The sequence below is a fragment of the Paracoccus sp. C2R09 genome (assembly GCF_018860625.1).
In the GTDB taxonomy this organism is placed as follows: domain Bacteria; phylum Pseudomonadota; class Alphaproteobacteria; order Rhodobacterales; family Rhodobacteraceae; genus Paracoccus.
Genome location: NZ_JAHKQB010000007.1, coordinates 263102 through 317788 on the forward strand (window position 1 = coordinate 263102; position 54687 = coordinate 317788).

Sequence of the window (54687 nt, forward strand, 5' to 3'; positions counted from 1 at the left end):
GCGGCAGGCCCTGGGGATCGGGGTCAGGACCCGCCGCTATGGCCAGAAGGCGCTGGCCTTCGCGGTGACGCATGATCGTCCGCATCACAACGTCTCGACCGAGGTACATCGTTCGGGCGGTCCCTTCACCCTGGTCCCGCTGCCCGATCGCGATGGCAGACCGTCCTCGGCCGTGGTCTGGATGGAGGACGGGCGCGAGACCGCGCGCCTGAAATCGCTGGACCGGGCGGCATTCGAGGATGCGCTGAACGCACGGTCGGCAGGGGTGCTGGGCCATCTGCGCCAGGCCACCGCGCTGAGCGAATGGCCGATCATCAGCCAGATCGCGGATCGCTTCGCGGGGCCCCATGTCGCCCTGATCGCCGAAGCCGCGCATGTGCTGCCCCCCATCGGTGCGCAGGGGCTGAACATGAGCCTGGCGGATCTGGACAGCCTGCTGGACCTGATGCGTGCAAGCCCCGGCGATGCGGATGCGCTGCGGCGATACGACCGCGAACGCCGCCCCGAGGCCCGCGCGCGGATGCTGGGCATCGACGCGCTGAACCGCGCAAGCCAGGCCGGATCGCGCCCGCTGCGCGACCTGCGGGCGGCGGCGCTCGGGGGGCTTTACGCGGCGGCCCCGGTCAGGCGGCTGATGATGCGCGCGGGCCTTGGCATGCGCTGAGGGGGTTGCAGCGACGCCCCGCCATCCCTAGTTTTCCCTGTCAGAGGACGACCTCTCCGATCATGGGTTCCCGTGTTGAATGGGGAATGCACCGCCGGGACGGCCCGGCCTTGTCCATGGATGACACATGCCCTGGATCCTTCTGACCGTCGCGGGCCTTCTGGAAATCGTCTGGGCGACGGCGATGAAATATTCGCAAGGCTTCTCGAAACCCCTGCCGACGGTCGTCATGGTGGTGGGGATGGTCGCGTCCTTCTGGCTGCTGGCCGTCGCGATGCGGCAGCTTCCCCTGGGGACCGCCTATATGGTCTGGACGGGAATCGGTGCGATCGGCAGCTTTCTCGTGGGGGTGATCTTCCTGTCCGAACCCGCCACCGGGTTGCGTCTGGGGGCGGCGTCGATGATCGTCCTGGGGATCGTGACCATGAAGATCGCGTCCTGACCCCGCCCCGGGCGCCGTTGCGACCGAAAATCACGCAAAAACGTCCGTACCGGCAATTTCCTTCCGTTTGCGCCGGTGCTAAACAGCGCGGCAAGCCAAAGGAGATCAGCCAATGCCTGCCTATCGTTCCCGCACCACCACCCATGGCCGCAACATGGCCGGCGCCCGTGGCCTGTGGCGCGCGACGGGCGTGAAGGACAGCGATTTCGGCAAGCCGATCATCGCCATCGTCAACAGCTTCACCCAGTTCGTTCCGGGCCATGTCCACCTGAAGGACCTGGGCCAGATGGTCGCCCGCGAGGTCGAATCCGCCGGCGGCATCGCCAAGGAGTTCAACACCATCGCCGTCGATGACGGCATCGCGATGGGCCATGACGGCATGCTCTATTCGCTGCCCTCGCGCGAGGTGATCGCGGATTCGGTCGAATACATGGTCAATGCGCATTGCGCCGACGCGATGGTCTGCATCAGCAATTGCGACAAGATCACGCCGGGCATGCTGATGGCCGCGCTGCGCCTGAACATCCCGGTGGTCTTCGTGTCCGGCGGCCCGATGGAGGCCGGCAAGCTGGTGCTGGAAGACGGCAAGCTGAAGGCGCTGGACCTGGTCGATGCCATGGTCGCCGCTGCCGACGACGCCTATTCCGACGAGCAGGTCGAGGCGATCGAGCGTTCGGCATGCCCGACCTGCGGGTCCTGTTCGGGCATGTTCACCGCGAACTCGATGAACTGCCTGACCGAGGCGCTTGGCCTTGCGCTGCCGGGGAACGGGTCCACGCTGGCCACCCATGCCGACCGCAAGCGCCTGTTCGTCGAGGCCGGTCACCTGATCGTGGATCTTGCGCGCCGCTACTATGAAGGCGACGACGCATCGGTCCTGCCGCGCAACATCGCCAGCTTCGAGGCGTTCGAGAACGCGATGACGCTGGACATCGCGATGGGCGGGTCCACCAACACCGTGCTGCATCTGCTGGCCGCGGCCCATGAGGCGGGCATCGACTTCACCATGTCCGATATCGACCGTTTGTCGCGCGGCGTGCCGGTCCTGTGCAAGGTCGCCCCCGCCAAGGACGACGTCCACATGGAGGACGTGCACCGTGCGGGCGGCATCATGGGCATCCTGGGCGAACTGGACCGCGCGGGCCTGCTGAAGACCGATGTGGGCAGCGTCCATGCCGGGTCGCTGGCCGAGGCGCTGGACCGTTGGGACGTCAAGCGCACCGATTCCGCGACCGTGCACGATTTCTATCGCGCGGCGCCGGGGGGTGTTCCGACGCAGGTCGCCTTCTCGCAGGCGCAGCGCTTCGAAGAGGTCGATCTGGACCGCGAGAAGGGCGTCATCCGCACCAAGGAGCATGCCTTCTCGCAGGATGGCGGCCTTGCGGTGCTGTATGGCAACCTGGCCGAGGACGGCTGCATCGTGAAGACGGCGGGCGTGGATGAATCGATCCTGAAATTCGAGGGTCCGGCCCATATCTTCGAAAGCCAGGACGACAGCGTCAGCGCCATCCTGACCGGCAAGGTCAAGGAGGGCGAGGTCGTGCTCATCCGCTATGAAGGGCCGCGCGGAGGGCCGGGGATGCAGGAGATGCTGTATCCGACCAGCTATCTGAAATCCAAGGGTCTGGGGAAGGCTTGTGCGCTGGTCACGGACGGGCGCTTCTCGGGCGGGTCCTCGGGGCTGTCGATCGGCCATGTTTCGCCCGAGGCGGCGGAAGGCGGCACGATCGGTCTGGTCGAACAGGGCGATCCGATCCGGATCGACATCCCGAACCGCAAGATCGAACTGCTGGTCGACGATGCGACGCTGGCCGCCCGCCGCGAAAAGCGCGAGGCCGAGGGCTGGAAACCGGCCAAGCCGCGTCAGCGCAAGGTCTCGACCGCGCTGCGTGCCTATGCGGCGATGACGACCAGCGCCGCGCGCGGCGCGGTTCGCGTGATCCCGGAATGATGCGGATGGGGCGGCCTTCGGGCCGCCCCCTTCATATTGCCGCGACGATCGTGAAGATGCCCATGGCCAGCATCACGAGATTTTCGGTCATGGACACGAAGCCCAAGGGGACATTGCTGCCCCCGCCGACGCAGGCGCATTTCAGCTCTCGTTTCTCGACCCAGACGGCCTTCCAGACCGAGTATGCACCGACACCCCCGATGAACATCGCCACTGGCCCGGACAGCCAGGGGAACACCCCCGCGATCATCAGGATGCCGGTCCCCGTTTCCAGCCAGGGATAGGCATAGGCATAGGGCACGGCCCGCTGCGCCATCAGGTCGTAATTCAGGAACATCGTCGAGAAGGATTCGACATCCTGCAGCTTCTGCAGGCCCAGCAGGACCATGGCGATGGCGGCAAAGCGCGGGATCGTGGCCCAGGCGGGGCCTTCGGTCAGGATCGTGACGGCCGCGGCCATCAGCAGGGCCACCCCGAAGATGGCGATGACGGGGCGATAGGTGGTCGCATCCGGATCGGGCAAGGGCTTGCCGAAATAGGCGCGCAGCTCGGCATAGCCGCCGATGCGATCCTCGCCGATCCAGGTCTGGGGCGTGGTCTCGACGCCCTCCAGGCGCTTGAATTCGTCCACCTCCTCGCGGGTGGTCAGCAGGTGATCCTCGACCGGCAGGCCGTAGCGCCGCAGGAGGGATCGCGATTTCTGCCCATAGGGGCATTTGTGGTCCGGCATCATCATGCGGTAGAGCCGGGCTTTCGCGGTCGTCGGCATGGCGTTCCTCGCAGGGTTGACGTCAGTCGAACGCCTCGCCTGCGCTTTCGTTCAACGCGCCGATGGGGCCGGGCCTGCGTTCCTCGGACAGCACCACGTTCGCTTCCAGCTGACCGACCCCCGGCAGGGTCATGATGCGGCGGCGCAGGATGCGTTCGAAATCGCTGATGTCGCGCGCGGTGATGCGCAGGCGGTAATCGAACTGCCCCAGGACATGCTGGACCAGCTGCACCTCGGGGATCGCCGTGACGGCGCGTTCGAAATCCTGCAGGCCGGTGCGGCCCTTGGCGGCCAGCTTGATCCCCAGAAAGACCGTGACGCCGAAGCCCAGGGCGGGCTTGTCCAGCACCACGCGCCGTCCTGCGATCACGCCCTGCGATTCGAGCCGGCGGATGCGGCGCCATGCTGCGGGCTGGCCGATGCCCACGCTGCGGCCGATCTGCGCGGCGCTGCGGGTCGCATCCTCGATCAGCAGGCGCAGGATCGCGATGTCGGTGGGGTCGAGGGCGGTCACAGGGGCAGATCCTCGCGGTCGGTGATGGTCGAGACCAGCATCAGCGCGTCCAGTTCCGCGATATGGGGCAGGGTCAGGATGCGGTCGCGATAGACCTGCTGCCAATGCGCCATGTCCCGCGCGATGACGGTGGCGCGCCAGTCCACGCTGCCCAGAAAACTCTGGATCTCGATCACCTCGGGGACCTCGCGCAGGGCTGCCAGGAAATTGTCGAAGGCGCGGGGATCGGTCTTGTCCAGGGTAAAGCGCAGGCTGACCTCGACCTCCCACCCCAGGGCGCGCCAGTCGATGCGGGCGTGGATGCCCTTCAGGACGCCTGCCTCGCGCATGCGTTCCATGCGCCGCCACAGGCTGGCGCCGGTCACGCCCGCGCGTTCGGCCAGCTGGGCGTTTGATGCCGAAGGGTCGCCCAGAAGCTGGCGAAGTATGCGGCGATCCGTGCTGTCGGGCATGAAATTCATATCATACCCATAAACCGAACATGATTATTCCGGCAAGATGCGACTTCCCGCGCGTTTTGCAGGGAATCTGTCGCAGACGGGCGGTAGAACAGGGGCAATCAAGGAAAGGATATTCCCATGCGCGTTTTCTATGACCGCGACTGCGACGTGAACCTGATCAAGGAAAAGAAGGTCGCGATCCTCGGCTATGGCAGCCAGGGCCACGCCCACGCCCTGAACCTGCGCGATTCCGGCGCGAAGAACATCGTCGTCGCCCTGCGCGAAGGCAGCGCCTCGGCTGCCAAGGCCGAGGGCGAGGGCCTGCAGGTCATGGGCATCGCCGAAGCGGCCGCATGGTGCGATGTCATCATGTTCACCATGCCCGACGAGCTTCAGGCCGAGACCTACAAGAAATACGTCCATGACAACCTGCGCGAGGGTGCCGCGATCGCCTTCGCCCATGGCCTGAACGTGCATTTCGGCCTGATCGAGCCGAAGGCCGGCGTCGACGTCATCATGATGGCCCCCAAGGGTCCGGGCCACACCGTGCGCGGTGAATACAGCAAGGGCGGCGGCGTGCCCTGCCTGTTCGCGGTCCATCAGGACGCATCGGGCAAGGCGCAGGACATCGCGCTGTCCTATTGCTCGGCCATCGGCGGTGGCCGTTCGGGCATCATCGAGACCAACTTCCGCGAGGAATGCGAAACCGACCTGTTCGGCGAACAGGCAGTCCTGTGCGGCGGCCTGGTCGAACTGATCCGCGCCGGTTTCGAAACGCTGGTCGAGGCCGGCTACGAGCCCGAAATGGCCTATTTCGAGTGCCTGCACGAGGTGAAGCTGATCGTCGACCTGATCTATGAAGGCGGCATCGCGAACATGAACTACTCGATCTCGAACACGGCCGAATACGGCGAATACGTGTCGGGCCCGCGCGTCCTGCCCTATGACGAGACGAAGAAGCGCATGAAGGACGTCCTGACGGACATCCAGAACGGCAAGTTCGTCCGCGATTTCATGCAGGAAAACGCCGTCGGCCAGCCCTCCTTCAAGGCGACCCGCCGCATCAACGACGAACACCAGATCGAGCAGGTCGGTGCGAAGCTGCGCGAGATGATGCCCTGGATCAGCAAGGGCAAGATGGTCGACAAGTCGCGCAACTGATCGACCCCGAAATGACCGAAAGGGGGGCCATGGCGGCCCCCCTTTTTCCTATTCCGCCGACAGCTTGTCCTGCGTGCGGGTCTCGAAATCGGATGCGTCGTGACGCTCGTGCAGTTGCTGGGACGGCTCGCCCGAGGTCTTGTTGACCATGATCCCGCGCCGAACCGCCGGACGGGCCATGATCTCGTCATGCCAGCGCTTCACGTTCGGATAGCTGTCGACATCGAGGAACGTCGCCGCATCGCCATAGAGGCGGCCCGCCACCAAGCCGCCATACCAGGGCCAGATCGCCATGTCGGCGATGGTGTATTCCTCGCCCGCGACGAAGCGGTTCTCGGCCAGGCGCTGATCCAGCAGGTGCAGCTGGCGCTTCACCTCCATCGTGAAGCGGTTGATCGGGTATTCGTATTTCTCGGGGGCATAGGCATAGAAATGCCCGAAGCCGCCGCCGACATAGGGGCCCGAACCCATCTGCCAGAACAGCCAGTTCAGCGTCACGGTCCGGCCGGCGGGATCGCGCGGCAGGAAAGCGCCGTATTTCTCGGCCAGGTACAGCAGGATCGACCCGGATTCGAAGACGCGCTGCGGCGGGTTCGCGGTGTGGTCCATCAGCGCGGGGATCTTGCTGTTGGGGTTCACCTCGACGAAGCCGCTGCCGAACTGGTCGCCCTCGCCGATATTGATCAGCCAGGCGTCGTATTCGGCGTCATGGCCCGCAGCCAGCAGTTCCTCCAGCAGGATGGTGACCTTCTGCCCGTTCGGCGTCGCCAGCGAATAGAGCTGCAGCGGGTGCTTGCCCACGGGGCGATCGCGGTCGAACTGCGCCCCCGATGTCGGCTTGTTGATGCTTGCGAACTTGCCGCCACTGGCCTTGTCCGCCGTCCAGACCTTGGGCGGGGTATAGCTGTCCGTCATGTCACGTCCTGCAGTTGATTGATTTCACATGGGAAGATGTATGCGCCGCGCGAAGGTTTCAACGGGCTGGCGCATGTTCTGCATGTGTTCTATATAGCGGGCATGTTGCCACCGCGCGATCCCGACCGGAAACTGAAGGCCCGTGGCGCGGCGTCCCAGCCCGCCGGACGGTTCGAACCCCATGCCCGCATCCGCGAGAGCGACGGCTGGGACATCCCCGAGGACGAGCGCCTGCTGCGCACCGAGGTGACCGAGGAGAGCCCGCGCAGCATCATCACGCGCAACACCTCGCCCGATGTGCCCTTCGACCGGTCGATCAACCCCTATCGCGGGTGCGAACACGGCTGCATCTACTGCTATGCCCGGCCCAGCCATTCCTATCTGAACCTGTCGCCGGGCCTGGATTTCGAGACGCGGATCACGGCCAAGCCGGATGCCGCGCGTCTTCTGGAACGCGAATTGGGGCGCCCGTCATACCGGCCCGCGCCCATCGCATTGGGGACCAATACCGATCCCTATCAGCCGATTGAGGCGAAATACGGGATCATGCCGCAGATCCTGCGCGTGCTGCGGGACTGGAACCATCCGGTCACGCTGATCACGCGGGGGCGGCTGGTCCTGCGCGATCTGGATCTGTGGGCGGAACTGGCGGCGCGCGATCAGGCGATGGTCGGGGTCAGCGTGACGACGCTGGATGCGGATCTGGCCCGCAGCCTGGAACCGCGCGCGCCCGCCCCCGAAACCCGCCTGCGGATGATCCGCGAACTGTCGCGTGCGGGCGTACCCGTCCGCGTCATGGTGGCCCCCGTCATCCCCGTCCTGACCGAGCCCGAGATCGAGCGCATCCTGGCCGCTGCGCGCGAGGCCGGGGCCACTACCGCAAGCATGATCCCCCTGCGCCTGCCGCACGAGGTCGCGCCCCTGTTCCGCGACTGGCTGGACCGCCACCGCCCCGGCATGGCCGCGCATGTGATGAACCGCGTGCAGGCGATGCGCGGCGGGCGCGACAACGACCCTCGCTTCGGCCATCGCTTTCGCGGCGCGGGGATCGAGGCCGAGCTGGCAATGAAACGCTTTCGCCTGGCGCGCAAGCGGCTGGGATATCACGAGGGAAGCCCCGCGCTGGATTGCAGCCGCTTCGGGCCGCCGCCGCGCGCGGGGGACCAGATGACGCTGTTCTAGCGGCGTCCGATGGTCAGCGCGTTGTCGCGGTCGGACCCTGCGCTGCTGAAGGCGCCCAGAAGCGCGGTGATGCTTTCCAGCGTCGGGCGCGGACCGGGGGGGCGGGTTTCCAGCGCCTCGCGCATGGCACGCAGATGTTCGGGCATGGTGCCGCAGCAGCCGCCGATGACCCGCACGCCCATGTCGCGGGCCAGGCAGGCGTAATCGGCCATCAGTTCGGGGGTGCCGTCGTAATGGATGTTGCCGCAGGACAAATGCGGCACGCCCGCATTGCCCTTGGCGATGATCGGGCGTTCGTTCCCCGACGCGACAAAGCTGGCGACCGTGCGCAGAAGGTCCGACGCCCCGATGCCGCAATTCGCGCCATAGGCCACGGGCGGGTTGCGCAATGCCTCGACCGCCGATGACAGCTGACCCGGGGTCACCCCCATGATGGTGCGCCCCGCCGTATCGAAGCTGAGACTGCCGCACCAGGCCATGCCGACCAGGCGCGCGGCCTCGGCGGCGGCGCGCAGTTCCTCGAGCGCGCTGAGCGTTTCCACCCAGAGGATGTCCGCGCCGCCTTCCTTGAGCGCCTCGGCCTGCTCGTGGAACATCTCGACCGCGCGGGCATGGGTCAGGCTGCCCATCGGGGCCATGATCTCGCCTATGGGGCCCATGCTGCCGGCCACGATGACGGGGCGTCCGGCGCGGTCGGCCTCGGCCCGCGCGATCTGCGCAGCCTTCAGGTTCAGTTCCCGGACGCGGCCCGACAGGCCATGCAGGCGCAGACGGCTTTCATTGGCGCCGAAGCTGTTGGTCAGGAACAGGTCCGACCCAGCCTCGATCGCGTCGCGATGCAGGCGTGCGACCTTCCCGGGCTGGGTGTCGTTCCACAGTTCCGCCGGTTCGCGGTCCTGCAGTCCCATGTTCAGAAGCGCGGTCCCCGTCGCCCCGTCCGCAAGGACATGGGCACGCTCGGCCAGCATCAGGCTCAGCGGGTCGGTCATCGTCAACATCCTTCTCTGCGGGTCGATATCGCCCGCCCAGAGATCTCCAACCATCTGGTCCATAGTAGTCCGTGCCGTCGGGGGAAACAATTTCAGCTTGAACGAACGAAAAACCGCGCCGGTTTCCCGGCGCGGCAAATAAGTTCAGACAAACTCCGGTTGGACCTCAGTCCTCGGAATCGCCGTCGTCGTCCGATGCGCTTCCGATGTCGTCGAACAGTTCGGCGATCTCGAATTCGGCTTCGGCGTCGGCCTCGGCTGCCAGGTCCTGGATCGACTTGCCCTGGGCCTGAAGCTCGGCTTCCTCGTTCGAACGCGCGACGTTCAGCGTGATCGTCGCGTTGACTTCCGGGTGCAGCACGACGGTGACGTCATGCAGGCCCAGATACTTGATCGGCGCGCCCAGGACGACCTGCTTGCGGTCGACCGAGAAGCCGGCGTCGGTTGCAGCATCGGCGGCGTCGCGGGTCGTGACCGACCCGTAGAGAGCGCCTGCGTCCGATGCCGAACGGATGACCACGAAGGTCTCGCCGTCCAGCGACGCCGCGATCTTGTCGGCCTCGGCCTTCGAATCGGCGTTGCGGGCCTCGAGCTGCACCTTCTGTGCTTCGAAGGCCTTCACATTGGCTTCCGAGGCGCGCAGTGCCTTGCCCTGGGGCAGCAGGAAGTTACGTGCGTAACCTTCCTTGACCTTCACGACTTCGCCCATCTGGCCAAGCTTGGCCACGCGTTCCAGCAGGATGACTTGCATATCCAGGTCTCCTTACTTCACGACATAGGGGAGCAGGGCGAGGAAGCGGGCGCGCTTGATGGCACGGGCCAGTTCACGCTGCTTCTTTGCCGAGACTGCGGTGATGCGCGAGGGCACGATCTTGCCGCGTTCGCTGATGTAGCGCTGCAGCAGACGGGTGTCCTTGTAGTCGATCTTCGGCGCATTCTCGCCCGAGAACGGGCAGACCTTGCGACGGCGGAAGAACGGTTTGTTCGCCATGGTTCAGATCTCCTCAGTTCCGGTCGCGGCGTTCGCGGCGATCGCCACGGTCACCACGCTCGTCGCGCTTCTGCATCTGCACCGAGGGGCCTTCCTCGTGCTCTTCGACCTTGATGGTCATGACGCGCATGACATCGTCGTGCAGACGGGCAAGACGCTCCATTTCCTGCACGGCGGCCGAGGGCGCGTCCGAACGCAGGAAGGCGTAATGGCCCTTGCGGTTCTTGTTGATCTTGTAGGCGAGGGTGCGGACACCCCAGTATTCGTTCTCCACGACCTTGCCGCCGTTATCGGCCAGCACGGTCGAGAAATGTTCGATCAGCCCTTCGGCCTGCGTGTTCGACAGGTCCTGACGAGCGATCAGCACATGCTCGTAAAGCGGCATGGCGATCCTTTCTCTGGTTCTTGGCGGCTTCATAGGCGGGCGTCGCACCTTCCGCACCCGCCACGAGAGGACACGCCGGTTGCGAAAATCTCGGCGGAAGGATGGGGCCTTATAGCGGCAAGCCCCGCGATTGCAAGGCGATTCGGGGTCGTCACGACCGGGCTTGCGGCCCGCGCGCGGCGGCGGCAATCTGCGGGTCGGGATCAGCAACGGAAAAGACGGCATGGCACTGGAAGACGCGAAGACGCAGGTCGATCAGGCCTTCACCCGACACGAGATGCGCGGCCTGTCCTTCGAGAACGCCTTCGGCGGCGCGACCAGCTTTCTTCGCCGGCGCTATTCCAAGGATCTGACCGGGGTGGACGTGGCCGTGACGGGCATCCCCTTCGACCAGGCCGTGACCCACCGGCCGGGGTCGCGCTTCGGGCCGCGCGCCATCCGCGAGGCATCGACCCTGCAGGCCTTCGACGCCCCCTATGGCTGGGGATACGATCCCATGAGCCTGCTGAACGTGGTCGATTACGGCGACATGGCCTTCGATTATGCCGCCGTCCACGAGGTTCCCGCCCGGATCGAGGCGCATCTGGGGGCCATCCTCGATGCGGGTGCGGCACCCATCACCTTCGGCGGCGATCATTTCGTGACCCTGCCGATCCTGCGCGCCATCGCCGCCCGCAAGGGGCCGGTCGCGCTGATCCAGTTCGACGCGCATTCCGACACCTGGGTCGACGACGATCCCGCGCGGATCGATCACGGCACCTTCCTCTACAAGGCCATCCGCGAAGGGGTGGTCGATCCGGCGGCCTCGGTCTCGGTCGGGATCCGCACGGACAATCCCGACACGTTGGGGGTCACGATCCTCGATGCGCCCTTCGTCCATCGGCAGGGGATCGACGCCACGCTGGACCGCATCCGGCAGGTGGTGGGCGACAGGCCCTGCTATGTCACCTTCGACATCGACGCGCTGGACCCGGCCTTCGCGCCGGGCACCGGCACCCCGGTCTGGGGCGGGCTGGCCAGCTGGCAGGCGGCGGAACTGCTGCGGGGGCTGCGCGGGATCGACCTTCTGGGCGGCGACGTGGTCGAGGTCTCGCCCCCCTACGACACGACCGGGGCGACGGCCATCGCGGGCGCCCATGTCGCGGTCGAACTGCTGGCCCTGCTGGGCTGGAACCGTCACCGGGACGCGGCGCTTGCCGGGGACGATCCCGCGAAGTAGTTGAAACGAATGCTTCCTCAAGACCGCCTTGCCCAGATCACGCAGCGCTTCGAGTTTCTCGAGGCGCAGCTGAATGCCGGTGCCGAACCCGCGCGCATCGCCCAGATCAGCCGCGAATATGCCGAACTGAAGCCCGTCGTCACCCAGATCGCCGAATGGCGCGCCGCGACCGACGCCCTGGCCGAGGCCCGCGCGATGCTGGCCGATCCCGAGATGCGGGAACTGGCCCAGGATGAACTGGAGCGGCTGGAGGGCGAGATGCCCGAGCGCGAGCAGGCGCTGCGCATCGCGCTGCTGCCGCGCGACGCGGCGGATGCCAAGCCCGCCATCCTCGAGATCCGTCCGGGCACCGGGGGCGACGAGGCCGCGCTGTTCGCGGGCAACCTGCTGGCCATGTATCGCCGCCATGCCGAACAGCAGGGCTGGACGTTCCAGATCCTCGAACTGGCCGAGACCGAGCTGGGCGGCATCAAGGAGGTCACCGCCCGGATCGAGGGCGAGGGGGTCTTTGCCCGGCTGAAATACGAATCCGGCGTCCACCGCGTCCAGCGTGTCCCCGAGACCGAAAGCGGCGGCCGCATCCATACCAGCGCCGCCACCGTCGCCGTCCTGCCCGAAGCCGCCGAGGATGTGGATGTCGACATCCCCGCGACCGATATCCGCATCGACACGATGCGTGCCAGCGGCGCGGGCGGCCAGCACGTGAACACCACCGACAGCGCGGTGCGCATTACCCATCTGCCCACGGGTATCGTCGTCACCAGCTCCGAGAAGTCGCAGCACCAGAACCGCGCCAATGCGATGGCCGTCCTGCGGGCGCGGCTCTATGACATGCAGCGCCAGAAGGCCGATGCCGAACGCGCCGCCGATCGCAAGGCGCAGGTCGGGTCGGGCGATCGGTCCGAGCGTATCCGCACCTACAACTTTCCGCAGGGCCGCATGACCGATCACCGCATCAACCTGACGCTTTATGCGCTGGACCGGATCATGGCGGGCGACCTGTCCGAGATCATCGACGCGCTGACATCGCATGATCAGGCCGCACGGCTGGCGGCGCAGGAATGAGGATCTCGGACGCCCAGGCCGAGGGCGCGGCCCTTCTGCGTGCCGCCGGGATCGAGGGCGCGGGCCGCGACACCGACCGCATCCTGGCAGGCGTTCTGGGGATCGAGCCCGGGCGCCTGCGGATGACGGACGACCGGCGGCTGAACGATCAGGAACGCGCGGCCTTCAATCGCGGCATCGCCGCGCGGGCCCTGCGCCAGCCGGTGGCGCAGATCGTGGGCCATCGCGATTTCTGGGCGCATCGCTTCAAGGTGACGCGCGACACGCTGGACCCCCGCCCGGAAACCGAAGCCCTGGTCGAGGCCGCGCTGGAACGCCCCTGGCGCGATGTCCTGGACATGGGCACGGGCACCGGGGCGATCCTGATCTCTCTCATGGCGGCGCGGAAGGGTGCCAGGGGGCTGGGCACCGACATATCCGAGGCCGCGCTGAAGGTCGCGCGCTACAACGCGCGCCAGATCGGCGTGGATGCACGCTTCCGGCAGGCGGACTGGTATGCGGGGATCGAGGGGGCGTTCGATCTGATCGTGTCGAACCCGCCCTATATCTCGGTCGCGGAAATGGCGGCGCTGTCGCCCGATGTACGCGAATGGGAACCGCAGGACGCGCTGACCGACGGGGGCGACGGGCTGGGTGCATATCGCGCCATCGCGGCGGGGGCGCGGGCGCATCTGAACCCCGGCGGCCAGGTTCTGGTCGAGATCGGCCCGACCCAGGGCGCCGATGTCGCCGCGCTCTTTGCGGCCGAGGGTGCGCTGATCGAGATATTGCCCGATCTGGACGGCCGCGACCGCGTCGTATGCGCTGATTTCGGCTGATTTCCGGCACTTGTGCGGGGTTTCGGGACATTTTTCCGCAGTTTGCGCTTGTCACGGGGGGCGTGGCATGGTTAGTCATTCATGTGCGGAAGGCTGCAAGCCACCGCATGGGTCAGCCTGACACTGCCGGAACTGACGGGGCGCGCGAAAGATGCGCCTTGTGGCAAGGCAAGGCTGAACGGAGAGGTCAATTGCCCCCGTAGCCGTCCGAAATCGCCGTCCAGGTCATTCTGGCATCCCTGACGATCAGAACCCTAAAGACAGACTGATGAGATCATCGAAATCCCGCTCGCGCAGCAAATCGAACCGTCAGCGTTCGCTTGGCAATATCGTTAACCGAGTCTTCGAAAGCTCGGGCCCCGAAGGCAAGGTTCGCGGCACGCCGCAGCAGATCATCGAGAAATACCTGACGCTGGCGCGCGACGCACAGCTGTCGAACGACCGTGTCGCGGAACAGAGCTTCCTGCAGCATGCCGAGCATTATACCCGGATGCTGGGCGAGGCGCAGCGCGAGATGGCCGAACGCCAGGCGCAGCAGAGCAACAACGGCCAGAACCATTCGCATCGCCAGAACGGCGACGACGACCAGAACGGTCAGGGGAATGGCCACGGTAACGGCAACGGCCACGGTCAGAACCGCGACCAGCAGCGCCGCGACCCCGAGCCCGAGCAGAAGCCCGCGGAACACAAGCAGCCCGAGCAGAAGCAGCCCGACCAGAAGGTCGAGGAGGCCCAGCCGAGCCTGCCGATCGCGCAGGATGCGGACGACGCGGATGCGAATGCCCCGGTCGAAACCCCCGAGGCCGAGGCCAAGCCTGCACGGACCCGCACGCCGCGCAGCCGCACGCCGCGCAGCCCCTCGGGCAGCGCACCGCGCAGCCGCCGCAAGCAGCCCGCGGCAGAGGATGGCGCCCCCGCAGCCGATACGCAGGCGGGCGGCACCGACTGATCGCCCAAGGGCGGCAACGACCATGCGAAAGGGCGCGGGGGACAACCCCGCGCCCTTCGTCGTTCATCTGGGCCAGGCGATCAGCCCCGCATGATCAGCCCTGCATGATCAGCCTTGGCGGGCTTCCTTCAGCGCGCGGGCCAGGGCGCAGAACTGCTCCAGCCCGATTTCTTCGGCGCGCTTCGTGGGGGCGATCCCGCAATCCTCAAGCAGGGTCTCGATCTGCGGATGCAGGCCGCGCAGGCTGGCGCGCAGCATCTTGCGACGCTGGTTGAAGGCAGCGGCCGTGACCTGCGACAGAACTGCCGGATCCGCGGGGAATCGCGGTTCGGGCAGGGCGGTCAGGTGGACCACCGCCGAATGGATCTTGGGGGCCGGCACGAAGGCCTCGGGGGGCAGGGCCATCACGATCCGCGCCTCGGACCGCCACTGGGCCAGCAGCGCCAGGCGGCCATAGGCCTTGGAACCGGGCCGGGCCACGATCCGTTCGGCCACCTCCTTCTGGAACATCAGCGTCAGGGATTGCCAGAAGGGCGGCCATTCCTTGGGCGTCAGCCAGCGGATCAGCAGTTCCGTCCCGACGTTGTAGGGCAGGTTCGCCGCGATCCGGATGGGCGGCGTCAGGTGTTCCAGCGGGTCGATCTGCAGCGCATCGCCGTGGATGACCTTCAGCCGGTCGGGATAGGCCGCGGCGATCTCGGCCAGGGCGGGCAGGGCGCGTTCGTCCTTCTCGATCGCCAGGACGCGGCGGGCGCCTTCGGCCAGCAGGCCACGGGTCAGGCCGCCGGGACCGGGGCCGATCTCCAGCACGTCGCAGCCGGTCAGATCGCCTGCCTGCCTTGCGATCTTGGCGGTCAGGTTCAGGTCCAGAAGAAAGTTCTGTCCAAGCTGTTTCTTGGCGCGCAGATCATGGGTCTGGATGACCTGGCGCAGCGGGGGAAGGTTGTCGATCGTGCTCATGTCGGCCTTTGCGCGGCGGGTAGGCTGCGCGCTTGCGCCATCTGGCGGGCCATGTCCAGCGCCGCGATGGTCGATGAGGGATCCGCAAGCCCCTTGCCCGCGATGTCGAAGGCCGTGCCATGGTCGGGCGAGGTGCGGATGAAGGGCAGGCCGAGCGTCACGTTGACACCGCCCGCGAAATCCAGCGTCTTGATCGGGATCAGCCCCTGATCGTGATAGCAGGTCACCGCGGCATCGTAGCGCGCACGCGCCGGGGCATGGAACATCGTGTCGGCGGGAAGCGGCCCGGCAAGATCCAGCCCCTCGGCCCGCAGGCGTTCCAGAAGCGGCGCGATCATCATGCGTTCCTGCAGGCCCATGCGCCCGCCTTCGCCCGCATGGGGGTTCAGACCCGCCACGGCGATGCGCGGGCGGGGGATGCCGAAATCGCGGATTAGCCCCGCATGGGTGATGCGGATCGCCTGTTCCAGGGCCTCGGGGGTCAGCGCATCCGGCACGTCCTGCAGCGGGATATGGATCGTGGCGGGGACGACACGGCAGGGCGGCGTGACGGTGGTCGAGGCCAGCATCATCGCGACGGGCAGGTCGCCCCCCAGATGCGCCAGGTATTCGGTATGCCCCGGAAAGGCGAAGCCCGCCCCGCTCTGCAGGGCTTCCTTGCTGATGGGGGCAGTGGTGATGGCCGCAACCTCGCCCGCCATCGCCATGCGGGCGGCGCGGGCGATCACCTCGATCACGCCGATGGCATTTGCGGGATCGGGCCGGCCCGCGATCGCGGGGGCTGCGAAATCGTGGCGCAGGACCGGCAGCCGCCCCGGCGGCACCGGGTCCCCGGGGGCCGTCACCTCGGTCCAGTCGCAGCCCTGGGGCAGATGGCGCGGATCGCCCATCCAGACGATGTCCTGCCCCGAGGCCAGGACCAGCGGCGCCAGCTCGGGGCCGATGCCCGCGGGTTCGCCGCAGGTCAGAAGGACGCGCACCACCGGGTCAGGGCCTGCGGATCAGCGCATCGGCGCGTAGATCGGCCAGCAGCCCTTCCGCAGCCTCGTTGATGCGCTGGTTGAACAGCTCGTCCCGGACCGCCTCGCGCGAGGGGATGCCGTTTTCGGGCTGCGGGATCGCATCCTCGACCCCGTCCTGCGGCTGGGCGGTGGTCGGCACCTCGGCCTGCTGGGCCAGGGCGGGCTGGCGCGAACACAGCGTCACGACCTCGGCCGCGTTTCCGACCGGGACGACACCCGATTCGCCATCGTCAAGCGAGGCGAGGCGCGCGGCGATCAGCGTCGGGATCTGGGCCTGCGACAGGGTCTGGCGCTGGACCTGCAGCGCGGCTTCGGGGCCGACCTGCTTGTAGAGATCGTCGCAGGACAGCGTGGCCTGCGCCACGGCATTGGCCCGGGCCATGTCGGGCAGGGTGATGGTCGCGTATTCCAGCACCTGTTCGCGCGCGCCGGGGCGAAGGCTGCCCTGGGCGTCGCGCAGGTGGAACAGGATCACGGCGCCTTCGACCTGCAGGGGCTGCGTGGTCTCGCCGGGTTGCAGCTGCGTCACGATCTGGCGCAGGCCGGGGGGCAGCGAATCCAGCTCCATCGTTTCCAGACGCCCGCCGGCCTCGGCCGAGGGGGTCGCCGAATAGCGCCGCGTGGCATCGGCGAACTGCGCCTCGGAGGGGCGCGACCCGGCGATGCGTTCGGCCAGCGACAGGGCCTGCGCCTCCTGCCCCGGAGGGGCGGGGATGATCAGTTCGGACAGCGACACGCGGTCGATGATCGGGGTCTCGATCACCCGCTTCAGCTGCTGGTCGACCTCGGCATCGGAAATGTCGATCTGCGACAGCAGCCGGGCGCGCACGACCTGCCGCCACATGCTGCCCGCGCGGACGAAATCGCGGAAGGTGTCGCCATCGACGCCCGCCTGTTCCAGCCTTGCGATGAAGCTGGCGGCATCGAGACCCGCGCGGCCCGCGAATTCCTCGAGCCCCGACTGCAACGCCTCGTCGGACAGCTGCACGCCGATCCGTTCGGCGGCCTCGACCCGCAGGCGGTCGTCGATCAGCGCATCCTCGGCGGCCTGGGCGCTGGTCTCAGGCGCGCCGATGACCTGCATGAAGCGCTGGCGCTGCACGATCTCGTAACGGGTGACGGCACTGTCGTTCACGTAGACGACGGTCTGGAACAGGTTCTGCGCGTGAACCGGCGCGCCCGCGCCCGTCGCGATCATCGCCGCCAGCGCGATACCTGAGAGGAGTTGCCGCATCTGCTGTTCCTATCCTTGTCTTTTGGCGGGCAGGTTAGCGCATGCAGTTGCGCTGCGCCACCGTGCCCTCGCCGTCGCTCTGACTGCCGAAACCGGCCAGCCGGACCGACAGATCGAAGCTGGTTTCGGCGTCGATCGTGTCCGTGCTGGTGAAGCGCCGCGATATGCCGGTCTCGACCGTGATGCATTCGTTGCGATAGGTCACGTCCAGCGACGCGCTCTGGGTGCTTTCGGCGGTGAAGTCGTAGCGGGCCTCGGCATTGCCCCACCAGCCCGGCGCGATCTGCCAGCCGACGCTTGCGGCCAGTTCGGATGCATCGTCGTCGCGCCCCTCGGACAGGTCGGCATCGATCCACAGATAGCCCGCCGAAAGCTGCAGGTCGTCGCGCAGCCAGCCCATGCGGAATTCGTTGCGCGACACGCCGAAGCTGTCGTCGAACAGCGCGCGGTTGGCGATGGCCAGCCCCTTGCCGCTGTCATAGGTCGTGGACAGCAGCCAGTCCGACCTGCGCCCGCCGAGAAAGCTCTCGTCGTCATAGGTGCTGCTGTCGCGGGCCCGGAAGACCCGGCCCCCCGTCACCCCGAGCGACCAGCCCGACGGATCGATCCGCGTCCAGGTCAGGCCGACATTGGCACGCAGCCCGCCTTCGCTGCGATCATAGCCCGGAAAGCGGCTGTCCGAGAACAGGTTCCCCTCGTCGAACTCGACCAGAAGGCTGTCCTCGTTCGGGATGTCGTCGTCATCGCCCTGCGGCGAATAGAGAAGCTGCATGACGGGTTCGATGATATGGGTCGCGCGTCCCTTCACCGTGGCCAGCGGCCAGCGCAGCTCGATCCCGACCTGGGGGTCGGCGCGCGCCACCACGTCGTCGTAATCGTCGTCCTGCGCGATGCGATAGACATCCGCCTCGAGGCTGGCGATGGCCGCGGCCATCACGCCGCCCGGCAGGACCTGCGAGCGGCGCCAGTCCAGGTCGAACGAGGCGCGGGCCACGTCGCGGCCGACCTCGTCCTCGTCCGAGGGGCGGCGATGGGCATGGGCCGACCATTCGATCGTCGCCTCGCCCCCGATCCGGGCGGGGGTGAAGCGGCGCAGCCAGATCGCGTCGGCCACCTGCGCGGGCGAGGTCGAGTTGTCCTCGTCGTCGCGCAGCGAGTTGTAGTTGCCGATCCGGGCCCAGACCAGCTTGGTCCGGCGCACCTGTTCCAGCGTCACGCCCGACCACAGCCGGTCGGCGTCGGTGACGTCGTAATCCAGCAGATATGCCCGGTCGGTCGCGGCCTGAACCTGCACGCCCAGCTTGTAGTCGCGGGGCAGGTCGAACTGCGCGATCCCGAAGACATAGCCGCGCCATTCGTCCAGCAACAGGTCGTCGCGGGTGATCGCCCCGTTCCATTCCGTCGCCCCGTTCGCGAAGGCCTGGCGGTATCGCAGTTCCAGCGTCCGCGTGCTGTCGACCGCGACATAGGGAGAGACGGTCACGTCGGCATGATCGCCCAGGGCGATGAAATAGGGCAGCTTCAGCCCGAAACCCAGGCTGGAGGTCGTGCGGATCTCGGGGCGCAGGAAGCCGTTCTTGCGATCCACCGTCGGATCGGGCGCGCTGAGCGTGAAGGGCAGATAGGCCAGCGGAACGCCGAAGGCGCGGAACTGGGGATGGTCGAAGGTGATCGTGCGGGATTCGGCGTCATGGGTGATCGAACGCGCACGGATTTCCCACAGGGGCGTCGGATCGCTGGCGCAGATCTGGCAGGACGAGGCCGCCACCTGGCGCAGTTCGGTGATGCGCCCGCCATCGCTGCGTTCGGCCTCGCGCGCGGCAAGCTGCAATTCGCGACCGATGACCAGGCGTGCGCCCTCGATGATGCCGTCCTGCAATTCGCGGTCCAGCTGGGCGGCATCGGCGATCAGGATGGTGTCCTGATCGGGATCGGTCGCATCCGGGCGGGACAGATGGATCGGGCCCTCGATGGTCAGATCGCCCGTGGGGCCGTCCACGATCACCCGCGATGCCACCAGCCGCGATCCCTGGTACCAGATCACGACCCCACCCGCCGCGATCAGCGTGCGGTCATCCTGCAGCTGCACGGCATCGGCCAGAACGGTCGCCGCCCCGCCCTGCGACGAACGCGGCCTGTCGCCGGGCAGCGTGACGGACGCTTGGGCCTCGACCGCCTCGGGGGCGTCGGTGGACGGGGTGCGATCGCCGATCGGTTCGCTGCCCAGGCTGTCGGATTCGGGCGCCAGCGCCGAGATCCCGCCCAGGCTGGACAGCGGCGCGGTCTGCGACACGCCCGGCATCTCGGGCATGAGGCTCTCGTCGTCGAAGATCGTCTGGGCCGCGGCGGCTCCGCTCAGCCCCGCCATCAGCGTGCTGCCCAGCATCAGGCGGCGCATATGTGTTCCGGGCATCCGAACGGTCATCCGTCCTCTCGTTTCAGTATCAGTCCAAGCGCCAGAAGCGCGCCGACAAGCGGCGGGGTCCATGCGGCCATCACCGCGCCCACCTGCCCGTTATCCCCCAGAACCTGCGCCATGTTGCGCAGAAAGAACAGCGCGATCCCCGCCGCGAAGGCCAGAAGGACCGCGACCCCGGTATTGCGGCCACGCACATGCTGCATGGTGAAGGCCGCCGCGATCAGCACCATCGCCCCCATCAGGAAGGGACGGGCCAGTTCCATCTGGAACCAGACCTTGTGCCGCGCCGCCGAAAAGCCTGCCCGTTCCAGCCCGGCGATGAAGCCCGGCAACTGCCAGACGGGCACGGATTCGGGGCGACCGAACCCTTCGCGGATGCGCTGCGCCGTCAGGTCGGACGGCAGCAGCATGTAGGGCGTGCGCGTCACCTCGGCCTGCGGGTTCTGCGCATCCAGCGGATAGTCGCGCACCTCGGCCAGGCCCCAGGCGCCGGGCGTCAGCCGCGCGGTCTGGGCCTCGATCCGGCGGACGGGACCGGATTCGGCGTCGAAGACGAGGAAGGTCGCATCATGCAGGGTCAGCGCATCGGCGCTGGCGCGGCGCGCGCGGATGACGATCTGGCCCGATTCCTCGCCATTCTCCAGCACGGCCTGGCGCAGCCAGACGGCGCTGTCGCCCAGGCTGACGGTCTGGCTGTCGCCGCGGTCGATCTGGTCCACCGCATCGTCATAGAGCTGCCCCGTCGCCGCGACCAGCGGGTTCAGAAGCCCCACGGTCAGCGCGCCCACTGCCACGGCGGTCAGCGCGGGTGCCGCGATCACGCGCATCCCCGACCGCCCCGACGCCCGGATCGCCACCATCTCGGAACTGCGCGCCAACCCGAGAAACAGCGCGATCCCTGCCAGCACGGTCATCAGCGGCAGGATGGAATAGAAACTGTCGGCGATGTTCAGCGCCGCCAGCCGCGCCGCGCCCGCCAACCCGATATCGTCCCCCGAGAAGCGGCGGATGATCTCGATCATGTCGATCAGGAACAGGATCAGAAGGAAGATCCCCGCGATCATCAGGAACGAACGCAGGAACCGACGCGCGACATACCGTGCAAGGATCACGAGGATCGCCCCCCTCTGGGTTTGGCGGCCAGCCATAACAGCCCCGCGCAAAGCAGCGCCCCGACGCCCGAGGGCAGATACAGAAGCGGCCACATGCCGGGGGCCGAACCCACGCGGTCGGCGGCGGCGTTGGACAGGAACTGCACGAAGATCAGGGCCAGGATCGCCCATCCCACCTGCCGCCAGACCCCGAAGCGGGAAAACCCCCCGACCAGCAGCGTGGCGAAGCCGATCATCGCCGCCACCGGCGACAGCAGGGGCTGGGCGATGCGTTCATGCGCTTCGCGCCGGGCATTCGCGGCGCTGGCGCCCGTGGATTGCAGCAGGGCGTCGTCGGCGCGCAGCAGGTCCAGCGTGCCGTAATCGCGCAGGTCGCGCCGCGTGCTGCCCCCGCCGGTGAACATCGCCCCGATATCATAGCTGAATTCGTCGAAGCGCGTGACCGCCAGCCGGGGCCGTCCGTCCTGCCGGGTCAGCGTCTGGGCCATGCCCTGCAGCAGCACCAGCACGGGTCCGGTATCGGCGCGCACCAGCAGCGCCTCCTGCGCGGTATAGACGACCTGCCGGTCCGGATCGCGGGCATCCTCGATGAACAGGTCCAGAAGATGCCCGTCGCTGGCGATGTCGCGGATGAACAGCGTCACGTCGTCGGTCGGATACTGGAAACTGCCCGGTCGCAGGAATTGCGAGGTGACGTTCTCGGCCAGCTCGGCGCTGCGTTCGGCCAGGCGTTCGCGCGCCATGGGTACCAGGCCGTGGACGAGGATCGCGACCATCAGCCCCACCGACAGCCCGAAGATCAGGACGGGACGCGCCATCCGCCAGGGGGATATGCCCGCCGACTGCATCGCCACCAGTTCGGATTCCCCCGACAAACGGTTCGTGCCGTATGCCGTGGCCGCGAAGGCCGCGACGGGCAGGACCACGGAAATGACCAGCGGCAGCGTCAGCAGGGTGAATTCCAGCACCACCAGCGCGGTCTGGCCGTCGTTCAGCAGGTCATCGAACAGGCTGACGGCGCGGTTGATCCAGTAGACGGAAACCAGCACCAGCGCGAAAAAGCCGAACAGCGTCAGCAGCTGGCCAAGGATGTATCGGTCGATCCGGGGCATGGGCGGCCTTCTTCGCGTGACGTTCGGTCCTGATTAGCCGCAAGGGACGCTCTGGAAAAGGGTCCGCGCGGTGTCTAGGTTCACGACAACAAGAGAGAGGACCTCGAATGACCCACCCCGTCCAGATCGATTTCATTGAGACCGCGCCCGAGCGTTTTGCCGACCATGAGGGGCGCATCGCGCTTCTGGTGGGCGCGGATGACCGCCTGCCGGGCCGTCTGCCGAAGCCCGTGCGCGATGCCGCGCAGCGGGCGTTGGCCTCGAAGGCGGGGCAGGAGCTGAAGGCCGGGCAGGCGCTGGAACTGGCATTCCCCGCGGGGCTGGCGGCGGAATCGCTGATCCTCGCGCGGCTGGCCACGTCCTCCAGCACCATCGAGGCGCGTCAGGCCGGTGCCGCCATCGGCGCACGGCTGAACGGCGGTCACATGCTGGTCGCGGCCGGCCCGCACAAGCTGGCATCCGACGTGGCCCTAGGTCTTGCGCTGCGCGCCTATGATTTCGACGCCTACAAGTCCCGCCCCGAGGGCGAGGAGAAGCCGAAGGGCCATGTCACCTTCATGGCGAAATCCCCCGAGGATCTGGCGAAGGCTGCAGGATCCGCCGCCGCCGTGGCCGAGGGCGTCTTCTTCACCCGCGACCTGGTGAACGAGCCCGCCAACGTGCTGACCACCACCGATTTCGCGGACCGTCTGGCCGCCATGCAGGAACTGGGCCTCGAGGTCGAGGTGCTGGACGAGGATCGACTGGCCGAACTGGGCATGCGCGCGCTGCTGGGCGTGGGCCAGGGCAGCGAGAGCCCGTCCAAGGTCGTCGTCATGCGCTGGAACGGCGCGGGCGACGAGGCACCGCTGGCGCTGGTCGGCAAGGGTGTCGTCTTCGACACCGGCGGCATTTCCATCAAGCCCGCCGCGGGCATGGAGGACATGACCATGGACATGGGCGGCGCGGGTGTCGTGGCGGGCGTGATGCGCACGCTGGCGCTGCGTCGGGCCAAGGCCAATGTCGTGGGGCTGGTGGGCCTGGTCGAGAACATGCCCGACGGCCGTGCGCAGCGTCCGGGCGACATCGTGAAGTCGATGAAGGGCGACACGATCGAGATCATCAATACCGATGCCGAAGGCCGCCTCGTGCTGGCGGACGTGTTGTGGTATGCGCAGACGCGCTTCAACCCCTCGGCCATCGTCGATCTGGCGACGCTGACCGGCGCGGTGATCATCGGGCTTGGCCATGACAATGCGGGCATCTTCGCCAATGACGACAAGCTGGCCGAGGGCATCCTGTCCGCTGCCCGGTCCGAGGGCGAGGGCGCGTGGCGGTTGCCGCTTGGCGCAAGCTATGACGCGCAGCTGAAATCGCGCCTGGCCGACATGAAGAACACCGGCGGTCGCGCCGCGGGTTCGATCACGGCAGCGCAGTTCCTGCAGCGCTTCATCCGCGAAGGGCAGCCCTGGGCGCATATCGACATCGCGGGCGTGGCCCTGCCGCCGCAGCCGACCGACCTGGCCCCCAAGGGCGCGTCGGGCTGGGGTGTCATGACGCTGGACCGCATGATCCGCGACCGATTCGAGGTGAAGTGATCCCGGCATGGGCAAGGCGATGTTCTATCACCTGACCCGGTCCCCGGCCGAAGCGCTGCTGCCCCAGCTTCTGGGGAAGGCCGCGCAGGCCGGGTGGCGGGTGGAGCTGCGCGGGACCGATCCTGCGCGGATGGAACGGCTGGACCTGCAGCTGTGGCAGGGCGACGGCTTCCTGCCGCACGGGTTGGCCGGGGGCGCGCATGATGCGCGTCAGCCGGTGCTGCTGACCACGGGCGACGGGGGCGACGGGGGCGGGGCCGCGAACGACCCCGCCTGCCTGATCGCGCTGGACGGGGCCGAGGTTCCCGTGACGCAGGCGCAGGCGATGGAACGCACGCTGATCGTCTTCGACGGCGGCGATGGTGCGGCCACCGCCCGTGCCCGCGATCAGTGGCGTGCCCTGACCCAGGGCGGGATCGAGGCCGAGTACTGGTCCGAGGATTCGGGCCGGTGGGAACGCAAGCGCTAGGCCGCGGCATGCCCCGCAAGACGGGCATGCAGATCCTCGCGCCGCAGCTGGGCCTTCGGGCCCTGCATGACGGCGCGCCCGCGTTCCATCACCAGGAAGTCGTCGCCCAGGTCCCAGGCGAAGTCGAAGAACTGTTCGACCAGCACGATCGCCATGTCGCCCCGGTCGCGCAGCGCCGCGATGACGCGACCGATCTGGGCGATGATGTTGGGCTGGATGCCTTCGGTTGGTTCGTCCAGCAACAGGATGCGCGGCCTGGTGATCAGCGCACGGGCGATGGCCAGCTGCTGCTGCTGGCCGCCCGACAGATCGCCCCCGCGCCGATGCGCCATCTCGGCCAGGACGGGAAAGCTGTCGAAGATCTCGTCGGGGATGCGGCGTTCGGCGCGGGGCAGGCAGGCAAAGCCCGTCTCCATGTTCTCGCGCACGGTCAGCATCGGAAAGATCGCGCGGCCCTGCGGGACATAGCCCACGCCCATCCGCGCCATGCGCTGCGCGTTCACGCGGCCCAGATCGCGCCCCTCCATCGTCAGGGTACCGCCCGACCGGGGATGCCGCCCCGCCAGCAGGTTCATCAACGAGGTCTTGCCCACGCCGTTGTTGCCCATGACGCAGGTGACGCGCCCGGGCGTGGCCTCGATGTCGATCCCGTGCAGGATCTGGCTGCCGCCGTAATGCAGGGTCAGGTTCTTCGCGTTCAGCATGTCAGCGCCCCAGATAGACTTCGATGACTTCGGGATTTCGCGTCACGTGATCCAGGCTGCCCTCGGCCAGGACCGACCCCTGGTGCAGCACGGTGACGCGGCAGTTCAGGCGGCGGACGAAATCCATGTCGTGTTCCACGACCACCACCGCGCGGGTTTCGGCCAGGCGGCACAGAAGCGTCGTGGTCAGTTCGCGTTCGGCCAGGGTCATGCCCGCCGCCGGTTCGTCGACCAGCAGCAGCTGCGGTTCCTGCGCCAGCAGCATGCCGATCTCCAGCCATTGCTTCTGGCCGTGGCTCAGTTCGCCCGCCTTGCGGGGCAGCTGGTCGGACAGGCCCACCTCGGCTGCCAGTTCGGCCACGCGGCCCTCGCTGTCATGCGACGGACGCCAGCGCAGGACCGCGAAGGGGTTGCGATCGGCGCGCAATGCCATGGTCAGGTTGTCGGCAACGCTCTGATCCTCGAAGACGGTGGGGCGCTGGAACTTGCGGCCCACGCCCGCGCGGGCGATCTGTGCCTCGTTCATCTTCAGAAGCGACCGGGATTCTGGGCCCCACAGGACTTCGCCCTCGTCCGGGGTGGTCTTGCCGGTCACGATGTCCATGAAGGTGGTCTTGCCCGCCCCGTTCGGACCGATCACGGCACGCAGTTCCGCCTGCCCGATGGAGAATGACAGGTCGTTGATCGCCTTGAACCCGTCGAATGTCTTGGAAATGCCGCGGACTTCCAGAAGCGCGCTCATGACTTGGCCTTTCGGTTCAGGATGTCGAACAGCCCGGCGATGCCCTTGGGCGCGAACAGGGTGACCAGCACGAAGGTCAGGCCCAATGCGACCTGCCACCAGTCCACCCAGGCCATGCGCAGGCCCGCGAAGTTCAGGTCGGGCGCGCGCCCGCCGGTGAACCAGCTGGACAGAAGCGACACGACCACCGCCCCGATCACCGCACCGTACAGGCGCCCGCGTCCGCCGATGGCCACCCAGACCGCAAGATAGATCGAGGCCACGGGGGCCAGCTCGGCCGGGTTGATGATGCCCGCCTGCGGGTAATACAGCGCGCCGGCGATGGCGGTGATCATGGCGGCGATGGTGAAGACCGCCAGCTTGAACCCCTCGACCGGGTAACCCAGGAACCGGACGCGGGTCTCGTCGTCGCGGATGGCGCGGGTGACGCTGCCGAACTTGCCGCCCATCAGCCAGGCGGCCAGCGCGTATCCCACGGCCAGCGCCAGTGCCGACGCCCAGAGGAACCAGACCGACAGCCGCGCCTGGCCGACATCCTCGAGGCCCGGGATGTTCTGCAGGCCCGACAGGCCGTTGTTGCCCCGGAATCCGCTGTCGTTCTGGAACAGCCACAGCGCCAGCGCCAGCGTCATCGCTTGCGTCAGGATCGACAGATAGACGCCGTTCACCCGGCTGCGGAAGGCCAGCCAGCCGAAGACCAGCGCCAGCAGGCCCGGCACCAGCACCACCAGCGCCAGCTGCGCGGGCAGGGAATGGGCGAAGGTCCAGGCCCAGGGCAGGTCGGTCGATCCGACCACGCCGAAGATCTGGCCCGCCACGCCTTCCTGCAGTTCCGCCGGGGTGGGGGGGATGGGGTTCGCGGCCATGGACGCGGCCACGATGCTTTCGGTGCGCGCATACATCAGCCACTGGCCGATCATGTATCCGCCAAGCGCGAAGAAGGCCATCTGCCCAAGCGACAGGATGCCCAGATATCCCCAGACCAGGTCCATCGCGACGGCGGCCAGCGCCAGGCACAGGGTCTTGCCCAGCACCTTGATCATCGAGGTGGGCAGCAGTCCCGTGCCATAGGCCGCGCTGGCCGCGGTCACGGCGGCGGTGAAGACCGCCAGCACCGCGATCAGCGCCAGGACAGAGGGGTTTCGCAGGATGAAGGGTGTGCGCTGCATGGGTTCAGACCTCGGCCGCGCGGCCCTTTTGCGGGATGATCCCACGGGGCCGGAACTGGATGAAGATGATGATGAAGAGGATCATGAAGGTCTGGGCCGCCAGCGTGTTGGCGGGGTTCAGCGCCTCGACGATCTTCGAGAAGCCGCCGATCATGGTGGCGCCCGCCAGTGTGCCCCAGATATTGCCGACGCCGCCCACGACCACGGTCATGAAGCTTTGGACGATGTATTGCTGGCCCAGTTCCGAGGTGACCTGCGCGAACAGCCCGATGGCCACGCCGGCGATCCCCGCGATGCCGGATCCCAGCCCGAAGGTCATCATCGCGATCCGGTCGGGATTGATGCCCATGGATGCGGCCATGCCGGGGTTCTGCGTGACGGCCCGCACCTCGAGGCCCAGCCGCGTACGCTTCATGATGAACAGGAACAGCCCAAGGAACAGCAGCGCCAGCACGAAGATCGCCACCCGGATCGAGCTGATGCCGATCACGTCGTTGACGGTGATCGCGCCCTCCAGCCAGCGGGGCGAGGTCAGGGGGCGGGCCTGTGTGCCGAAGATGTTCTTGGCCAGCTGCTGCAGCGCGATGGACACGCCGAAGGTCGCCAGCAGCGTTTCCAGCGGGCGGTGCGCCAGATGTCGGATCACCAGCCGATAGAGCAGGACCCCCGCCGCAAAGGTGACGACGAAGGCCAGCGGCAGGGCAACCACCAGCGACAGCGTGCGATCCGCGATCAGCGTCTGGACCACGTAACCGGTATAGGCGCCCATCATGATGAATTCGCCATGCGCCATGTTGATGACCCGCATGACGCCGAAGGTGACGGCCAGCCCGATCGCGGCAAGGAAGTAGATCGAGGCCAGCGAGAGCGAATCGAGCGCGAGGTCGAAGCCCTTCATCACCGCCAGCCGCGTGCCGGTGCGGGTCAGCGCGTCCTCGGCCGCGGTGGTGACGGCGGCGTCTGGCTCGGCATAGATGGCATAGAAGTCGTGATCCTGCAGCGCGGCCTCGGTCTCGGCCTCGGTCGCGGCGGGGGGGACGGCGCCCTGCGCCTCCAGCGTCTCGTAGGCGCGGTCGCGGGCATCGGGGTCGTCCAGCGTGGATACGGGCACCCCGGCCACGCGACCGTCGACGATATTGGCGGCCAGCCGCATGCGCTGCTCCGCCGAGGTCAGGCGCGGCTGCAGCACCCCGTCGGACACGAGGATCGCGATGGCATCCTCGCGCGTCAGGGCATCCGATCCGGGCCGCAGCTCGCGCTTGATGTTGCCCGCGGGTTCGTCGGCCGCGGCGACGATGCGCGTGGCCAGCAGCGGGTTCAGCGCGGCGCGGAAATCCAGCGCCACGTCGCCCGACATGTCGCGGATCGCCTGCACGCGGTTCTGCGTATCCTCGCCCAGCTGGATGGTCAGCAGGCGTTCCAGCCGCGCCTTGCGGGTGGCGATGGCCGGATCGGGATCGTCCAGCGCGCCGCGCAGGGCGGCCAGCTGTTCGGCATCGGCCTTGCGCGCCAACGTGTCCAGCGCGCCGGACCGGATGCGGGGATCGGGGTCCGACAGTTGCGACACGACCAGCGCCCCGTCGATCAGGCCGCGCACGCCGCTGTTGGGACGCAGGCCGCTGAACTCGGCCGTGACCGGGTCGCCCGTCACCGCATCGATCGGCGCATCCCCCGAGGTGATCACCGCACGGCCATCCTCGGTCAGGGCCAGTTCGCGCGCCGACCAGGCCTGCAGCAGGGCCAGCCCCTCGGGGCCGGTGGCTGCGATCTCGGCGACAAGGGGGGCCACGGTCTGGCGCGAGGGGCGCTCGATCTGGTCGAGATTGTCGGCGATCACCGCCTCGAGCGCCGGATTGGCCGCCGCGGCAAGGGGCATCAGCAGCGCCACGATGACGGGCGCGATACGGGCAATGCGGAACACGCTGTAATTCCTTCGGGAAAGGCAGTCATGGCCGGGCGAGGGGATCCCCGCCCGGGCCTTGTGGTGTCAGTAGTTCGACTGGACCTGGACGCAGGTCTCGGTCTCGGTGTTGTACATGCCGCACTGCTTGCCCGGCCAATCGGCGTCCAGCACGGCGGATTCGGGCAGGAAGTCCGTCCAGGCGTCGCCCGGAACCGGATCGGTCTGGCTGACGATGTCGAACTGGCCATCCTCGCGGATCTCGCCGATCAGGACGGGCTTGGTCAGGTGGTGGTTCGGCAGGACCTCGGCGGTGCCGCCGGTCAGGTTCGGGACGGTCACGCCGACGATGGCGTCCAGCACCGGATCGACATCGGTGGTGCCCGCTTCCTCGACTGCCGCGACCCAGGCGTTGAAGCCGATCATCGTGGCCTCCATCGGGTCGTTGGTCACGCGGGAATCGTCGCCGATGAATTCCTTCCAGCCCGCGACGAATTCGTCGTTCTCGGGGCTTTCGGCGGTCTGGAAATAGTTCCAGGCAGCCAGGTGCCCGACGAGGTTGCCGGTATCCAGGCCCGACAGCTCCTCCTCGCCGACCGAGAAGGCCATGACGGGGATGTCGTCGGCCGAAACGCCCGCAGCCGCCAGTTCCTTGTAGAAGCCCACATTCGCGTCGCCGTTAATGGTGGACACGACGCCGACCTTCTTGCCGTCCGCGCCAAGCGCCACGACATCGGCCACGATCTTGGACCAGTCGGAATGCCCGAAGGGGGTGTAGTTGACGAAGATGTCCTCATCCGCCGTGCCGTTGTCCTTCAGATAGGCGTCGAGGATGTTGTTCGTCGTGCGCGGATAGACGTAGTCGGTGCCCAGAAGCGCCCATTTCTCCACGCCCAGCTCGTCGCGCATGTAATCCACGGCGGGGATCGCCTGCTGGTTCGGTGCGGCGCCCGTATAGATGACGTTCTTCGAGGATTCCTCGCCCTCGTACTGGACGGGATAGAACATCAGCCCGTTCAGTTCCTCGATCACCGGCAGGACCGACTTGCGGCTGACGCTGGTCCAGCCGCCGAAGATCACGTCGACCTCGCTGACGGTCAGCAGCTCGCGGGCCTTTTCCGCAAATAGCGGCCAGTCGGATGCCGGATCGACGACCACGGCCTCCAGCGGGCGGCCCAGCACGCCGCCCTTCTCGTTCTGCTGTTCGACCAGCATCAGGACCGTGTCCTTCAGCGTGGTCTCGGAAATCGCCATCGTTCCGGACAGCGAATGCAGCACGCCGATCTTGATCGGCTCGCCCTCTTGCGCGTTGGCTGCGGTGGTCACGGCGGCCAGTGCGACCCCCAGAAGAAGCTTGCGTGTCATGATGCTCATCCCGTCCATTCCCCCTGTCATGTTTTCGTGAAGATCTTTCGTCTTCGCGGTCACAGGAGATGACGTAAATCGGGCAGCTGGACAGGATTCGGGCAGTATTGCGCAGGCAGCTTGTCCCGGTGGGGAATTGGCGGGCAGATGCCCGCCATTCTGCCCTCAGATCGTGCAGTCCTCGGGCGTGGACAGGGGGGCAGAGGCTGCAAGCCCGCCCTCGTGGATCAGGAATTCGACGATCTGGTCGACGCCCTTGCCATGGCGCAGCGATGCCATCACCACCGGCCGCCCCCGGCGGGAGGTCCGCGCATCGCTTTCCAGCAGTGTCGCATCGACGCCTACATGCGGGGCAAGGTCGGTCTTGTTCACGACCAGCAGGTCGGATCGCGCCAGGCCCGGCCCCCGCTTGCGCGGGATGTCCTGCCCCGCCGCGGTGTCGATGACATAGATGGTCAGATCGGCCAGTTCGGGGCTGAAGGTCGCGGCCAGGTTGTCGCCGCCGGATTCGATCAGCACCAGTTCCAGATCGGGAAAGGCCGCGTTCAGATCCGCGATGGCAGCCAGGTTGATGCTGGCATCCTCGCGGATGGCCGTATGCGGGCAGCCGCCCGTTTCCACGCCCCGGATGCGTTCGGCGGGCAGGACCTGCGCGCGCATCAGCGCCTCGGCATCCTCGCGCGTATAGATATCGTTGGTGACGACCGCCATCGACAGGCGGGGCGCAAGGGCGCGGGCCAGCTGTTCGGTCAGGGTGGTCTTGCCCGCGCCGACGGGGCCGCCGATGCCGACGCGCAGGGGACCGTGGTTCGGGGTGGCGTTGGGGCTCATGATCGGAAGATCCTCGTGGTCATGGTTTCGTGGCGCATGGCGGCGATGTCGGCCCCCCATGCGGCGCTGTGCAGGTCTTCGCGCGTCGCGGTCGCGGCCCGGGCGGCGCAGGCAAGGATCGCGGGTTGCAGGCCGGCCAGCATCGCCTGCCCCTGCATGGGGCCAAGCGGCAGGAACCGCACGGCGGCGCTGATCAGCGCGGCGGCCTGCGCCTGCAAGAAGGCCGCGATGATCTCGGGGGCGGGCAGGGGCATGTCGGTGCAGGCGCGGCCGAATGCGACGGGCAGGGCGGCGGGGGACGCATCGCGACCGCTCAGCGCGGCGACATTGGCGGCGAAGGCCGTGCCCTGTTCCACCGTCTCGGTCAGGCGCTGGGACGAGGGGCAGGCCGCGCGGGCCAGATCGTCCAGTTCCGGATCGGCGTCGCGCAGGGCCAGCGCGACCAGCACGGCATCGGTCCAGCCCGCGCCGTGATCCAGCCAGTCGGCCAGCCATGCGGGCAGGGTCGTGCGCGTCACGATGCCCTGATCCATCGCGTATTCCAGCCCCTGCGACCAGGCGAAGCCGCCCACCGGGAAGGCGGGCGACAGGTATTGCGCCAATCGCAGCCGTGCCGCCTCAGGCGTGTTCGTGATGGTGGTCATGGTCGTGCCCATGATCATGACCGTGCCCGTGATCATGTCCGTGGTCATGCGAATGCCCGTGATCGTGCCCGAAGGTGCGACCGTGGCCATAGGCGCCGCCTTCCGGGCTGAAGGGCAGATCGGCGCGTTCGACCGCCGCGCCCAGCTGGCGCAGCATCGCCTCGAGCACGTGGTCCTGTCGGATGATCAGGCGGTCGGCCTCGATCCGGCAGGGGGTGTGGCGGTTGCCGACATGCCATGCCAGCCGCGCCAGATCGCCGGTGACGACCAGCACGGGTTCGGGGGCCGCGCGCATGGCGACCAGCCGCCCGTCGGACAGGGCGAAGGCATCGCCATCCTCGACGCTGACGACCTCGGGCAGGTCCAGCATGAAATCGCCCGCCGCGGTGGTCAGCCGCTTGCGGCGCAGCAGGCGGGATTCGTAATGCATTGCGATCTCGGCGGCGAAGGGGCCTTCAGCGTTGCGGATGATGCTGTGGCAGTGAAGGGTCATGGAGAACCTCAGAACAGGAAATAGCGCTGCGCCATCGGCAGCTCGGTCGCGGGTTCGCAGGTCAGAAGCTGACCGTCGGCGCGGACCTCGTAGGTTTCGGGATCGACCTCGATCTGCGGCATCCGGTCGTTCAGCGCCATGTCGGCCTTGCCGATCCCGCGCGTGTTCTCGACCGCGATCAGCGATTTCGACAGCCCGTCGCCCGCGCCCGCATCCAGCCCCGCCTGGCTGACGAAGATCGACGAGGCGCGGCCCGTATACCCCCACATCGGGCGGCTGAAGACCGGCTGCACCGGGATCGAGCCGTTGGGATCGCCCATCTGCGCGACGGCGATCTGGCCGCCGACCAGCACCATCTCGGGCTTGACGCCGAAGAAGGCGGGGGACCACAGGACCAGGTCGGCGCGCTTGCCGTCGTCGATGCTGCCGATATGGCGCGAGACGCCATGCGCGATGGCCGGGTTGATCGTGTATTTCGCGATATAGCGGCGGGCGCGCAGGTTGTCGTTCTGCCCCTGCTCGCCCTCCAGCCGTCCGCGCTGGCGGCGCATCTTGTCGGCGGTCTGCCAGGTGCGGATGATCACCTCGCCCACGCGGCCCATGGCCTGGCTGTCCGACGAGATGACGCTGAAGGCGCCCAGATCGTGCAGGATATCCTCGGCTGCGATGGTCTCGCGGCGGATGCGGGATTCGGCGAAGGCGACATCCTCGGGAACGCGACGATCCAGATGGTGGCACACCATCAGCATGTCCAGATGTTCCTCGATCGTGTTGCCGGTATAGGGCCGCGTCGGGTTGGTGGACGATGGCAGCACGTTCGACATGCCCACCATGCGGATGATGTCGGGGGCATGCCCGCCGCCCGCGCCTTCGGTGTGATAGGCGTGGATGGTGCGCCCGCCGATCGCGGCCATCGTATCCTCGACAAAGCCGGATTCGTTCAGCGTGTCGGTATGGATCATCACCTGCACGTCCATGCGGTCCGCGACGGTCAGGCAATTGTCGATGGCGGCGGGGGTGGTGCCCCAATCCTCGTGCAGCTTCAGCGCGCAGGCGCCCGCGCGGATCTGTTCCTCCAGCGGCGCGGGCACGGATGCGTTGCCCTTGCCCGCGATGCCGATATTCACGGGCAGGTCGGCCACGGCCTCCAGCATGCGGGCGATGTGCCAGGGGCCGGGAGTGCAGGTCGTGGCCAGCGTGCCATGCGCGGGGCCGGTGCCGCCGCCCAGCATCGTGGTGACGCCCGAATGGATCGCGTGATCGACCTGCTGGGGGCAGATGAAGTGGATATGGCAATCGAAGCCGCCGGGCGTCAGGATGCGCCCTTCGCCCGCGATGATTTCCGTGCCGGGGCCGATGATCAGGGTCACGCCGGGCTGGGTGTCGGGATTGCCGGCCTTGCCGATGCCCGCGATGCGCCCGTCCTTCAGGCCGACATCGGCCTTCACGATGCCCTGGTGGTCGAAGACCACGACGCCGGTGATGACCGTGTCCATCGCGCCATCCGCGCGGGTGACCTGCGACTGGCCCATGCCGTCGCGCACGACCTTGCCGCCGCCGAACTTGACCTCTTCGCCGGGGATGGTCAGGTCGCGTTCGACCTCGATCAGCAATTCGGTATCGGCCAGCCGGATGCGGTCGCCCGTGGTCGGACCATAGAGCGCCGCGTAATCGGCGCGGGAAAGGGTCTGGGCCATGTTACAGCGCCCCCATGATGTCTTGGCGGAAACCCTGCACGACACGATTGCCCGCGAAGGGGATCAGGCGAACCTCGCGCGACTGGCCGGGTTCGAACCGGACGGCAGTGCCCGCAGGGATCGACAGGCGCATGCCGCGCGCGGCCTCGCGGTCGAAGCGCAGGCCGGGATTGGTTTCGGCAAAGTGGTAATGGCTGCCGACCTGGATGGGGCGGTCGCCCGAATTGGCGACCATCAGCACGATCTCGGCCCGCCCCTCGTTCAGGGTGATGGTGCCTTCGGCGGCCGTGACCTCTCCGGGGATCATGACCGCCCCCGCAGCAGGGCCCAGGCGGCGATGCCCACGGCGGCGATCATGGCGATGGTCGCGACATGGTCGCCCTGCGTCAGCAGATGCGTCGGGTCGGCATGGTCGTGGTGGCCCGGATGGGCAAGAGTGGCAGAGGGAAGAAGCGCGATCGCTGCGGCAAGGGGTTTCATTCAGGCCTCCTGGCGGATGGGGTGATGGACGGTGACCAGCTTGGTGCCGTCGGGAAAGGTCGCCTCGACCTGCACGGATTCGATCATCTGCGGCACGCCGGGCATGCATTGTTCCGCGGTGATCACATGCGCGCCCGCCTGCATCAGGTCGGCGACGCTGCGCCCGTCGCGCGCGCCTTCGACCACGAAATCGGTGATGAGGGCGATGGCCTCGGGGTGGTTCAGCTTGACGCCGCGCGACAGCCGGTTGCGCGCCACCATCGCGGCGACCGAGACCAGCAGCTTTTCACGCTCGCGGGGGGTAAGGTTCATGTCAGACCTGCCAGATGCGGGGAAGGGGATTGGGGCGCAATGCCCCCAGAAGGCGGTTCACCTGCCGCCGCAGGGGCCAGTCGCCCTGCGCCAGAAGGCGGATGACCAGGCGTCCGGGCGGGGCGCTGGCCGCGCCCGTTACGCCGGGTTCGTCCAGCACGTCGCGCGCGCGGGTCAGAAGATCGGGCGCATGGCGCGCGACGATGGCCAGCGTGGCCAGCGCGCGGGCGGGACAGGTCAGCGCCGGGCCGGGCAGGCGCGGCAGGGTCGCATCGTCCAGCGCCAACGCGTCGTGATGCAGGATGCGTCCGTCGCGGCGGACCTCTCGGCGGTCGCGCAGATGCAGCCGGGTGGGGATCTCGTTCATGGCGATGCGGCCCAGGACGACGCTTTCCAGCAGCATGCAGCCCGCGTCGCCCGCAAGGTCGATCCGGGTGGTCCGGTCCAGCTTCGATCCGTCGAACAGGATGGTTTCCTGCGGCAGCCAGTCCAGCCAGCCGCCCGCACCCACCGTCAGGGTCACCTGCGCCCGCGCGGGATCCTCTGTCGCGCGATAGGCGCGTTCCGCGGTCTGGGTCGTGGCCAGTGCACGCGTGCCGGGGCGCAGATCGACCGCAAATGCCAGCCGGTCGCCCGATGCCAGCCCGCCCGAGGTGTTGAGGAACACGATTTCGGGCAGGCCCGCCGTCATGCGCGGCAGCATCGCCTTGGCCGAGCCACGCTGCGACAGGTCGATCAGCCCGCGCGGCCCCATGACGACATGCGCCGCCCCTGCGCTGCGCTGCATGCGGGGGGCGCCTTGCATACCGGCCGTGCTTTCCAATCTGTCGAACATATGGGCAGGGGGCGTTCGGATCGTGGCAAGGTCAATCTGGCACGCCTGCAATTATGCCGCCCGATCGAGCAGCACGGCCGATGATGCCTGTCTGATATGCAACTGCACGCTTATCGTGCAATTGTCAGGCGCTGCCGTTCAGCATGGCATCCAGCAGCCGCTTGCGGGCGGGGGGGATGGCGCGGATCTCGACCCCGGTGAAGACATGCATCGTCTTCAGTGCCGGATCGACCACGGCGTGGTCGCTGACCCAGCCGCCCATCGCCAGGTAGCTGCGCAGCAGCGGCGGCATCGCGGCCATGGCGCGCTTGGGGTCGGGCTTGCGCATCCGCAACGCCCGGGCAAAGCGGAAGACGCGGGGCGCCTTGACGCGGGGCAGCCAGCGGCGCGGGGCCAGGTGGCGTTCCTTCAGCATGGCGAAGGCATCCTCGTGCGGTTCGGGTTCGCAGCCGGTGAAGCTGGAACAGCCGAACAGCATCTCGACCCCGGTCTCGTCCACGAATCGGGTCAGGGCGGCCCAGGCGATGCGGACGATGTTGGGATCGTGGCAATCGGGGTGGATGCAGAAGCGCCCCATTTCGACCATGGGGCCGTCGAAGCGCTGCAGCGCGTCCAGATCGTAGAACTGGGCCGAGTAACTGCGCGCGATCTGCGATCCGTCGGCCAGGGGCAGGAAGCGGAAGGCGGAAACCAGCGTGCCTTCGCGCATGTCCTCGATCAGCATGTGGCTGCATTCGGCATCCAGCGCGTCGGCATCCAGCGACATCCCGTCATCGGGAATGCCGTTGCGGCCCAGAAAGCAGATCCAGCGCAGGCGCTGCGCCGCGCGCAGATCCTCGGGCGTCTCGGCCAGGCGGGCACGGTAGTGACCCTTGCGGAGCGGTTGCATCGCGCGACCCCTTGCTGTTCCTGCGCAGATCATAGCCCGACCATGTGTCGGATTCACGAAATCAGTCGTCGCTGCCCGTGTCGCCCAGCACCCCTTCGACATAGATGCGGCGGATCAAGGTGATCGCAACGATCAGCAGGGGGGTGGCCAGGATCACGGCCGCCGGGTTGAACAACGATCCGACCGCCACGATGGCGATGATGGTCAGCGCGGGCGGCAGTTCGACCGCATAGCGCTGGATCATCGGCATCAGGATGTTGCCCTCGAACATCTGGATCGCGGTGAACAGCAGGACGACATAGAGGGCGGTATCCAGCCCCTCGGGGGCGGCGGCGACGGCCGCGATGGCGCCCGACACGAAGGGCCCGATGATCGGCACGACATTGGTGATGCCCGCTATCACGGCCAGGATCAGCGCCAGCGGCACGTCCAGCGCCCAGAGGCCCAGGCCCGCAAGCATCGCCACGAACAGCATGTCGAGCGCCTGTCCCCCCATCCAATGCGCCAGCTTGTGGCCCAGATCGTCCAGGATGTCGCGGGCCCGGTCTCGGCTGTCAGGGGCGACCAGTCGCAGCGCGCCCTCGCGATAGGTGTCGCTCTCCATCGCGAAATAGATCGACAGCACGATCAGCAGGAAGATCGCGGTCATGCTGCCCATCATCGTGTTCAGCGTGCCTGTGACCAACCCCAGCAAATTGGGCAGGCTGCCTGCCATCTGCGACATGCCCCCCGAGCCTTCGGATGTGGGCAGGCGGTCGATGACGGCCTGCCCGATCGGGTGCGCAGAGATCCAGTCCGACAGGGCCTGCCAGGAATCGGGCAGCCCCTGCACCAGCTGCTCGAACTGGTTCATGATGGCGGGCCCGGCCATCCGCAGGGCCGTCACCGTCACCACCAGGAATGCCAGCAGCACGACCAGCACCCCGGGCTTCATTCCCAGACCCGTCAGCCGGTGCAGGCCGCGGGCACCCGATTGCAGGGCGATGGCCAGAAGGATCGCGGCGAAGATCTGCAGCAGCAGGTTCGCCCAGAACCAGGTGGCGGCCAGCAGGATCACGATGGCGATGGTCGCGACCACCACGCGCAATGCGGCGGGAACCGGGTCGCGGGACGGGTTGCTCGGATCGTGGGGCATCGTCGCTCCTGCCTTCGGTTCACAGGCAGAACGGGCGGGCGGCCCGCGGGTTCCGCGCTTGCCCGAGGGACGCAAGCCTGCTAACCGGACGCGGATTTCATGAAGCGGGCAGGCTGCGCCCCCGCCCCAGATACAAGGTGATGACCATGGCCATCGAACGCACCCTCTCGATCATCAAGCCCGACGCGACCCGCCGCAACCTGACCGGCAAGATCAACGCCAAGTTCGAGGATGCCGGCCTGCGCATCGTCGCGCAGAAGCGCATCAAGCTGTCGGCCGAGCAGGCGGGCAAGTTCTATGCCGTCCACGCCGAGCGCCCCTTCTATGGCGAACTGGTCGAGTTCATGGCCTCGGAGCCGGTGGTCGTGCAGGTGCTGGAAGGTGAATCGGCCATCGCGAAGAACCGCGAAGTGATGGGCGCGACGAACCCCGCCGACGCCGCCGAAGGCACCATCCGCAAGGAATTCGCCCTGTCCGTCGGCGAGAACTCGGTCCACGGTTCGGACGCCGCCGAAACGGCAGCCGAGGAAATCGCGTTCTTCTTCTCGGGTCTCGAACTGGTCGGCTGAGCCGGACCGTTCCCCGAACGATCGACGCGGAAAGGGCCCCTTGCGGGCCCTTTTCTTTTGCGCATGCGGCATGGGGCTTCGGTTGCGGCCCGCCTGCGCAGCGGCTATGCCGATGCATGACGCAACGATATTCGGGGGACCCCATGCGGGCATTCGTGTTTCCGGGGCAGGGCGCGCAGACCATCGGAATGGGTCGCGAGCTGGCCGAGGCCTATCCGGCGGCGAAGGACGTCTTCGACGAGGTGGACGAGGCACTGGGCGAGAAGCTGTCGGACCTGATCTGGAACGGCGATGCGGACACGCTGACGCTGACGCAGAACGCGCAGCCGGCGCTGATGGCCACGTCCATCGCGGCCTTCCGCGCGCTCGAGGCCGAGGGCTTCAACATCATGGACGGCAATTTCGTGGCCGGCCATTCGCTGGGCGAATATTCGGCCCTCTGCGCGGCGGGTTCGATCAGCCTGTCCGATACCGCAAGGCTGCTGCGCCAGCGCGGCCATGCCATGCAGGAGGCCGTGCCGGTCGGGCAGGGCGCGATGGCCGCCGTGCTGGGCCTCGACTTCGAGACCGTGGACCGCATCGCGCGCGACGTGGCGGGCGACGAGGTCGTGCAGGCCGCAAACGACAACGATCCGGGGCAGGTCGTGATCTCGGGACACAAGGCCGCCGTGGAACGCGCCGCCGAGGCGATGAAGGAAGCGGGCGCCAAGCGCGCGCTGATGCTGCCCGTGTCGGCACCCTTCCATTCCGTTCTGATGCAGCCCGCCGCCGCCGTGATGGCCGATGCGCTGGCCGGCGTGGACATCCAGCCCCCCGCCATCCCGCTGATCGCCAATGTCCGCGCCGAGGCCGTGATCGAACCGGGCGCCATCCGCCGCCTTCTGGTCGAGCAGGTGACCGGCACCGTGCGCTGGCGCGAATCCATCGCCAACATGGCCGAGGCCGGCGTGACCGAGTTCTGGGAGATCGGCGCGGGCAAGGCCCTGTCGGGCATGATCAAGCGCATCGCCAAGGGCGTGGACACCCGCAATATCGGGACGCCCGCGGATATCGCCGCGCTCAAGGGCTGACGCCCGAACTTGATGACGAAAGGGAATGCTCTGATGTTCGATCTGACGGGTAAGAGGGCGCTGGTGACCGGCGCATCGGGCGGCATCGGCGGCGCGATCGCCGAGGCGCTGCACAAGGCCGGCGCGACCGTCGCGCTGTCCGGCACGCGCGAGGCGCCGCTGCAGGAACTGGCCGCGAAGCTGGGCGATCGCGCCCATGTCGTGACCGCGAATCTGGGCGATGCGGAATCGCTGGCAGCCCTGCCCAAGGCCGCGACCGAGGCGATGGGCGGGCTGGACATCCTGGTGAACAATGCGGGCATCACCCGCGACAACCTGTTCATGCGCATGTCCGACGAGGAATGGGCCCAGGTGCTGGACGTGAACCTGTCCAGCGTCTTCAAGCTGTCGCGCGGCGTGCTGCGCGGCATGATGAAGGCGCGTTGGGGCCGCATCATCAACATCACCTCGGTGGTGGGGGCGACCGGCAACCCGGGGCAGGGCAATTATGCCGCCGCCAAGGCGGGCCTGGTCGGCATGTCGAAATCGCTGGCCTACGAGGTCGCAAGCCGCGGGATCACCGTGAACTGCGTGGCCCCGGGCTTCATCGCGACCGCCATGACCGAAAAGCTGACCGACGATCAGAAATCCAAGATCCAGGGCCAGATCCCGGCGGGCCGCATGGGCACCCCCGAGGAGATCGCCGGCGCGGTCCTCTATCTGGCCAGCCCCGAGGCGGGATATGTCACCGGGTCCACCCTGCACGTCAATGGCGGGATGGCGATGATCTGAACCCGCCCTTGCACCGCCGCAACGCCTGCTGCGGCAAGTGCAAAAGCGGTTGCAAGAGGGTTCTCTGGTGCTATATCCCCCGCTTTAGCAGCAGGGAAACCGCCCTGTGCTGAATCGGACCGGATAACGGTTCGTGAAATTTATGGGCGGATGCCCGCGACAATGAGGATATGACATGAGCGATATCGCTGATCGCGTGAAGAAGATCGTGGTGGAGCACCTGGGCGTCGACGAGGACAAAGTGGTCGAATCCGCTTCGTTCATCGACGATCTGGGCGCAGACAGCCTCGACACCGTCGAGCTGGTCATGGCGTTCGAGGAAGAGTTCGGGATCGAGATCCCCGACGACGCCGCCGAGACCATCCAGACCGTCGGCGATGCCGTGAGCTTCATCAAAGGCGCCGTCTGAGCCCTTTGACATGACGGCCCCCGCCTTGGGGGCCATGGCGACGGCGCCCGCATCCGCGAGGCGCCGTTTTGCTTTCCCCCGTCACGGGATGGAACCGCCCGAGGGGCAGCACGGTTCATTGGCAGATCCAATCGTGGAAAAGGAGATGTCATATGGCCGTCGATATCCAGGGACTGTCCGACAATGCCCGCAAGACTTCGATCAACGAGCTGAACGCCTGCCTGGCCGATGCGATCGCATTGGGCCTGGCCGTGAAGCAGGCGCATTGGAACGTGAAGGGCCGCAACTTCATCGCCGTGCATGAACTGCTGGACGATGTGCGCGACAATCTGAACGAACAGATCGACACCTTCGCCGAGCGTGTCCAGGTGCTGGACGGCGTGGCCAAGGGCACCGCGCAGATCGTGGCCGAGGGCACGACGCTGGAACCCTATCCGACCGATCTGACCAAGGTCGAGGATCACATCAAGGCGCTGTCCGAACGGATGCGCGTCTATGGCAAGAAGCTGCGCGAGGCCATTGACGCGGTCAGCGACGCGGGCGACGAAGGCACCGCCGATGCATTCACCGCCGCGTCGCGCACCGCCGACAAGGACCTGTGGTTCATGGAAAGCCATCTGGAATGATCCCCACCGCAAGGTGACGATCAAGGCGCCCTGCGGGGCGCCTTTTTCATGTGCGGATCAGCGACCCAACTTGGCGTGAACCTCGTCCAGATCGACCTCGCCCAGGGGCATCTTGTTGTCCGGGTCGTCGAAATCATAGCGGAACAGCTCGAAATCGCTCTTGTAGATTTCCCAGACCAGGTGCCGCGACAGGTCGTCGAAATATTCGCTCACCTTGTGGGCGCGCCTGGGGCCGTGCCCCTCGGATTCGTTGAAGCGCGGCACGTCTTCCAGCTTGATCCGCACCGGTGTGTCGGCGGCATCGAGGACCTTCTGCATGCCCTGGTCGAACGTCTCGGTGAAGAAGATCTGGTCGTAGCGCCCGCCATTCACGATGAAGGTCGAGACATGCCCCGACATGGCCGACCAGTGGATGTCCGGCTCCATCGGCTTGCGGAAACGGATGGTATCGCGCGCGAACAGCAGAAAGCGGCGGAAGCTGGCCACCTGGTCGAACTGGAAATCGTTCTCGGGCGATCCGACATCGATGCCATAGCGCTGGATAAGCTGCGGCACCAGGTTGCCCCGATACCGCCGCCCGTTGCGCTGGATGCCCGCGATCTTGTCGAAGAAGGAGGACAGGATGCGGTTATAGGGGTTCCTGACGCAGGTGAAGGTGACGGCCTTGCGGTCATGGACGCCCTTCTCGATCAGGGGCTGGCTGTGGTCCTGGGACCATTTGTGCAGCCCTTCGGTGGAATCGTGGATGTCCCCGTCGAAGAAGCGCCCGTGATCCGAATGGAACATCACCTGACCGATGGTCGAGCAGGCGCATTTGGGGACCACCCGATAGATGATGCTTTCGCTTTCCGTCATCCAGACGCCGGGAAACCCCATGGCCGCTCTACCTCGTGTTGTTGCAGTGCCGCGGGGCAACCGGAGATTGCGAGGGCCTGCTTCTTGTTCGGGCGACAGAAATCGCTACACACAGAAAGCAAAGCCGGACGACATTATCAACGCCCATCCTCGAATTGCAATCGACCAGCGGAAGGACGCGCAACAGCTTCATGGCCCGGATCGCCTTCATCTTGCTTGCGCACAAGGACCCGCAGGGGGTCATCGACCAGGCCCGCAGGTTGACCGCGACAGGGGATTACGTGTCGATCCATTTCGACCGGGGCGCGCCCGCGGCGATGTTCCGGCAGATCCGGGACGCGCTTGGGGATCATCCGGGGGTGGCATTCGCGCCGCGCCGTCGCAGATGCGGCTGGGGGGAATGGTCGCTGGTCGCCGCCACGCTGGAAGCCCTGCGCGAGGCCGAGCGGCTCTTTCCCCACGCCACCCATTTCTACATGCTGTCGGGCGACTGCATGCCGATCAAGTCGGCGCAATACGCGCGCGAATTCCTGGATGCGCAGGATCGCGATTACATCGAATGCTTCGATTTCTTCGCCAGCGACTGGATCAAGACCGGCATCAAGGAAGAGCGGCTGATCTATCGCCACGTCTTCAACGAACGCACGCGCAAGCGGCTGTTCTACGCATCGTTGAACCTGCAGCGGCGGCTGGGGCTGGAACGCGACCTGCCCGAGGATCTGCCCATCATGATCGGATCGCAATGGTGGTGCCTGCGCCGCCAGACGGTCGAGAAGGTGCTGGAGCTGATCCGTCAGCGCCCCGAGATCCCGCGCTTCTTCGCCACGACCTGGATCCCGGACGAGACCTTCTTCCAGACCCTGGTGGCCCATGTGGTCCCCAAGAAAGAGATCCACGCACGCACGCTGACCTTTCTGATCTTCAGCGATTACGGGATGCCGGTCACATTCTACAACGACCATTACGATCTGCTGCTGCGGCAGGACTATCTGTTCGCGCGCAAGATCAGCCCCGAGGCGCTGGAGCTGCGCGAAAGGCTGGGTGCGCTGTGGCAGACCGAGGGGCTGGATTTTCCCATCGCCGCCGAGGGGCGGAGGCTGTTCTCGTTCCTGACGGGGCGGGGCCGTATCGGCCGCCGCTTCGCCCCGCGCTTCTGGGAGGCGGATGCCAGCCTTGGGCGGCGACGCCGCGTGCATGTGATCGTCGCCAAGAAATGGCATGTAGCGAAGCGCCTGACCGAGGCGATCCGCCGCCATACCGACATCCCGGCGGTCGATTACATCTTCAACGAATTGCAGGCCAACCTGCCCGAGATGGGCGGCGTCGCATCCTCGGTCGGCAAGCGCGAACGCCACAGGCGCGCGCTGGTCAAGCTGCTGTTCGACCAGTTCGGGACGGACCGCCTGGTCTTCTGCGCAGATCCTTCGGCGGTAAGCCTGATCAAGGATTTCGACAACGACCGTTCCGAAACGCGGGTGCTGTTCATCGAGACCGAACTGGATGCGGATTACGTCCGCGGCCATATGGGGCGGGTCGGCCTGGTATCCCCGGGCGCGCCCGACGACCTGTTCCAGCGCCTTCTGCCCGTGGTCCGAAACGATCTGGAACATGAGGCCGACCGCCTGCGCGAGGCGGGCTTCGCGCATTTCTTCACCATGTCCCAGCATGCGGATGACGATCGCAATACCGTGGCGCTGGCAAATTTCCTGGGCGTGACCGACGATCGCGCCCGAGACCTGGTGGCAACCCCGCATCTTTTTGCCGATTGAGAGAGAACGACATGCCCTTCGCCTATGACGACGCCAACATCTTCGCCAAGATCCTGCGCGGAGAGATTCCGAACGACACCGTGGCCGAGAACGATCACGCCCTGGCCTTTCGCGACATCTCGCCCAAGGCGCCCAGCCATGTGCTGGTGATCCCCAAGGGCAAGTATGTCAGCTTCGACGATTTCAGCGCGAATGCGACCGATGCCGAGATCGCGGGCTTCATGCGGCTCTGCGCCCAGGTGGTTGCGGCGGAAGGGCATGGGATCGGCGATGGCGGCGAAGGCTTCCGCGCGATCACGAATGCCGGGCCCCACGGCGTGCAGGAGGTTCCGCATTTCCACCTGCACATCATGGGCGGGCGGATGATGGGGCCGATGGTCAGCCTGCGCGACTGATCCTCAGCCGCGGGTCATGCGGACGAAGACATCCTCCAGGTCGGGCTGTTCCGTCGCGACATCGACGATGGGCAGCGCGCCTGCCCGCAGCGCGTCGATGATCTGATCGGCGCGCAGGCGCGAGGGCGGATAGGTGATCGCCATGCGCCCGTCGGGGCGGATCTCGGCGCGGGCGCCTTCGGGCAGGGCGGGGATCGCGGTCGCGCCGCCCGTGTCCAGCACCAGCGTCTTCGCATCGCTCTGGGACAGGAGGCTGCGGGTATCCTGGCGCACGACAAGCTGGCCGTGATTGATGATCGCGATCTCGTCGCACATCTGCTCGGCCTCTTCGAGGTAGTGGGTCGTCAGGATGATGGTCATGCCCGCCTCGTTCAGCTTGCGGACATTGTTCCACAGCATCTCGCGCAGCGTGATGTCCACGCCCGCGGTCGGTTCGTCCAGCACCAGGATCTGGGGACGGTGGACCAGCGCCTTGGCCAGAAGCAGTCGCCTGCGCATGCCGCCTGACAGCGTGCGGGCATAGGCGTTGGCCTGATCGGTCAGCCCCACCAGTTCCAGAAGCTCGTCGGTCCAGCGTTCGGATTTCGGCACGCCGTAAAGGCCCGCCTGCACCTCGAGGCTGGCGCGGGGGGTGAAGAAGGGATCGACATTCAGTTCCTGCGGCATGACGCCGATCGCGGCGCGCGACTGGCGCGGGTTCACGTCCTGGTCGAAGCCCCAGATGGTTACCTTGCCCGCCGTCTTGTTCACCAGCCCCGCGAGGATGTTGATCATCGTGGACTTGCCGGCGCCGTTCGGACCCAGAAGCCCGAAGATGCTGCCCGCGGGGATGGTCAGGTCGATCCCCTTCAGCGCCTCCTTGGCGGGGGCGTTGCCCTGCGGGGCATAGGTCTTGCGGAGGCCCGCGATTTCGATGGCATGGGTCATGGGGCGTGTCCTGCAATGCTTGCGAAGGAAGGCGGCGCTGCGTAAACGGGTTTAGACCAGATGATGCAAGCCGCCACAAGAAGGCCAGCCATGACCAAGGAAGTGATCCCCGAGAACCCGCTGTCGACCGAGACCGGTCCCGAGGCCACGCGGATGCCGGCGCCCGAGACGGTCACCGTCACGAAATGGCGGATCGCCTGCGATGGCGACGATGCGGCCGGGATGGGGCATCCGCGCGTCTGGCTGGCGATCTCGCCCGATACGGGATTTGTCGATTGCGGGTATTGCGACAAGCGTTTCGTGATCGACCGCGCCCATGCGGGTGGCGATCACTGAGACGGCACGCCCTGCCATCCCCCATCGAGGGGGCCGTCAGGGCGGGGTGGCTGCGCCACCCTTCGCGCCCCGACGCGCATCGCCCCGGCAGCGATCCGAGCAGTAGCGCACGGCGTCCCAGTCGCGCGCCCATTTCCGGCGCCATGCGAAGGGCCGTCCGCACTGGGCGCAGGGCTTCTGCGGCAGGTCGCCCTTGCGGCGCATCTTTGCCATTCCCATCCTTTCCGCGGCTGGAAGATCGGCCCCGCCCGTGGCAAAAGGCGGGCCTGGACAAGCAAGGAAGGTGAGCATGGACGACGCATTCGGCAAGGGCTGCCATCTGCATCTGATCGACGGATCGGCCTTCATCTTCCGCGCCTATCACGCGCTTCCGCCGCTGACGCGGAAATCGGACGGGCTGCCCGTCGGCGCGGTGGCGGGCTTCTGCAACATGCTGTGGAAATATGTCCAGGACAGTGGCGGCAGCGATGCGCCCACCCATGCGGCGGTGATCTTCGACCATTCCGCGAAGACGTTCCGCAACGAGATATTCCCCGACTACAAGGCGAACCGTCCGCCCCCGCCCGAGGATCTGCGCCCGCAATTCCCGCTGACCCGCGATGCGACGCGGGCCTTCAACATCGCCTGCATTGAGACCGAGGGCTACGAGGCCGACGACATCATCGCGGCGCTGGCCTGCAAGGCGCGCGATGCGGGCGGTGCGGTCACCATCATCAGCAGCGACAAGGACCTGATGCAGCTGGTGGGCGACGGGGTCGAGATGCTGGACCCCATCAAGAACAAGACGCTCGGCCCCGACGAGGTGTTCGAGAAGTTCGGCGTCGGCCCCGACCGGGTCGTCGACGTGCAGGCGCTGGCGGGCGATGCGGTGGACAACGTGCCGGGCGCGCCGGGCATCGGGATCAAGACCGCGGCCCTTCTGATCCAGGAATACGGCGATCTGGAATCGCTGCTGGACCGGGCATCCGAGATCAAGCAGCCCAAGCGCCGTCAGACGCTGATCGACCATGCCGAACAGATCCGCATCAGCAAGCGCCTCGTGCAGCTGGATTGCGACACGCCGCTGGACTTCACGCTGGAAAGCCTTGCGGTCAACGACCCCGTGGCGGACGATCTGCTGGGCTTCCTGACCGAGATGGAGTTCCGCACCCTGACCACCCGCGTGGCCGAGAGACTGGGCGCCGAGGCCCCCGCCATCCAGGCACCCGCCGTGCCGGATGCCCCTGCAGCCCCCGAGATGCCCGCGATCGACACCGCCACCTACGAGACGGTCACCGACATGGACCGCCTGCAGGTCTGGATCGACCGCATCCGCGACCTGGGCGAGGTCGCGCTGGATACCGAGACGACGGGCCTGGACGAGATGCGCGCCGATCTGGTCGGCATCTCGCTGGCGGTCGCGCCGGGCGAGGCGTGCTATGTCCCCCTGGGCCATGTCGAGGGCGAGAGCGGCGGGCTGTTTGGCGGTGCGGAACGCGTCGCGGGTCAGCTGGACGCCCGCGCCGTGCTGGATGCGCTGCGCCCCGTGCTGGAGGATGCCTCGATCCTGAAGATCGGGCAGAACATGAAATACGACTGGAAGATCCTGTCGCGGCTGGGCATCGACATGGCGCCCCTGGCCGACACGATGCTGATGTCCTATGCGCTGAACGCGGGCACGCACAACCACGGCATGGACGAGCTGGCCGAGCGTTATCTCGGCCACAAGTGCATCCCGATCAAGGACCTGATCGGGTCGGGCAAGTCGCAGATCACCTTCGCGCAGGTCGCCATCGACAAGGCCGCCCCCTATGCGGCCGAGGATGCGGACGTGACGCTGCGGCTCTATCGTCATTTCGCGCCGCTGCTGCCTGCGGAAGGCGTGGCGACCGGCTATCACCGGCTGGAAGCGCCGATGATCCCCGTCCTTGCCGCGATGGAGATGGCGGGCATCCGCATCGACACCGAGGTTCTGGCCCGCATGTCGAACGCCTTCGCCCAGAAGATGGCCCAGCTCGAGGACGAGATCCACGGCCTGGCGGGCGAGACCTTCAACATCGGCAGCCCCAAGCAGCTGGGAGAGATCCTGTTCGGCAAGATGGGCATGGAGGGCGGCAAGCAGGGCAAGACCGGCGCCTATTCCACCAGCGCCGACGTGCTGGAGGATCTGGCCGTCAGCCACGACCTGCCTGCGCGGGTGCTGGACTGGCGCCAGATCAGCAAGCTGAAATCGACCTATACCGATGCGTTGCAGACCTATGTGAACCCCGAAACGGGGCGGGTCCATACCAGCTACTCGATCACGGGGGCGCAGACCGGGCGACTGGCATCCAGCGAGCCGAACCTGCAGAACATCCCCATCCGCACCGAGGAAGGTCGCCGCATCCGGCAGGCCTTCGTCGCCCCCGAGGGTTACAGGCTGGTCGCGCTGGACTACAGCCAGATCGAGCTGCGCATCCTTGCGCATGTGGCCGACATCCCGGCGCTGAAGCAGGCCTTCCGCGAGGGGATCGACATTCACGCCATGACCGCCAGCCAGATGTTCGGCGTTCCGGTCGAGGGCATGGACCCGATGATCCGCCGTCAGGCCAAGGCCATCAATTTCGGCGTGATCTACGGCATCTCGGGTTTCGGGCTGTCGCGCAACCTGCGCATCCCGCGGGCCGAGGCGCAGGAGTTCATCGACACCTATTTCGCGCGCTTCCCCGAGATCCGCGCCTATATGGACAAGACGGTGGCCGATGCGAAGCAGGACGGCTTCGTGCGGACCCTGTTCGGGCGGCGGATCAACACGCCGGGCATCAACCAGTCCGGCCCCGCCGCAGGGGGCGCGCGTCGCGCCGCGATCAACGCGCCCATCCAGGGCGCCGCCGCCGACATCATCCGCCGCGCGATGATCCGCATGCCGGCCGCCATCGCGGACCTGCCCGCGCGGATGCTGCTGCAGGTCCATGACGAACTGGTCTTCGAGGTGCGCGAGGATGCCGTGGACGACCTCATCGCCCGGGCGCGCGGCATCATGGAGGGGGCGGCCGAGCCTGCCATCAAGCTGTCGGTGCCGCTGGTCGTGGATGCGGGGCAGGGCGACAACTGGGCCGAGGCCCACTGAAGCCGCGTTGTGCGGAACCGGGGTCCGGCATATGATCGGGCCCATGGAAACGCGCGCATCATCGACCAGCACCGGCAAATGCGAGGACTGCCCGATCCGGCATCGGGCGGTCTGCGCCCATTGCGAGGCCGAGGAACTGGCCCAGCTGGAGGCGATCAAGTTCTATCGCAGCTTCGAGGCCGGTCAGCACATCCTGTGGGAAGGCGACCGGATGGATTTCGTGGCCTCGGTCGTGTCCGGGGTCGTGGCGCTGACCCGCACGCTGGAAGACGGGCGCACGCAGATGACCGGCCTGCTGCTGGCCAGCGATTTCCTGGGCCGTCCGGGCCGCGAGAACGCGCCCTGCCATGCGACGGCCGCGACCGACGTGACGCTGTGCTGTTTTCGCCGCCAGCCCTTCGACCGGCTGATGCAATCCACGCCGCACCTGTCGCATCGCCTGCTGGAGATGACGCTGGACGAACTGGACGCGGCGCGCGAATGGATGCTGCTGCTGGGTCGCAAGACCGCGCGCGAACGCATCGCCTCGTTCATCGCGATGATCGCGCGTCGGCAGGGCGGGCTGCGCGGGGCGGGTCCGCTGCATCTGGACCTGCCCCTGACGCGCGAGGCGATGGGCGATTACCTGGGCCTGACCATCGAGACCGTCAGCCGGCAGGTCGGCGCGCTGCGCCGCGACGGGGTGATCGTGCTGGACGGGCTGCGCGGCGTGACCGTGCCCGACCCGGCCCGGCTTCTGGCCGAATGCGGGGACGAACGTCGCCCCGCCCGCCAATGAGGGTTCACAACCTCCGCGCCTGCTGATATGCGGGCGCTTCCCGGTCGCAGCCTACCCGGGTCACAAAAACAAGGGTTCACATATGAAGACCACTCTCGTCTGTTCCGGCGGGCTCGATTCCGTTTCGCTTGCCCATGTCCTGGCCTCGGAAGGCCAACTGTCCCGCATCGTCAGCTTCGATTACGGCCAGCGCCACCGCAAGGAGGTGGATTTCGCGCAGGCCTGCGCCCGCCGCCTGTCGGTGCCGTTCCACCTGATCGACCTGTCCGATCTGGGCTTCGCGCTGAAGGGTTCGGCGCTGACCGACGATCTGGACGTTCCCGACGGCCATTACGCCGAGGAGACCATGAAGGTCACCGTCGTTCCCAACCGCAACGCGATCATGCTGACCATCGCCTTCGGGATTGCTGCGTCCCATGGCGACGATCACGTGGCCGCCGCGGTCCATGGTGGCGATCACTTCATCTATCCCGATTGCCGTCCGGGCTTCACCGATGCCTTCGCGGCGATGCAGCGCGCTGCGCTGGAGGGCTATGCCGATGTCGCGCTGCACGTGCCCTTCGTCCATTCCTCGAAGGCAGATATCGTGGCGGCTGGGGCGCGCGCGGGCACGCCCTTTGCCCTGACCTGGTCCTGCTACAAGGGCGGGGATCGTCATTGCGGACGCTGCGGGACCTGCGTGGAACGCCGCGAGGCCTTCGACAAGGCGGGCGTCCTGGATCCCACCAGCTATGCCGATCCCGAATATTGGCGGCAGGCCGTCGCCGCCCACGAGGGGGCGTGATGTACCGGATCACCAAGGAGTTCCACTTCAGCGCCTCGCATCAGCTGACGCATCTGCCGGGCGACCATCAATGCGCAAGGCTGCACGGGCACAATTACGTGGTCGTGGTCGAGCTGGCATCGGACCGGCTGAACGCGGACGGCTTCGTGCGCGATTACCACGAGCTGGCCGATCTGAAGCACCATATCGACGCGTGCTTCGATCACCGGCACCTGAACGACGTGGTCGAGGGATCCTCCACCGCCGAGAACCTGGCCCGCCATTTCTTCGACTGGTGCCGGGCGCGCTGGCCCGAGACCGCCGCCGTCCGCGTCAGCGAAACGCCCAAGACCTGGGCCGAGTACCGCCCATGACCACCCTGCGCATCGCCGAGATCTTCGGCCCCACGATCCAGGGCGAAGGTGCCCTGATCGGCGAACCTACCGTCTTCGTGCGCGCGGGCGGCTGCGATTACCGCTGTTCCTGGTGCGACAGCATGCATGCGGTGGACAGCAGCTTCCGGTCCGATTGGGCCGCGATGGACACGGCCAAGGTCTGGGACCGGGTCGCGCATCTGTCGGGCGGGCAGCCGCTGACCGTCTCGATCTCGGGCGGGAACCCCGCGATCCAGGATTTCGGGCCGCTGATCGCCATGGGCCATGCGCGGGGCTATCGCTTCGCGCTGGAAACGCAGGGCTCCATCGCGCGGGACTGGTTCGCGGATCTGGACATGCTGGTCCTCAGCCCCAAGCCCCCCAGCAGCGGCGAGGTGCCCGACATCGCAGCCTTCGAGGCCTGCCTTGCCGCACGCGGGGCGGGGGCGCTGTCGCTGAAGATCGTGATCTTCGACGATGCGGATTACGCCTGGGCGCGCGATTTCGCGGATCGGTATCCTGACCTGCCGCTGTATCTGCAGCCGGGCAACCCCGAGGTCGATCCCGAGGTGCCGGTGATGGCGCAGGACGTGGCCGACAGGCTTTTGTGGCTGGTGGGCCGCGTGAATGCCGATCGGTGGTTCCGCCCGCGCCTGCTGCCGCAGCTGCACGTGATGCTGTGGGGGAACCTGCGCGGGGTCTAGCGCGCCATGAAGACGGGCAGTTCCGCCTGTTCCAGCATGTTGCGCGTCGCCCCGCCCAGGATCGCCTGACGCAGCCGCGAATGCCCATATGCGCCCATGACCACCAGATCGGCGTCGATCTCGATCGCGCGGCGGTTGATCTCGTCGCTGATGCGGGGCGCGGTGCGCGCAAGGACCGCGATCTCGGCATTGATGCCGTGGCGGACCAGCATCTGGGTCAGCGCACCGCCCGGATCCGACCGTTCGGGCCCGGCGCGCTGCGGATCGATGCAGGTGATCTCGACCGACCGGGCGGCCTGCAGCAGGGGCATCGCGCGACGGATGGCGGCCAGCGCCTCGGCGGACTGGTTCCACGCGACCAGCACCTTCTTCGGCGGCAGGCTGGGGGCGGGCGCGTTCACAGGCAGGACCATGACGGGGCAGGCGCCCTCGAACAGCGCGGCCTCGCAGATCATCTCGGATTCGCCGGGCTGGCCCTCGGCATAGGGGCTGGCAAGGACCGTCAGATCCGCAAAGCGCGCGCGCATGCCGACCAGCCCCGCGATCCCGCCCGATTGCGCGACCAGCGCCTCGGACGACCAGCACAGGCCGACTGTTCCGGCCATCGCCTCGGTCACCTTGGCATCCAGCAGCTTCGCATCCTCGGTCGCGGCGGCGATGGCCTCTTGCAGGCCGTATGCCGTGCCGCCGGGAAAGAAATAGGCGGGCTGGCTGTTGTCGACGCCCAGGCACAGGATTTCCAGATGCGCATCTTCGGCGCGGGCCAGCGCGACGGCGCGTTCCAGCTGGGGCACCTGCCGGGGGGCGCTGAGGACGGTCAGGATGGATTTGAAGGACATTGCCACGCTCCTTGTTCCGTTGATGGAACCAGCATGGCAGGGGCGGCGGTCCGGCGCATTGATACGGATCAAGGCAGGCGGTTGATCCAGATCAAGCGTGCCGGGCCGGGGTGGCCTTAGGATCGCGATGCGGTCCGGGCCGGGCCTTGCGCCCCGCCCGCCGTCTTCCGTCCGAAGCCCACCGGCCATCGCGGAGGGTCGGCCCCCTGTCCACTTCGCGCGTTCCGCAGGGGGCCGGCGATCCGGCCCTCAGGCGACCAGTTCGCCCCGCAGGCTGTTCCTGGCGGTCTCCACGATGCGGACCTGCACCAGGTCGCCCGGTTGGGCATCCGGTGCCTCGACGAAGACCGGATGAAGATAGTCGGACTTGCCCACCATCTGCCCCGGAAGACGGCCCGCCTTCTCGAACAGCACGCCCAGGGTGCGTCCGACCATGGAATCCTGCACCGCCTGCTGCTGGTCCTGCAGCAGCGCCTGGACCTCTTGCAGGCGGGCATCGACCACGTCGTCGGGCAGCGTGGCCCGACCATGCGCCGGCGTGCCCGGACGGGGCGAATACTTGAAGCTGAAGGCCGTGCCGAAGCCCACCTGCCGGATCATCCGCAGGGTCTGGGCATGATCCTCGTCGGTCTCTCCGGGGAAGCCCACGATGAAGTCGCTGGTCAGCAGGATGTCGGGGCGGGCGTCCTTGATGCGGTCGATCAGGCGCAGATACTGTTCCGCCGTATGCTTGCGGTTCATGGCCTTCAGGATCCGGTCGCTGCCCGATTGCAGCGGCAGATGCAGATAGGGCATCAGCGCGGGAATGTCGCGATGGGCCTCGATCAGGTCGCGGGCCATGTCGTTGGGATGGCTGGTGGTATAGCGGATGCGGTCCAGCCCGTCGATTTCGGCAATCGCGCGGATCAGGCGACCGAAGCCCCATTCGCGACCATCCGCGCCCTGTCCATGCCAGCCGTTGACGTTCTGGCCCAGCAGCGTGATCTCGCGGACGCCGCGGGCGACCAGATCGCGGGCCTCGGCCAGGATGCGTTCCGCGGGACGGCTGACCTCGGCCCCGCGGGTATAGGGCACGACGCAGAAGGCGCAGAACTTGTCGCAGCCCTCTTGGACGGTCAGGAAGGCCGCCGGCGCGCGCCGGGTGGCACGGCGTTCGGGCAGGTGGTCGAACTTGTCCTCCTCGGGGAACTCGGTGAGGATGCGGGGTGCCTCGCCGCGCAGCATCTGCGGCAGCCGGTGATAGGTCTGGGGACCCACGACCAGATCGACCAGCGGCATCCGGCGGACGATCTCCTCGCCCTCGGCCTGGGCCACGCAGCCCGCCACGCCGATCTTCAGATCGGGCTTGCCGGCCTTCAGCGGGCGCAGGCGGCCCAGGTCGGAATAGAGCTTCTCGGCCGCCTTCTCGCGGATATGGCAGGTGTTCAGCAGGACCATGTCGGCCTCGGCCTGGTCCTCGGTCAGGACATAGCCTTCGGCGCCCATGGTCTCGGCCATGCGCTGGCTGTCATAGACGTTCATCTGGCAGCCATAGGTCTTGATGAATAGCTTTTTCACGGCCTGATCGGTGGCGTCCTGGGTCATGTCATGCTGTCCTTGGAATCCGATCCGGGATACAGCAATGCCCGACAGTTGGAAAGTCACGCGATGGACAGCGACCTGACCACGATCCGCAATATCGGGCCCGCCACCGCGCGCGCCCTGGTCGCTGCGGGCATCCCCGATGCGCAGACCCTGCACCGGATCGGCGCGCACGAGGCCTATCGCGCATTGCTGCAATCGGGCGAACGTCCGCATTTCATCGGCTACTATGTCCTGTGCATGGCGGTGCAGGGACGGCCCTGGAACGACTGCAAGGGCCCCGAGAAGGACGAACTGCGCGCCCGTTTCGACGGGCTGGTCGCGGAAACGCGCGCCCCGACCCTGACGGGGATCGAGGCCGCGCTGGATGCGATCGGACTGCGCGCGCCCGGAACGGCTACTTCCCGGCCTCGCGGGTCTCGAAACTGAGGCCCTTGGCCGTGCGGTTGGCAAAGCCCTTCCAATAGGTGTTCGCCTCGTCGGGATTGCCTTCGGCATCCGCAGACCAGACGCCATCGGCCGCATCCGGGACCAGGTCCAGGTATTCGCCCGCCGCCGCATCGCCCTTCAGATGCAGGTCGAGGAACGCGGTCGCGAAATGCTGCAGCACGTTGTTCATCCGCACCGTGTCCCAGACCGGATCGGCGTAATGTTCGAACGGCGCCCAGCCCAGCTTCTGGGACATCTGCCATGCCTCGGCGGGGGCGGGCATCGGGGCCGCCGCGTTGTGGTTGGCATATTCGAAGGTCAGCAGATGGCGCGTCGTGCCGGTCGTCTGGGCGAAGATGTCGCGGATCGCGTCATAGACCGACACGTCGTCGTCGCTGCCCGCGACCAGCATCAGCGGCTTGGTGATCTTGGCCAGCCCGCCCGCGTCCCAGAATTCGTGCTGACGGCCCCAAGGGGCGATCGCGACGACCGCCTTGATGCGCGGATCGACCAGCGCGTCATGTTCCGCGCTGCCCGAGGCCAGCCGGTCCAGCAGGCCCTTGGGCGGGACGAAGCGTTCCGGCTCGGCCCGTTCGACCGCGGTTTTCGACAGGCCAGCGCCGCCGAAGATCAGCGCACCGTAGCCGCCCATGGAATAGCCGATGACGGCAGCGTTGTCGGCATCCGTGGCCGCGCCCAGATCGCCCTCCAGCCCGGCCATGCTGTCCAGAAGAAAGCGCTGGTCCACCGCGCGGTTCACCAGGGTCGAGGTGAACAGCCCCATGTCGTCATAGGTGCTTTCGGGGTGATCGGCAGAAACGACGACATAGCCCTTCGAGGCCAGGTTCT

60 protein-coding genes (1 of these 60 running past the window's edge) are annotated in these 54687 nt (G+C 67.2%); 25 read left to right on the top strand and 35 right to left on the bottom strand.

Translation table 11 applies throughout. The features are described 5' to 3' along the window. The 3 genes from KO490_RS16420 to ilvD form a co-directional block, all read left to right on the top strand. Positions 1-664 (top strand): FAD-dependent monooxygenase (locus KO490_RS16420; RefSeq protein ID WP_252726944.1); only part of this gene is annotated, 664 nt, incomplete at its 5' end. Positions 665-791: 127 nt separating this feature from the next. Beyond that, positions 792-1106, top strand: a complete 315-nt coding sequence (locus tag KO490_RS01800; RefSeq protein ID WP_216017673.1) for a multidrug efflux SMR transporter — start codon at positions 792-794, stop codon at positions 1104-1106. A 112-nt stretch (positions 1107-1218) separates the two neighbouring features. Next, positions 1219-3057 carry a dihydroxy-acid dehydratase gene (gene ilvD, locus KO490_RS01805; protein WP_216017674.1) on the top strand — a complete coding sequence of 613 codons (1839 nt, stop codon included), beginning with the start codon at positions 1219-1221 and terminating at the stop codon, positions 3055-3057. Positions 3058-3088: 31 nt separating this feature from the next. On the opposite strand, the gene KO490_RS01810 is transcribed toward ilvD, so the two are convergent. The 3 genes from KO490_RS01810 to KO490_RS01820 are packed head-to-tail and all read right to left on the bottom strand — an operon-like array spanning position 3089 to position 4792. Beyond that, the gene (locus KO490_RS01810; protein WP_216017675.1) at positions 3089-3826 is read right to left on the bottom strand and encodes a glutaredoxin; all 738 of its coding nucleotides are present in this window, start codon (positions 3824-3826) and stop codon (positions 3089-3091) included. Between the two features lie 22 nt (positions 3827-3848). Further along, positions 3849-4340, bottom strand: coding sequence for an Lrp/AsnC family transcriptional regulator (locus KO490_RS01815; protein ID WP_216017676.1), 492 nt, complete (start codon positions 4338-4340; stop codon positions 3849-3851). Further along, entirely contained in the window at positions 4337-4792 is a 456-nt protein-coding gene (locus KO490_RS01820; protein WP_216017677.1) for an Lrp/AsnC family transcriptional regulator, read from the bottom strand. The genes KO490_RS01815 and KO490_RS01820 overlap by 4 nt, the downstream gene beginning before the upstream one ends. Before the next feature lie 126 nt (positions 4793-4918). On the opposite strand from KO490_RS01820, the gene ilvC reads away from it, so the two are divergent. After that, the gene (ilvC, locus tag KO490_RS01825) at positions 4919-5941 is read left to right on the top strand and encodes a ketol-acid reductoisomerase (protein WP_216017678.1); all 1023 of its coding nucleotides are present in this window, start codon (positions 4919-4921) and stop codon (positions 5939-5941) included. A gap of 48 nt (positions 5942-5989) precedes the next feature. On the opposite strand, the gene yghU is transcribed toward ilvC, so the two are convergent. After that, complete coding sequence (gene yghU / locus KO490_RS01830; RefSeq protein WP_216017679.1) at positions 5990-6856, bottom strand: glutathione-dependent disulfide-bond oxidoreductase; 867 nt, start codon at positions 6854-6856, stop codon at positions 5990-5992. A gap of 93 nt (positions 6857-6949) precedes the next feature. Between yghU and KO490_RS01835 the strand changes: the two genes are divergently transcribed. Then, positions 6950-8038, top strand: coding sequence for a PA0069 family radical SAM protein (locus KO490_RS01835; RefSeq protein WP_371822261.1), 1089 nt, complete (start codon positions 6950-6952; stop codon positions 8036-8038). Here KO490_RS01835 and bmt read toward each other — a convergent pair. The 4 genes from bmt to rpsF all read right to left on the bottom strand — a co-directional run bounded on the left by bmt (position 8035) and on the right by rpsF (position 10403). Next, positions 8035-9027, bottom strand: a complete 993-nt coding sequence (bmt, locus tag KO490_RS01840; RefSeq protein ID WP_216017680.1) for a betaine--homocysteine S-methyltransferase — start codon at positions 9025-9027, stop codon at positions 8035-8037. The genes KO490_RS01835 and bmt overlap by 4 nt on opposite strands. A 166-nt stretch (positions 9028-9193) precedes the next feature. Beyond that, on the bottom strand, positions 9194-9778 hold the full coding sequence (gene rplI, locus KO490_RS01845) for a 50S ribosomal protein L9 (RefSeq protein ID WP_216017681.1): 585 nt from the start codon (positions 9776-9778) through the stop codon (positions 9194-9196). 12 nt (positions 9779-9790) lie between these two features. After that, positions 9791-10018, bottom strand: coding sequence for a 30S ribosomal protein S18 (rpsR, locus tag KO490_RS01850; protein ID WP_022707247.1), 228 nt, complete (start codon positions 10016-10018; stop codon positions 9791-9793). A 13-nt stretch (positions 10019-10031) separates the two neighbouring features. Next, positions 10032-10403, bottom strand: a complete 372-nt coding sequence (gene rpsF, locus KO490_RS01855) for a 30S ribosomal protein S6 (RefSeq protein WP_216017682.1) — start codon at positions 10401-10403, stop codon at positions 10032-10034. Positions 10404-10626: 223 nt separating this feature from the next. Between rpsF and speB the strand changes: the two genes are divergently transcribed. From speB to KO490_RS01875, 4 genes are all read left to right on the top strand, one after another. Then, the gene (speB, locus tag KO490_RS01860; protein ID WP_216017683.1) at positions 10627-11622 is read left to right on the top strand and encodes an agmatinase; all 996 of its coding nucleotides are present in this window, start codon (positions 10627-10629) and stop codon (positions 11620-11622) included. 9 nt (positions 11623-11631) lie between these two features. Continuing rightward, on the top strand, positions 11632-12687 hold the full coding sequence (prfA, locus tag KO490_RS01865; protein ID WP_216017684.1) for a peptide chain release factor 1: 1056 nt from the start codon (positions 11632-11634) through the stop codon (positions 12685-12687). Next, entirely contained in the window at positions 12684-13505 is an 822-nt protein-coding gene (prmC, locus tag KO490_RS01870) for a peptide chain release factor N(5)-glutamine methyltransferase (protein ID WP_216017685.1), read from the top strand. Before prfA ends, prmC begins: the two co-directional genes overlap by 4 nt. A 268-nt stretch (positions 13506-13773) precedes the next feature. Continuing rightward, positions 13774-14454, top strand: coding sequence for a DUF4167 domain-containing protein (locus KO490_RS01875; RefSeq protein WP_216017686.1), 681 nt, complete (start codon positions 13774-13776; stop codon positions 14452-14454). Positions 14455-14562: 108 nt separating this feature from the next. On the opposite strand, the gene rsmA is transcribed toward KO490_RS01875, so the two are convergent. Genes rsmA through lptF form a run of 6 tightly spaced genes read right to left on the bottom strand, consistent with a single transcriptional unit; the run spans position 14563 to position 22313 of the window. Beyond that, entirely contained in the window at positions 14563-15414 is an 852-nt protein-coding gene (gene rsmA, locus KO490_RS01880; RefSeq protein ID WP_216017687.1) for a 16S rRNA (adenine(1518)-N(6)/adenine(1519)-N(6))-dimethyltransferase RsmA, read from the bottom strand. Beyond that, positions 15411-16394, bottom strand: coding sequence for a 4-hydroxythreonine-4-phosphate dehydrogenase PdxA (gene pdxA, locus KO490_RS01885; RefSeq protein WP_216017688.1), 984 nt, complete (start codon positions 16392-16394; stop codon positions 15411-15413). Before pdxA ends, rsmA begins: the two co-directional genes overlap by 4 nt. 7 nt (positions 16395-16401) lie before the next feature. After that, positions 16402-17670, bottom strand: coding sequence for a peptidylprolyl isomerase (locus KO490_RS01890; protein ID WP_216017689.1), 1269 nt, complete (start codon positions 17668-17670; stop codon positions 16402-16404). A 34-nt stretch (positions 17671-17704) separates the two neighbouring features. Continuing rightward, positions 17705-20083 carry an LPS-assembly protein LptD gene (locus tag KO490_RS01895; protein ID WP_252726945.1) on the bottom strand — a complete coding sequence of 793 codons (2379 nt, stop codon included), beginning with the start codon at positions 20081-20083 and terminating at the stop codon, positions 17705-17707. An 8-nt stretch (positions 20084-20091) separates the two neighbouring features. Beyond that, positions 20092-21237, bottom strand: a complete 1146-nt coding sequence (gene lptG / locus KO490_RS01900; RefSeq protein ID WP_252726946.1) for an LPS export ABC transporter permease LptG — start codon at positions 21235-21237, stop codon at positions 20092-20094. Beyond that, positions 21198-22313, bottom strand: coding sequence for an LPS export ABC transporter permease LptF (lptF, locus tag KO490_RS01905; protein WP_216017690.1), 1116 nt, complete (start codon positions 22311-22313; stop codon positions 21198-21200). The genes lptG and lptF overlap by 40 nt, the downstream gene beginning before the upstream one ends. A gap of 107 nt (positions 22314-22420) precedes the next feature. Between lptF and KO490_RS01910 the strand changes: the two genes are divergently transcribed. After that, positions 22421-23890, top strand: a complete 1470-nt coding sequence (locus KO490_RS01910) for a leucyl aminopeptidase (RefSeq protein ID WP_216017691.1) — start codon at positions 22421-22423, stop codon at positions 23888-23890. 7 nt (positions 23891-23897) lie between these two features. Then, positions 23898-24359: a DNA polymerase III subunit chi gene (locus tag KO490_RS01915; RefSeq protein ID WP_216017692.1), complete on the top strand. Its 462-nt coding sequence runs from the start codon at positions 23898-23900 to the stop codon at positions 24357-24359. On the opposite strand, the gene urtE is transcribed toward KO490_RS01915, so the two are convergent. The 15 genes from urtE to KO490_RS01990 form a co-directional block, all read right to left on the bottom strand. Then, a complete protein-coding gene (gene urtE, locus KO490_RS01920; RefSeq protein ID WP_216017693.1) occupies positions 24356-25063 on the bottom strand; it encodes an urea ABC transporter ATP-binding subunit UrtE in 708 nt (235 codons plus the stop codon). The two genes, KO490_RS01915 and urtE, sit on opposite strands and share 4 nt — an antisense overlap. Position 25064: 1 nt before the next feature. Beyond that, positions 25065-25805, bottom strand: coding sequence for an urea ABC transporter ATP-binding protein UrtD (gene urtD, locus KO490_RS01925; protein WP_216017694.1), 741 nt, complete (start codon positions 25803-25805; stop codon positions 25065-25067). Then, a complete protein-coding gene (gene urtC, locus KO490_RS01930) occupies positions 25802-26974 on the bottom strand; it encodes an urea ABC transporter permease subunit UrtC (protein WP_216017695.1) in 1173 nt (390 codons plus the stop codon). Before urtC ends, urtD begins: the two co-directional genes overlap by 4 nt. A 4-nt stretch (positions 26975-26978) precedes the next feature. Further along, positions 26979-28850, bottom strand: coding sequence for an urea ABC transporter permease subunit UrtB (gene urtB / locus KO490_RS01935; RefSeq protein ID WP_216017817.1), 1872 nt, complete (start codon positions 28848-28850; stop codon positions 26979-26981). Between the two features lie 111 nt (positions 28851-28961). Then, entirely contained in the window at positions 28962-30239 is a 1278-nt protein-coding gene (gene urtA, locus KO490_RS01940; protein ID WP_216017696.1) for an urea ABC transporter substrate-binding protein, read from the bottom strand. 165 nt (positions 30240-30404) lie between these two features. Next, entirely contained in the window at positions 30405-31070 is a 666-nt protein-coding gene (gene ureG, locus KO490_RS01945) for an urease accessory protein UreG (protein ID WP_216017697.1), read from the bottom strand. Beyond that, complete coding sequence (locus tag KO490_RS01950) at positions 31067-31714, bottom strand: urease accessory protein UreF (RefSeq protein WP_368500195.1); 648 nt, start codon at positions 31712-31714, stop codon at positions 31067-31069. Before KO490_RS01950 ends, ureG begins: the two co-directional genes overlap by 4 nt. Beyond that, complete coding sequence (locus KO490_RS01955; RefSeq protein ID WP_216017699.1) at positions 31689-32207, bottom strand: urease accessory protein UreE; 519 nt, start codon at positions 32205-32207, stop codon at positions 31689-31691. The genes KO490_RS01950 and KO490_RS01955 overlap by 26 nt, the downstream gene beginning before the upstream one ends. 8 nt (positions 32208-32215) lie before the next feature. Further along, positions 32216-33904: an urease subunit alpha gene (gene ureC / locus KO490_RS01960; RefSeq protein ID WP_216017700.1), complete on the bottom strand. Its 1689-nt coding sequence runs from the start codon at positions 33902-33904 to the stop codon at positions 32216-32218. Position 33905: 1 nt separating this feature from the next. After that, the gene (locus tag KO490_RS01965) at positions 33906-34211 is read right to left on the bottom strand and encodes an urease subunit beta (RefSeq protein WP_216017701.1); all 306 of its coding nucleotides are present in this window, start codon (positions 34209-34211) and stop codon (positions 33906-33908) included. Next, positions 34208-34384, bottom strand: coding sequence for a hypothetical protein (locus KO490_RS01970; RefSeq protein WP_216017702.1), 177 nt, complete (start codon positions 34382-34384; stop codon positions 34208-34210). The genes KO490_RS01965 and KO490_RS01970 overlap by 4 nt, the downstream gene beginning before the upstream one ends. Next, positions 34385-34696, bottom strand: coding sequence for an urease subunit gamma (locus KO490_RS01975; RefSeq protein ID WP_216017703.1), 312 nt, complete (start codon positions 34694-34696; stop codon positions 34385-34387). Position 34697: 1 nt separating this feature from the next. Further along, positions 34698-35501 carry an urease accessory protein UreD gene (locus KO490_RS01980; protein ID WP_216017704.1) on the bottom strand — a complete coding sequence of 268 codons (804 nt, stop codon included), beginning with the start codon at positions 35499-35501 and terminating at the stop codon, positions 34698-34700. A 154-nt stretch (positions 35502-35655) separates the two neighbouring features. Beyond that, positions 35656-36420, bottom strand: a complete 765-nt coding sequence (locus KO490_RS01985) for a GNAT family N-acetyltransferase (RefSeq protein ID WP_216017705.1) — start codon at positions 36418-36420, stop codon at positions 35656-35658. A 61-nt stretch (positions 36421-36481) separates the two neighbouring features. Further along, positions 36482-37555, bottom strand: coding sequence for an AI-2E family transporter (locus tag KO490_RS01990; RefSeq protein WP_216017706.1), 1074 nt, complete (start codon positions 37553-37555; stop codon positions 36482-36484). Positions 37556-37701: 146 nt separating this feature from the next. Between KO490_RS01990 and ndk the strand changes: the two genes are divergently transcribed. The 5 genes from ndk (at position 37702) to dps (ending at position 41000) form a co-directional block, all read left to right on the top strand. After that, complete coding sequence (gene ndk / locus KO490_RS01995) at positions 37702-38124, top strand: nucleoside-diphosphate kinase (protein ID WP_216017707.1); 423 nt, start codon at positions 37702-37704, stop codon at positions 38122-38124. 143 nt (positions 38125-38267) lie between these two features. Beyond that, entirely contained in the window at positions 38268-39194 is a 927-nt protein-coding gene (fabD, locus tag KO490_RS02000; protein ID WP_216017708.1) for an ACP S-malonyltransferase, read from the top strand. A gap of 33 nt (positions 39195-39227) precedes the next feature. Continuing rightward, positions 39228-39965 (top strand): 3-oxoacyl-ACP reductase FabG, encoded by a 738-nt coding sequence (gene fabG / locus KO490_RS02005; protein ID WP_216017709.1) that lies wholly within the window; start codon positions 39228-39230, stop codon positions 39963-39965. A 175-nt stretch (positions 39966-40140) separates the two neighbouring features. Further along, positions 40141-40374 (top strand): acyl carrier protein, encoded by a 234-nt coding sequence (locus KO490_RS02010; protein ID WP_072296443.1) that lies wholly within the window; start codon positions 40141-40143, stop codon positions 40372-40374. Between the two features lie 152 nt (positions 40375-40526). Then, entirely contained in the window at positions 40527-41000 is a 474-nt protein-coding gene (dps, locus tag KO490_RS02015; protein WP_216017710.1) for a DNA starvation/stationary phase protection protein Dps, read from the top strand. A 57-nt stretch (positions 41001-41057) separates the two neighbouring features. Here dps and KO490_RS02020 read toward each other — a convergent pair whose 3' ends face one another. Further along, on the bottom strand, positions 41058-41876 hold the full coding sequence (locus KO490_RS02020; RefSeq protein WP_216017711.1) for a sulfotransferase family protein: 819 nt from the start codon (positions 41874-41876) through the stop codon (positions 41058-41060). 170 nt (positions 41877-42046) lie between these two features. Between KO490_RS02020 and KO490_RS02025 the strand changes: the two genes are divergently transcribed. Together KO490_RS02025 and KO490_RS02030 are read left to right on the top strand one after the other, a co-directional pair. Beyond that, complete coding sequence (locus KO490_RS02025) at positions 42047-43624, top strand: DUF5928 domain-containing protein (RefSeq protein ID WP_216017712.1); 1578 nt, start codon at positions 42047-42049, stop codon at positions 43622-43624. Between the two features lie 11 nt (positions 43625-43635). After that, on the top strand, positions 43636-44019 hold the full coding sequence (locus KO490_RS02030; protein ID WP_216017713.1) for an HIT domain-containing protein: 384 nt from the start codon (positions 43636-43638) through the stop codon (positions 44017-44019). Between the two features lie 3 nt (positions 44020-44022). Here KO490_RS02030 and KO490_RS02035 read toward each other — a convergent pair whose 3' ends face one another. Beyond that, positions 44023-44946, bottom strand: coding sequence for an ABC transporter ATP-binding protein (locus KO490_RS02035; RefSeq protein WP_216017714.1), 924 nt, complete (start codon positions 44944-44946; stop codon positions 44023-44025). A gap of 153 nt (positions 44947-45099) precedes the next feature. Here KO490_RS02035 and KO490_RS02040 point away from each other — a divergent pair, with 153 nt between their 5' ends. After that, positions 45100-45282: a zinc-finger domain-containing protein gene (locus KO490_RS02040; RefSeq protein ID WP_216017818.1), complete on the top strand. Its 183-nt coding sequence runs from the start codon at positions 45100-45102 to the stop codon at positions 45280-45282. A gap of 36 nt (positions 45283-45318) precedes the next feature. Here KO490_RS02040 and KO490_RS02045 read toward each other — a convergent pair whose 3' ends face one another. Next, positions 45319-45495 (bottom strand): DUF2256 domain-containing protein, encoded by a 177-nt coding sequence (locus KO490_RS02045; protein WP_216017715.1) that lies wholly within the window; start codon positions 45493-45495, stop codon positions 45319-45321. A 76-nt stretch (positions 45496-45571) separates the two neighbouring features. On the opposite strand from KO490_RS02045, the gene polA reads away from it, so the two are divergent. From polA to queE, 5 genes are all read left to right on the top strand, one after another. Next, positions 45572-48370: a DNA polymerase I gene (gene polA, locus KO490_RS02050; protein WP_216017716.1), complete on the top strand. Its 2799-nt coding sequence runs from the start codon at positions 45572-45574 to the stop codon at positions 48368-48370. Positions 48371-48413: 43 nt separating this feature from the next. Further along, positions 48414-49148 (top strand): transcriptional regulator FnrL, encoded by a 735-nt coding sequence (gene fnrL / locus KO490_RS02055; RefSeq protein ID WP_216017717.1) that lies wholly within the window; start codon positions 48414-48416, stop codon positions 49146-49148. Positions 49149-49230: 82 nt separating this feature from the next. Beyond that, the gene (gene queC / locus KO490_RS02060; protein ID WP_216017718.1) at positions 49231-49932 is read left to right on the top strand and encodes a 7-cyano-7-deazaguanine synthase QueC; all 702 of its coding nucleotides are present in this window, start codon (positions 49231-49233) and stop codon (positions 49930-49932) included. Beyond that, positions 49932-50285 (top strand): 6-carboxytetrahydropterin synthase QueD, encoded by a 354-nt coding sequence (queD, locus tag KO490_RS02065; protein ID WP_216017719.1) that lies wholly within the window; start codon positions 49932-49934, stop codon positions 50283-50285. Before queC ends, queD begins: the two co-directional genes overlap by 1 nt. Continuing rightward, positions 50282-50989, top strand: coding sequence for a 7-carboxy-7-deazaguanine synthase QueE (queE, locus tag KO490_RS02070; RefSeq protein WP_216017720.1), 708 nt, complete (start codon positions 50282-50284; stop codon positions 50987-50989). Before queD ends, queE begins: the two co-directional genes overlap by 4 nt. Here the strand turns inward: queE and KO490_RS02075 are convergent. Together KO490_RS02075 and miaB are read right to left on the bottom strand one after the other, a co-directional pair. After that, positions 50986-51828, bottom strand: coding sequence for a universal stress protein (locus KO490_RS02075; RefSeq protein ID WP_216017721.1), 843 nt, complete (start codon positions 51826-51828; stop codon positions 50986-50988). The genes queE and KO490_RS02075 overlap by 4 nt on opposite strands. A 249-nt stretch (positions 51829-52077) precedes the next feature. After that, a complete protein-coding gene (gene miaB, locus KO490_RS02080) occupies positions 52078-53412 on the bottom strand; it encodes a tRNA (N6-isopentenyl adenosine(37)-C2)-methylthiotransferase MiaB (protein WP_216017722.1) in 1335 nt (444 codons plus the stop codon). A gap of 63 nt (positions 53413-53475) precedes the next feature. Here miaB and KO490_RS02085 point away from each other — a divergent pair, with 63 nt between their 5' ends. Further along, the gene (locus tag KO490_RS02085) at positions 53476-53838 is read left to right on the top strand and encodes a TfoX/Sxy family protein (RefSeq protein WP_216017819.1); all 363 of its coding nucleotides are present in this window, start codon (positions 53476-53478) and stop codon (positions 53836-53838) included. Here the strand turns inward: KO490_RS02085 and KO490_RS02090 are convergent. Next, positions 53807-54687, bottom strand: the 3' portion of a protein-coding gene (locus KO490_RS02090; protein WP_216017723.1) for an alpha/beta fold hydrolase. 418 nt of this gene lie beyond the right edge of the window; only the last 881 of its 1299 coding nucleotides appear in the window; its start codon lies off the right edge, out of view; its stop codon occupies positions 53807-53809. The genes KO490_RS02085 and KO490_RS02090 overlap by 32 nt on opposite strands.

Excerpts from the sequence above, each read along its gene's own strand:
- fabG (WP_216017709.1), top strand. The coding sequence starts at position 39,228 with ATGTTCGATCTGACGGGTAAGAGGGCGCTGGTGACCGGCGCATCGGGC.
- KO490_RS01955 (WP_216017699.1), bottom strand. The coding sequence starts at position 32,207 with ATGACCCTTCACTGCCACAGCATCATCCGCAACGCTGAAGGCCCCTTC.
- urtE (WP_216017693.1), bottom strand. The coding sequence starts at position 25,063 with ATGCTGAACGCGAAGAACCTGACCCTGCATTACGGCGGCAGCCAGATC.
- KO490_RS01990 (WP_216017706.1), bottom strand. The coding sequence starts at position 37,555 with ATGCCCCACGATCCGAGCAACCCGTCCCGCGACCCGGTTCCCGCCGCA.
- dps (WP_216017710.1), top strand. The coding sequence starts at position 40,527 with ATGGCCGTCGATATCCAGGGACTGTCCGACAATGCCCGCAAGACTTCG.
- polA (WP_216017716.1), top strand. The coding sequence starts at position 45,572 with ATGGACGACGCATTCGGCAAGGGCTGCCATCTGCATCTGATCGACGGA.
- KO490_RS01950 (WP_368500195.1), bottom strand. The coding sequence starts at position 31,714 with ATGACCACCATCACGAACACGCCTGAGGCGGCACGGCTGCGATTGGCG.
- rpsR (WP_022707247.1), bottom strand. The coding sequence starts at position 10,018 with ATGGCGAACAAACCGTTCTTCCGCCGTCGCAAGGTCTGCCCGTTCTCG.
- KO490_RS01810 (WP_216017675.1), bottom strand. The coding sequence starts at position 3,826 with ATGCCGACGACCGCGAAAGCCCGGCTCTACCGCATGATGATGCCGGAC.
- yghU (WP_216017679.1), bottom strand. The coding sequence starts at position 6,856 with ATGACGGACAGCTATACCCCGCCCAAGGTCTGGACGGCGGACAAGGCC.
- KO490_RS01985 (WP_216017705.1), bottom strand. The coding sequence starts at position 36,420 with ATGCAACCGCTCCGCAAGGGTCACTACCGTGCCCGCCTGGCCGAGACG.
- KO490_RS01800 (WP_216017673.1), top strand. The coding sequence starts at position 792 with ATGCCCTGGATCCTTCTGACCGTCGCGGGCCTTCTGGAAATCGTCTGG.
- KO490_RS02030 (WP_216017713.1), top strand. The coding sequence starts at position 43,636 with ATGCCCTTCGCCTATGACGACGCCAACATCTTCGCCAAGATCCTGCGC.
- KO490_RS02045 (WP_216017715.1), bottom strand. The coding sequence starts at position 45,495 with ATGGCAAAGATGCGCCGCAAGGGCGACCTGCCGCAGAAGCCCTGCGCC.
- KO490_RS01980 (WP_216017704.1), bottom strand. The coding sequence starts at position 35,501 with ATGCAAGGCGCCCCCCGCATGCAGCGCAGCGCAGGGGCGGCGCATGTC.
- urtB (WP_216017817.1), bottom strand. The coding sequence starts at position 28,850 with ATGCCCCTTGCCGCGGCGGCCAATCCGGCGCTCGAGGCGGTGATCGCC.
- ilvC (WP_216017678.1), top strand. The coding sequence starts at position 4,919 with ATGCGCGTTTTCTATGACCGCGACTGCGACGTGAACCTGATCAAGGAA.
- urtA (WP_216017696.1), bottom strand. The coding sequence starts at position 30,239 with ATGACACGCAAGCTTCTTCTGGGGGTCGCACTGGCCGCCGTGACCACC.
- KO490_RS01895 (WP_252726945.1), bottom strand. The coding sequence starts at position 20,083 with ATGCCCGGAACACATATGCGCCGCCTGATGCTGGGCAGCACGCTGATG.
- KO490_RS01820 (WP_216017677.1), bottom strand. The coding sequence starts at position 4,792 with ATGCCCGACAGCACGGATCGCCGCATACTTCGCCAGCTTCTGGGCGAC.
- ureC (WP_216017700.1), bottom strand. The coding sequence starts at position 33,904 with ATGGCCCAGACCCTTTCCCGCGCCGATTACGCGGCGCTCTATGGTCCG.
- KO490_RS01890 (WP_216017689.1), bottom strand. The coding sequence starts at position 17,670 with ATGCGGCAACTCCTCTCAGGTATCGCGCTGGCGGCGATGATCGCGACG.
- urtD (WP_216017694.1), bottom strand. The coding sequence starts at position 25,805 with ATGAGCGCGCTTCTGGAAGTCCGCGGCATTTCCAAGACATTCGACGGG.
- rpsF (WP_216017682.1), bottom strand. The coding sequence starts at position 10,403 with ATGCCGCTTTACGAGCATGTGCTGATCGCTCGTCAGGACCTGTCGAAC.
- prmC (WP_216017685.1), top strand. The coding sequence starts at position 12,684 with ATGAGGATCTCGGACGCCCAGGCCGAGGGCGCGGCCCTTCTGCGTGCC.
- KO490_RS01875 (WP_216017686.1), top strand. The coding sequence starts at position 13,774 with ATGAGATCATCGAAATCCCGCTCGCGCAGCAAATCGAACCGTCAGCGT.
- KO490_RS01970 (WP_216017702.1), bottom strand. The coding sequence starts at position 34,384 with ATGAAACCCCTTGCCGCAGCGATCGCGCTTCTTCCCTCTGCCACTCTT.
- rsmA (WP_216017687.1), bottom strand. The coding sequence starts at position 15,414 with ATGAGCACGATCGACAACCTTCCCCCGCTGCGCCAGGTCATCCAGACC.
- KO490_RS02020 (WP_216017711.1), bottom strand. The coding sequence starts at position 41,876 with ATGGGGTTTCCCGGCGTCTGGATGACGGAAAGCGAAAGCATCATCTAT.
- KO490_RS01910 (WP_216017691.1), top strand. The coding sequence starts at position 22,421 with ATGACCCACCCCGTCCAGATCGATTTCATTGAGACCGCGCCCGAGCGT.
- bmt (WP_216017680.1), bottom strand. The coding sequence starts at position 9,027 with ATGACCGACCCGCTGAGCCTGATGCTGGCCGAGCGTGCCCATGTCCTT.
- lptF (WP_216017690.1), bottom strand. The coding sequence starts at position 22,313 with ATGCCCCGGATCGACCGATACATCCTTGGCCAGCTGCTGACGCTGTTC.
- KO490_RS01915 (WP_216017692.1), top strand. The coding sequence starts at position 23,898 with ATGGGCAAGGCGATGTTCTATCACCTGACCCGGTCCCCGGCCGAAGCG.
- KO490_RS02035 (WP_216017714.1), bottom strand. The coding sequence starts at position 44,946 with ATGACCCATGCCATCGAAATCGCGGGCCTCCGCAAGACCTATGCCCCG.
- KO490_RS02085 (WP_216017819.1), top strand. The coding sequence starts at position 53,476 with ATGGACAGCGACCTGACCACGATCCGCAATATCGGGCCCGCCACCGCG.
- KO490_RS02075 (WP_216017721.1), bottom strand. The coding sequence starts at position 51,828 with ATGTCCTTCAAATCCATCCTGACCGTCCTCAGCGCCCCCCGGCAGGTG.
- queC (WP_216017718.1), top strand. The coding sequence starts at position 49,231 with ATGAAGACCACTCTCGTCTGTTCCGGCGGGCTCGATTCCGTTTCGCTT.
- KO490_RS01965 (WP_216017701.1), bottom strand. The coding sequence starts at position 34,211 with ATGATCCCCGGAGAGGTCACGGCCGCCGAAGGCACCATCACCCTGAAC.
- queE (WP_216017720.1), top strand. The coding sequence starts at position 50,282 with ATGACCACCCTGCGCATCGCCGAGATCTTCGGCCCCACGATCCAGGGC.
- KO490_RS02040 (WP_216017818.1), top strand. The coding sequence starts at position 45,100 with ATGCCGGCGCCCGAGACGGTCACCGTCACGAAATGGCGGATCGCCTGC.
- fnrL (WP_216017717.1), top strand. The coding sequence starts at position 48,414 with ATGGAAACGCGCGCATCATCGACCAGCACCGGCAAATGCGAGGACTGC.
- miaB (WP_216017722.1), bottom strand. The coding sequence starts at position 53,412 with ATGACCCAGGACGCCACCGATCAGGCCGTGAAAAAGCTATTCATCAAG.
- ilvD (WP_216017674.1), top strand. The coding sequence starts at position 1,219 with ATGCCTGCCTATCGTTCCCGCACCACCACCCATGGCCGCAACATGGCC.
- queD (WP_216017719.1), top strand. The coding sequence starts at position 49,932 with ATGTACCGGATCACCAAGGAGTTCCACTTCAGCGCCTCGCATCAGCTG.
- rplI (WP_216017681.1), bottom strand. The coding sequence starts at position 9,778 with ATGCAAGTCATCCTGCTGGAACGCGTGGCCAAGCTTGGCCAGATGGGC.
- urtC (WP_216017695.1), bottom strand. The coding sequence starts at position 26,974 with ATGCAGCGCACACCCTTCATCCTGCGAAACCCCTCTGTCCTGGCGCTG.
- lptG (WP_252726946.1), bottom strand. The coding sequence starts at position 21,237 with ATGGCTGGCCGCCAAACCCAGAGGGGGGCGATCCTCGTGATCCTTGCA.
- ureG (WP_216017697.1), bottom strand. The coding sequence starts at position 31,070 with ATGAGCCCCAACGCCACCCCGAACCACGGTCCCCTGCGCGTCGGCATC.
- KO490_RS02010 (WP_072296443.1), top strand. The coding sequence starts at position 40,141 with ATGAGCGATATCGCTGATCGCGTGAAGAAGATCGTGGTGGAGCACCTG.
- prfA (WP_216017684.1), top strand. The coding sequence starts at position 11,632 with ATGCTTCCTCAAGACCGCCTTGCCCAGATCACGCAGCGCTTCGAGTTT.
- ndk (WP_216017707.1), top strand. The coding sequence starts at position 37,702 with ATGGCCATCGAACGCACCCTCTCGATCATCAAGCCCGACGCGACCCGC.
- KO490_RS01975 (WP_216017703.1), bottom strand. The coding sequence starts at position 34,696 with ATGAACCTTACCCCCCGCGAGCGTGAAAAGCTGCTGGTCTCGGTCGCC.
- fabD (WP_216017708.1), top strand. The coding sequence starts at position 38,268 with ATGCGGGCATTCGTGTTTCCGGGGCAGGGCGCGCAGACCATCGGAATG.
- KO490_RS02025 (WP_216017712.1), top strand. The coding sequence starts at position 42,047 with ATGGCCCGGATCGCCTTCATCTTGCTTGCGCACAAGGACCCGCAGGGG.
- speB (WP_216017683.1), top strand. The coding sequence starts at position 10,627 with ATGGCACTGGAAGACGCGAAGACGCAGGTCGATCAGGCCTTCACCCGA.